We start from the raw sequence: 53230 nt of genomic DNA, 5'->3' as shown, positions 1-53230 counted from the left end.
CGCAGTGAGGCACAATCCCATGTGGAGTAGGGTGAGGTTGTCGTGTTTATCAAACTCAGTTTGATGCGACAAACGAACGCGGAGAGCTTGCTCGAAGCTGGCCATCGCCAGACGCCCAATTTTATTTTCACTTTTTTGTTTGTCTCGCTTCCAGCGAGCACGACTTAACATGTNACAAACGAACGCGGAGAGCTTGCTCGAAGCTGGCCATCGCCAGACGCCCAATTTTATTTTCACTTTTTTGTTTGTCTCGCTTCCAGCGAGCACGACTTAACATGTAGCCCAAAGCGGCTGGCGCAGTGTGTGCCCCTCAGCTCGCAGCCAAGCTGCTTCGCGCTACAGCCATCTATCAAGCTGTGCTTGATGAGCAGATGTCTTTCGCCCCCATGTGAGATGGTGCTGTGGATATGTTGAGAATGGCTCGACTGGTTTATCTGGTCAGATTTATCCAGTCCCTGATCTATCCAGCCCCTGGAGCACAGAGATTTCACCCGACCAGTATCCTCAATGAAGGTATTCCAGGCTCGGGATACTTGCTCAACAATTTACCCGTAGCAATCGAATACTCGGTTGGAAAGACAGTGTTGTCTGAGCCATTACCAAACTTGCTCCATCGGGTTCAGCTCTGGGGAATAAGTGGGCAACTTAATCAAAGTGAGTCAAGGTGAAGCATCATGGCATCTTTGTTGACCAAGGGCGTAATCAATGCTTCCGTTTTACCGTTACTTGGGCAGACTGCCCCAAACAGATACCCATAATCAAACTGCTGCTGTTTGACGGCACGGGGACGGCTACTCCGTTTTGCCCAAAGTTGGCCAAATCTGGCTTCGTCTTGGAACCACACATCCACACGCTCAAGTGGAAGATGACCCGGGATGAGACTGAAATCAAGCGCATGGAGTAAACGGTACACCATCCTGCTTGATGGCATTTTTCTCGATAAACTTTTTAAGTTGCTCTAATTGATGAGAGAGTTGATTGGGTTGTCCGGGTTTAGGTTTATCAAGCAAACCATTGAGCCCATCAGCCAGGTAATTTGCGACCCAAGTATTAACACTAGTTCGACTCGCACCCAGCAGGGCTGTTAAGGGCATAGTTGTCCGTGCGTATTCTTGATAAATGCAGCGGCCGCAACTGAGCTAATGAAGAGTGGTAGGTATTAATCGTTTATCTATAGCTATTCACTAATGCTCTAAGTTGCCCCAGACTAAAAATATAGCTATGTGATTGCTAAGTTAGTTGGCGCAGTTATTTTATCATCGGCATGTATGAAGATGCCGGGTACTCAAAGTCGCTGAGCCGTGCAGCTAAACTTGGGGATTCTTGTTTCTAGGCTATGAATTTAGGCACAACCCTGTACGGGATGAGAAAACATTTCAGCAATTATGCTGAATCTCAATTATTTCTGACTGGTTTCATGGCTAATGAGGTGTATTACATGGGATGAATCTTTCTCCTGAGTCTGACTAGCAGAATTGCTTATACAACTCAGTTTGTGGATAAGTCTGTGGTTAATGGGTAGGTAAGCTGTGTGGTTGAGCGGGGTTTCTACAGTCAGTCAATAAAGTGGNCAGTCCCTGATCTATCCAGCCCCTGGAGCACAGAGATTTCACCCGACCAGTATCCTCAATGAAGGTATTCCAGGCTCGGGATGCTTACTCAACAATTTGCTCGTAGCAATCGAATACTCGGTTGGAAAGACAGTGTTGTCTGAGCCATTGCCAAACTTGCTCCATCGGGTTCAGATCTGGGGAATAGGCGGGTAGCTTAATCAAAGTGAGATTTGAGAAAGGTATTGCCGTATCCATAGTATGCCAGCCTGCGCCAGCAACGATGACCTCTGCAGAGGTGATTTGGGACATCTGCATCGACAAGACAGGGATAATAAAAAGCCAGCTTAGGCGGCTGGCTTAGGGCTTAGTTTGAAAACTCTGTCAGGATTTTATCAAGAATAGGTTGGTTGGCGTCCGGGAAGGTGTATTCCGGGAGCTTTTCCAAGTATACCCACTCGACTTGCTGTCCCTCGACGCCATAAGCCGTACCACTGAATTCAGTGACCAGGTGAATATCCAGTAATACTTGTTTGTCGGGATAGTCATAAGACAACAACATAAAAGGAGTGGAATCTGCTATGTTGAGGCCGACTTCTTCTGTGAGTTCTCTGGCGAGCGCTTGGGTGACGGTTTCGCCGGTTTCGACTTTACCGCCGGGGAACTCCCATTTTCCACCTTGATGCAGATGCCCATGGCGCTTGGCCAGTAGGATCTGTTCGCCGGATTTGATAATACCGACTGCGACATGAACTCTTTTGGTCATGATTGATCCTTGAAGAAATTGCCTTCATCGTAACCCAGCTCATCCAGCATCTGCTGATCAAATTCTGGCTTCACCGGGATAGCATGTTTCTCTGAGGCCCAATCTCCAAGATCTATGAGTTTACAACGCTCGCTACAGAAGGGCTTGAATTTGGATTCGGGGCTCCATTCCACCTCTTTTTGACAGGTGGGGCACTTAACTGTGATAGGCATTTTTGTGTCTCTCGGGCTAACTGATGGCGCCCATGGTAAAGAGTTTAGCCGCAGGTCGCCAGTAGGAATTTGACCGTTCTGTCTGAATGTTTCTGCTGTTCGAACTGGACAAAGTGAATGGCAAAACGATTCCTATGGCCACTTATGGTGGGGTAGCAGCCCTGTTCGGCGTCAAGCTTGACTCTAACCAGTGACAGGCTTTGTTGACTATCGCCTTGATAAAAGCCGGCATGGGCGACAGCCTCTCGGTACTCACAGCTCATGCGGGTTAGTTGCAACAGCAGGCTGATAGGTTGCAGTAAACTCCTGAAGTGGTTGGTCCATTGGCGATACTCTTGGCTGCGTTCTTCCCAAGGTTTCGCCAGCCAAAAGTGGAGCTGCGGCAGATCGAAGTTACAGCAAGCACCAGGCATACTGAATCTCTGTCTGAGCGCCGATATAAATCTGTCTTGTTTCAGCTGGCTACCTGGACGCTGCGGGCGTTGCAGCTCTTCTCTGGCATGGGAGAATTGTTCAAGATAGTGCTGTAGCTGTTGTTGATCGACTTGTTCCTGCTGTTGCCAGTTTTGCAGCTGGATTAATTGGCGGTCGATGTCTTTGATGACTTCGCTGCGGTAATCACAGCGTTCGGTAAGTTCACAGAGAGAGAAAAGCGGATAGAAGCATCTGTGTTGATGATCTTGCTGCAGGTTGTTATCCAATTGACGAGCGAGATATTCCAGACGCAGATAACTACGGATCTTTTCATTTAGCGGCTGTTCGAATATCAGTTCTGTCGTGTTCATGAATTTTTAATGTCTGCCAGCTGTAAGTATTTATTATGCAGCGCCAGTACCTGGGCCTGTAACGCGTCGATCTCTCCCTGATTGTCAATCACATCATCGGCCTTATCGAGTCGGCTCTGGCGGTCGCTCTGGCTATTGATAATGTTTTGAACCTGCTCCTTAGACACCATGTCCCGTTCAATAGTTCGCTGCAATTGTAATTTGGGTGAAATATCTACAACTAATGTGCGATCTGCCAGTTTGTCCAGGCCGTTCTCAAACAGTAAGGGAACCACCATAATGACATAAGGAGAAGCCGCCATCTCAAGCCGTTCCAGCATGCGGGTACGTATCATGGGATGCAACAGGGCATTGAGCCACTCCCTGTCTTGCGGATGATGAAATATCTGTTCCCTCAGCGCCGCCCTATTCAGGCTGCCCTCAGGTGTCAGCATCTGAGGGCCAAATTTATCGCCAATTTGCTTAAGGCCATCTGAGCCTTTTGCGACTACTTCTCTGGCAATGATATCGGCATCAACCAAGACAATGCCTTGCTCGGCAAACAGATTGGCTACTGTCGTTTTACCGCTGCCTATGCCCCCTGTGAGGCCTACAATAAAGTTCGCCATTTAAAGAGTTCCCAAGTACCAGTCAACTATCTGTTGCCCCCACACCAGGGCAACCCAACCTGCTATGGCAATATAGGGGCCAAAGGGAATGGGGTTACCCCGATTGAGGTTCTTGAACACTATGAGTAACACCCCTACCAGGGCGCCCACCAAAGAAGAGAGCAGAATTATCAGTGGTAGCATCTGCCAGCCCAGCCAGGCGCCAAATAAGGCCATAAGCTTGAAGTCGCCATAGCCCATGCCTTCCTTGCCGGTGATTAATTTGAACAGCCAGTAGATAGACCAGAGGCTTAAATAACCGGCTGCGGCGCCTATGGTGGCATCGGTAATGCTGGTAAAAGTGCCGGAGATATTAATCAGTAAACCGAGCCACAGCAGCGGCAGGGTAAGCTGATCAGGCAGTAGCATCTCATCTAAATCTATGCCGCTGAGGGCTATCAGTCCAAAGGTCAGAATAGTTGCATAGGCAAACTGCAGTGTTGGGCCAAAATACCAACCGAGCGTACAAATGAGTAGGGCCGTCAACAATTCGAATAGAGGATACCTGGCCGAGATTTTGGCCTTACAGGCGGCGCATTTACCGCCAAGCATCAGGTAGCCGATTATGGGTAAGTTGTGCCAGGGTTTGATATGAGCACCACACTTGGGGCAGGCAGACTTTGGCAGTAACAGATTGTACTTGGCCGGGTAGTTATCTATTGCAGCATTGAGCTTGGCTTCACCTATCTGTTTAGTGAGTTCGGGTTGGTATTCCTGCAGGTATTGATTGCATTCCTGCTGCCATTCGCGCTTCATCATTACCGGCAGGCGGTGGATCACTACATTGAGAAAGCTGCCTATCACAGAGGCAAACAGAAAACAGAGAACAAGAAAGAGCCACAGATTGTGGCTCAATATGGCAATAAAGTCTGACATCGAATATTACACTGCCCTAAAAATGGTGTTAAAAGTGCTGCTTGTTATTATTGCACCGGCTTTGATACTGAGGTTTAACCTACCACGTTACCCATTTGGAAGATAGGCAGGTACATACCTACAATAAGACCACCTACCAGAGTACCTATGACCACCATCATAATGGGTTCAATCAGGCTGGAAAGCCCGTCTACGGCGTCATCTACCTGCATCTCATAAATATTGGCTATCTTGTTGAGCATATTATCCAGTGAACCGGATTCCTCACCTATCATCACCATCTGGATCAGCATATCGGGAAACAGCTTGGTGGTACGCATGGCCACGTTCATCTGCATACCGGCCATCACTTCGGTGCGTACATTCAGCAGGGCCTTGCGGTAGACATAGTTACCGGAGGCGCCGGCGGCAGACTCCAGGCCATCAATCAGCGGTACCCCGGCGGCAAAGGTAGTGGCCAGGGTGCGGGCGAAACGGGCCATGGCAGCCTTATGGAGGATTTCGCCAATCAGGGGAATTTTAAGCACCATTTCATCGATACGGTTACGAAACTTTTCCGAGTTGCGATGGGCGCGGACAAACAGCCAAACCCCGATAACAATCGCCGCGAGAAACAGATACCAGGTACTTTGCAGCCAACGGCTTATATTAACTATCAGTTGGGTAAAGGCGGGCAGTTCAGCGCCAAAGCCGGCAAAGATACTTTCGAACTGAGGTACCACAAACAGCAATAGCAGCACAGTAACTGCTATGGCAACCACAACTACCGCCGCGGGATAGAACATGGCTTTTTTAATCTTGGATTTGAGCGCCTCGGCTTTCTCTCTGTAGGTCGCGATACGGTCAAATACCGCATCCAGAGAGCCGGAATGTTCCCCGGCGGCCACCAGGTCGACATAGAGATCATCGAAATAAGCCCTGTGGGGGCGCAGGGCATCGGAAAGGGGAATACCTGCCTGAACATCGGCCAACACAGTGCCCAGCAAAATACGCACCTTGTTTTTCTCATGGCCGCGGGCAATCAACTCGATGGAGGTCACCAAGGGCACACCTGCGGCCAGCATGGTGGCTATCTGGCGGGTGATCACCGCGATATCCATCGGCTTGATTTTTTTATCACCACCAAAGAGAGAGGCAGACTTTTTACGTACCAGTTTGGGATTAATCCCCTGGTTTTTCAGTAAGCTTTTGATTTCGGCAATGCTGGCGCCGCGCAATTCGCCGGAGCTTTGCTTGCCATCGCGGTTAAGACCTTTCCAGGTGAAGGTGTAGATCTTGGCTTGAGCCTTGGCACCTTTGGTTTTGGCTTTATTATTTTTAGCTGTTGCCGTTGCTGTGGCCATAATAGTTCCTTGGAATAAACGGTTTGCCGTGCCTGCATATTATTTTAGTCGGGTTAACCCTGGCCTGCCTGCAGCGAATGGCGTTAAGCACTCATGTTGTGGCGCTTATGCTATGGCACTCACGCGTTGGCACGCCGGCTTTGGATATCACAGTCGCTGTCTGGCTTGGCAGGCATCAGTAACTGGTTACCCGGTTGACCTCGGCAATGCTGGTGACGCCCTGAATGACTTTAAGCAGGCCAGACAGGCGCAAATCCCTCATTCCCTGCTGCTTGGCGGTAGCGGCAATCTGCAGTGAATTACCACCTTCCATAATGGTTCTGGCAATTTCATCGGACATCTTCATCACCTCATAGATACCGACCCGGCCCTTGTAACCGCCGGAGCAGTGCTCACAGCCGCAGGGCTTATAAACGGTAAAACCGCTATCTATCTGTTGCTGGCTGAAGCCCAGCTGCAGCAGTTCATGTTCGGGGATCTCTTCCGCTTGTCGGCACTCGGGGCAGAGACGGCGGGCCAGGCGCTGGGCAATAATCAGGTTGACCGAACTGGCAATGTTGTAGCCGGGTACGCCCATATTGAGCAAACGGGTGAGGGTTTCGGCCGATGAGTTGGTGTGCAGGGTCGAGAGCACCAGGTGGCCGGTTTGTGCGGCCTTGATGGCGATTTCGGCGGTTTCCAGATCGCGAATTTCCCCCACCATCACCACATCCGGATCCTGACGCAGGAAGGAGCGCAGCGCCGAGGCGAAGGTTAACCCGGCCTTGGGGTTGATATGCACCTGGTTAACCCCTTCGAGGTTAATCTCCACCGGATCTTCGGCGGTGCTGATATTGCGCTCCTCGGTATTGAGAATATTGAGGCCGGTATAGAGGGACACGGTTTTCCCTGACCCCGTGGGGCCGGTAACCAGGATCATCCCCTGGGGTCTTGCCAGCATCTCCATATAGGCTTGTTTCTGGTCTTCCTCATAGCCGAGCTTTTCTATGCCCAACTGCGCCGAAGAGGAGTCGAGGATCCGCATCACTATCTTTTCGCCCCAGAGGGTGGGCAGGGTGCTGACCCGAAAATCTATGCTCTTGTTGCGCGACAGCCGCATCTTGATGCGGCCATCCTGGGGCACCCGGCGCTCGGCGATATCCAGCTTGGACATTACCTTTAAGCGAGCCGATATCCGTCCGGAAAGTGAAATTGGCGGCTCGGACACCTCATGGAGTATGCCATCGATACGAAAACGGATGCGGTAGCGCTTCTCGTAGGGTTCAAAATGCAGATCCGACGCGCCCTTACGGATGGCATCGGTGAGAATTTTATTGATATAGATGACGATGGGGGCATCGTCCTTGCCTTCGCTGTTTTCTTCCGGGCGCTTGTCGGTATCTGTGACTTCGATGCCGGCGAGAGACTCTTCATCCAGGCCATCGAGATCCAGCGAGCTCAAGTCCTCTTCCAGTACCTTTTCCAGCGCCTTGGCTAACTTGTCCTCTTCGACCAGTATCGCTTCGGCATGCAGGCCGGCGCTGAACTGAAAGTCTTCCAGGGCGGCGATATTGGTGGGATCCGAGGTGGCGATATAGAGGCGGTTGCCGCGCTTGAACAGCGGCAGACATCTGTGTTTGTCGATCAGCTTCTTGTTGAGAAACTCATCCGGAATGCTGCTGAGGTCAAACTCATTGAGATCCAGCAGCGGGGTGCCGTACTCCTCATAACAGAGCTCGGCTATGCTGCGGGCAGATAAAAGCTTGCTGGTCACCAGGGTGGTGACCAGGGCTTGGTTGCTGTTTTGCGACTGCTTGATGGCCTCCGTCAGGCTGCTCTCATTGAGCAGCCCCTTACGGATAAATAGCGTCGATAATCCTAAGTGGAGGCCGGTAGTGGGCATCGAATCGCCTATTGAGATGTAGCTGTAAAAGTCTTGTCAGTACAAACTTTGTCGTTGGCACAATTAACTGACCAACGAACAGAACCGTCGGTTTGAACGGATGGTGTCAAAGTATATTTATCAGCAGTTACCAGACCTTTATAGTCGTTAGTCGGAGTTGCTACTAAATTTGTACCATCCCAAGTAACACTCGCAACAGCTGCACCATTTGAGCCTAAATCATCAGGAACACCGTTCTTGGTTTTTACGCAATTAGTGGCAAAATTAGCTTTACCTTCTATTTGTGCACATGCTTCGATAGCCGTTTTATGAGCTTGAGTTGCATTGATAACTTCTGTGTAGACTGATTTCTTAATGTAATCTTGATAAGCAGGCAGTGCGATGGCCGCCAGAATACCTATGATGGCCACTACGATCATCAATTCGATCAGGGTAAAGCCCTGAGCACGCTTGTTGAGTTTGATAGCTTTCATTTGCTTTCTCCATTGTTGCCGTCTTGAGTGAATCGGTAACTTGATTCCCTGTTACTCGTATTCCTGTGATGCCTGTAAATATTCAGGCGGTCTTTCCCGGCTTGCCAGCTTGGTGGGGATGACCCCAAAGCCTATCTGGATCCAGACTCAATCAGTTCAGCAAAACCATTTAAGTTTATCGTATGTCGTTCCGGCAAACCGCACCTCAAGGAACTGAGCATTTACTCAAATCACAATTTTTACATTTGTAACTTTATTGTGTGTCATAAAATAGCAGTTTGGGTGGTTACCTTGTCGGTGAGGTTGGCCGACGCGGCCATCTCGCCTGCCCTAAAAGTTAGTATAAAGTTACTAAAAAGGGAATCTGTAATAGTGAAAAAACCACCTGAAATAGCGGAAAAAATCAAAATTGTTACCCACCACCAAGTTTTGCCGGTAACAATATTTTGACGCTTTACCCTGTTTGTGTCAGGGATGTGGCGTTGTCAAAAAAATGCTTGCCTCCCCTTTGGTGGTAAATAAGGTTGTTAATGGTTTGTTTGTTTTTGTTGGGGGTTGGGAGCGGATTTTGGGGCAGATTTTTGGCGGGGAATGGGTGATTTTTATAGCTGGTTTTACCTATGTGGGGTTTCATGCACAGGTTTTGTGCATGGACTTTATGCATGGGCTTTATGCATGAGTTTTATACTGGTGCCGAGTGAGGTGCACAAACCGTGTCTGCCTGAGGACGAATATTACCCTGGGATAAAGTCATCTGATGGGCCAGGGGCTGAGTCAGGGGCAGAGTTAGGGGCTGGGCTTGGGCAGAGTCAGGGCAGGAGCCGTCTTGGGGCGATGGGCTTGGGGCGGCGGTTTTCAGTGGAGTGGCGAGAGCCTGACTCAGCATAAGGCGCAGATGCTGCAAGCTGCAATGGCAAGCGGATGAGTATTGTGCGGTTAACGGCGGGGCTTGGCGGTTAACGCCTGCTGGGGCGATATTTGTGCTGAAATCGGCATACCCCTGGCGTTAGGGGTATGCCTGCCAAGATCTCAGCCTTTGAGGCGCATGGAGAGATCCATGGCCCGTACATGCTTGGTCAGGGCGCCGACCGAGATAAAGTCGACACCGGTTTGGGCGAAGGCAGTTATGGTTTCCAGAGTGACATCGCCGGAAACTTCCAATTTGGCACCCAGTCCCTTGGCCTTAAAGCCATTATTGAGCTCTACCGCCTGCAGCATCATGGTGACATCGAAGTTGTCCAACATAACAATATCAGCGCCGCCCTCCAGCGCTTGCGCCAGTTCTTCCAGGGTTTCTACTTCGACTTCCACAGGTTTGTCCGGGCGCAGTGCTCGTGCGGCCGCAATCGCCTTGGCGATACCGCCGCAGGCCATAATATGGTTCTCTTTGATCAGAAAGGCGTCGAACAAACCTATGCGGTGGTTTTTGCCGCCGCCGCAGGTGACGGCATATTTCTGCGCCGTCCGCAGGCCGGGAAGGGTCTTGCGGGTATCGAGCAAACGGCATTGAGTGCCCGCCAGTTTGTCGCAGTAAATCTTGGTCAGGCTGGCTACGCCTGAGAGGGTTTGAATAAAGTTCATCATGGTGCGCTCGCCTGTGAGCAGCAGGCGCGCCGGGCCAGAGAGTTCACACAGCAGCTGATTGGGCAGCACAAGATCGCCATCATCCACATGCCAGTGCAGGGCCACTTCGCCTCCGAGCTGGTTAAATACCTGTTCGGCCCAGGCTTTACCACAGAAAACACCTTCTTCGCGGGTAATAAGGGTAGCTTCGGCATATTTGTCTGCCGGGATCAACAGGGCTGTGATATCGCCCTCGGAGGCCTTCTGGTGGCCAAGATCTTCGTCCAGTGCGGCTTTGACACTGACCCTGATATCATTTTCGAGCATGATACGCGTCCTTGATTGACTCGGGATTATTGAGGAAATTTATGCTGCTAGATTAGCATAATAAGGGGCGCTGCTGGTATTGTGTTGGAGGCACAATTGGCTGTGGTCGAGTCCGGGGTGATTTGAAGCGCAAGCAGCCAAGCCTTGCTTTAGTGACGCCAATAGAGAGTCGGGAGATAAATAATTGGTTCGGGAGCTATGGATTGATGGTTGGTATGGTGAAGCCGTACCCAGGCCTTCACCTCACTTTAATCACAGGCCAGATGGCGAGGTGAGCCTTTTGGTGATCCATAATATCAGTCTGCCGGCCGGCTGTTTTGGTCTGCCTTATATAGAGCAGCTGTTTTTGGGAACCTTGGATACTGAAGCCGATCCCAGCTTTGCCGAGCTTAAGGGGCTGGAAGTGTCGGCGCATTTTCTGATTCGCCGTGATGGTGAATTGCGCCAATATGTTTCGGTCGACCAGCGCGCCTGGCATGCAGGGGTATCTAACTATGCCGGTCGTAGCGGCTGTAATGACTTTGCCGTCGGCATAGAGTTGGAGGGCACAGATGATTCCGGCTTTACCGAGGCGCAGTACCATAAACTTATTACCCTGAGCCAAAGTTTACGGTTGGCCTACCCGGATATCACCAAAGAGAGAATAGTAGGTCACAGCGATATTGCCCCTGGGCGCAAGACAGACCCGGGCCCGGGGTTTGATTGGCAAAGGTATCTGCAGGCGCTGTGATGCGTGTCGCTTTGAGATGGCCGCAGGCCTAAAGAGAGCATGGAGAAGAAGAGATGGCACTGTTTTCCCTGTTGATCGCGATTATTGTTGAACGTTTGAAACTGCTGCCGGCCCGCTGGCAGTTGGACAGTGGGCTGCGCTGGTATCAAAGGCAGATGTTTACCGACAGTCAGTTGAGCACTACAGGTGGCATGATAGTGGCGCTCTTGCTACCGGCTGTGAGTGTGGCAGTGGCTTTGTGGGTAGTGGATGGATGGTTTTGGGGCTTGCCTTCGCTGCTGTTGTGGGTGGCGCTGGCGGTAGTTTGTTTTTCCCACCAATATCAAAGGCGTTTATTTAAGCGTTATGTGCAGGCTGCTTGCCGCGGTGATGTGCAAGCCAGTTTTCATTTCGCCGGAGAGCTGGACTGCAGTGAATGCCTGGATGCGGTCAGCGAACGCGAGTTGGGCGCCAGAGTAGGCCAGAGCGTGGCCTGGCTCAACTACCGCTATTATGGCGCCGTGGCGCTGTTCTTTATTCTATTTGGTCCGGTAGGCGCGGTGTTTTATTGCAGTGTGCGTTTTTTTGATGAAAGGCGCCAACGCTTGGCGAAAGAGTGGCCTGTGGTAGATAAGCTGCTGTATTGGCTCGACTGGTTGCCGGCACGGATCATAGGTTTTGGTTATGTGCTTTGCGGTCATTTCAGCAATGCTTTTCCGTTATGGTGCCAGTTGGCGCTGAAACGGGAGGCGACGCCCAGGGAGATAGTGACCCAAGTGGCGCTGGCTGCTGAAACTCTGCCGGATGATGAAGATGTGCCTGTGTCGGTACAGTCTACCTTGGCACTGCTGGCCTTGAGTAAGCGTAACTCAACTTTACTGCTTACTATTTTGTCGCTGTTGACCATTTTTGGTCTGGTGAGTTAGTGCCGAATAAGTGTGTTTGCGGTTTTGCTGCGGCGGGGCTTGGGTTTAACCAGGCTTGGGTATAACCAGGCTTGGGTTTAATCAGGCTTTGCCGCAAACAGGGCCCGAAGCTGCTTGTTAATTGGTCTGACCCCAGAGGGAAAAATATAGGCTATGCTCACACATCGTGAGTTGACTTGATGCAGATCACTAACTGGACTTTAAAAGTGTGATTTGATAAAGTGCGCTCACTCGTAGAAATTGGTAAGACCAATTTACAATAGGAGCTGAGGGCCAGATGGCTTATAGCAAAATCAGTCAGCCAAAGATTTCTGACGTCATCATGAATCAGTTGGAGCAGATGATCCTGGAAGGCAGCTTGCAGCCGGGTCAGAAGTTACCTCCTGAACGCGAGTTGGCGTTGCAATTTGAAGTCTCCCGTCCCTCATTGCGGGAAGCGATTCAAAAGCTGGAAGCAAAAGGATTATTGCTGCGCCGCCAAGGCGGTGGTACCTACGTTAAAGAACAGTTGTGGCAGAGTCTTGCCGATCCCATAGTCGAACTTATGCAGGGTGATCCGGAGAGTCAATATGACTTGCTGGAGTTCCGTCATGCCACCGAAGGCATGATGGCTTATTTTGCCGCCCTGCGCGGAACTGACGCCGATATGCAGAATATCCAGCGAATGATCCAGGAAGTGGAAGACGCCGAGGGAATTGAAGCGCAAGCGGCCGCCATTGTGCATTTTTACCGGGCGGTAGCCGAGGCATCACACAATGTTGCCATGCTGCACCTGGTGCTGAGTTTAACTCCTGTGCTGCATCAGAATGTGGCGCAAAACCTGGAGCTTCTGAGCCGTCGTGAAGAAGCTTCATCCATGGCGAATAAACATAGGCGGGCTTTACTGGCCGCTATTATTCGCCGCGATCCCGAAGCCGCGCGTGAAGCGTCCAATGACCACTTGAGTTATATCGAGGAAGTCATGTTGTCGGTACGGGAAGAAGATAGCCGGTTGCAGCGTAGCTTGCGCCGTTTGAAGAGCGGCGTGTAGCCCAGGGTCGGCCCAGAGCCCACCTTAGGACGTCGTAATCACTATTAATACAATGTATAGAAGGACAGTGTCATGTCTGAAAATATGCTACAAGACTTGGATCCGTTAGAGACACAGGAATGGGTAGAATCCCTGCAAGCCGTATTGGAGCAGGAAGGTCCCGAACGTGCTCATTACCTGTTGGAAAAGCTGATCGACAAGGCTCGCCGTAACGGTACTCACCTGCCTTACACTGCCACTACTGCTTACCTGAATACCATTCCTGCCGGGCAAGAGCCTCATATGCCGGGCAACCAGGAGATGGAACGTCGCATTCGCGCCATTGTGCGTTGGAACGCGTTGGCTATGGTACTGCGTGGTTCCAAGAAAGACCTGGAGCTTGGTGGTCATATTTCCAGTTTCTCATCCAGTGCCACTATCTATGATGTGTGCTTTAATCACTTCTTCCGTGCTCCCAACGAGAAAGACGGCGGCGACCTGGTTTACTTCCAGGGCCATATTGCCCCCGGCATCTATGCCCGCTCTTTCCTCGAAGGTCGTCTGAGTGAAGAACAGCTGGCCAACTTCCGTCAGGAAGTGGATGGCAAAGGCCTGTCCTCCTATCCGCATCCCAAGCTGATGCCTGATTACTGGCAGTTCCCTACGGTTTCCATGGGTCTGGGCCCTATCCAGGCCATTTATCAGGCGCGCTTCCTTAAGTACCTGACTGACCGTGGTATCAAGGATTGCTCCGAGCAAACCGTGTATTGCTTCCTGGGCGACGGCGAGTGTGACGAGCCGGAAGCGCTGGGTGCCATCGGTCTGGCCGCTCGTGAAGAGCTGGATAACCTGGTGTTTATCGTTAACTGTAACCTGCAGCGTCTCGACGGCCCTGTACGCGGTAACGGCAAGATCATCCAGGAGCTGGAAGGTGAATTCCGCGGCGCCGGTTGGGAAGTGGTCAAGGTTATCTGGGGCCGTTACTGGGATCCATTGCTGGCCAGTGACACCAGCGGTAAGCTGCTGCAACTGATGAACGAAACCGTTGACGGTGAATACCAGAACTGTAAAGCCAAAGGCGGTGCCTGGACCCGTGAACACTTCTTCGGTAAGTATCCTGAAACCGCCGAGATGGTAGCCAACATGTCAGATGATGACATCTGGCGCCTGAACCGTGGTGGTCACGATCCGGTGAAGATTTACGCCGCGCTCGATAGAGCCAAGAAGACCAAGGGTCGCCCAACCGTTATTCTGGCCAAGACAGTGAAAGGTTATGGTCTGGGTGATGCCGGTGAAGGCAAAAACATTGCCCATAACGTCAAGAAGATGGACATTGAAGCCATTCGTCACTTCCGTGATCGCTTCAACATCCCAATCCCTGATGACAAGCTGGATGAAATCCCCTTCTACCATCCGGGACCGGACTCCGAAGAGGTTAAATACCTCAAGGAACGCCGTGAGGCCCTGATGGGTTATCTGCCTGCCCGTCGGCAGAAGTTCAGCGAAGAGCTGCAAGTGCCTTCACTGAAAATTTTTGATGCGGTTCTCAAAGGCTCCAACGGCCGTGAGATCTCTTCTACCATGGCCTTTGTGCGGGTATTGACTGCCTTGCTGAAAGATAAGGGCATAGGTAAGAAGATAGTACCTATCATCCCGGATGAGGCCCGTACCTTTGGTATGGAAGGTCTGTTCCGTCAAGTGGGTATCTATGCTCACGAAGGGCAGAAATATGTGCCTCAGGATGCGGATCAGGTTGCTTACTATCGTGAGGACAAGTCCGGTCAGGTGCTGCAGGAAGGGATTAACGAGCTGGGCGCCATGTCCTCTTGGGTATCGGCTGCGACCAGCTACTCGGTCAATGATACGCCGATGATCCCTTTCTACATCTATTACTCCATGTTCGGTTTCCAGCGGATCGGCGATCTGGCCTGGGCTGCCGGCGACATGCGCGCCCGTGGCTTCCTGGTCGGTGGTACTTCCGGCCGGACTACGCTGAACGGCGAAGGTTTGCAGCACCAGGATGGTCACAGCCATATTCTGGCCAACACCATTCCTAACTGCATCAGCTATGACCCAACCTATGGTTATGAAATTGCCGTTATCGTTCAGGATGGTATTCGCCGCATGTATGGCGAAGATCAGGAAGATATCTTCTACTACCTGACCACAATGAACGAGAACTATGTTCAACCTGAAATGCCACAAGGCGTGGAAGAGGGCATAGTCAAGGGTATCTACAAGTTGGAAAGCGTTGCCGGTTCCGGTAAAGGCAAAGTCCAGCTGATGGGTTGCGGCACTATTCTCGAGCAAGTACGCAAGGCGGCACAGGCGCTGGCGAAAGACTTCGGTATCAGCACAGATGTGTTCAGCGTTACCAGCTTCAACGAACTGGCGCGTGATGGTCAGGCGGTTGAGCGCTGGAACATGCTGCACCCAACTGAAACCGCCAAGGTGCCTTATGTAAGCACGGTGCTGGCAAAAGATGCGCCTGCGATTGTGGCGACCGATTACATGAAGATCTATGGCGAGCAGCTGCGCGCTTACGTGCCTTGTGACTACAAGGTGCTGGGTACCGACGGTTTCGGCCGCTCTGACAGCCGCGCCAACCTGCGTCACCACTTCGAAGTGGATGCCAAGTTCATCGTGGTTGCTGCGCTCAAGTCGCTGGTGGACCGCAACGAGCTGCCGGTAGATGTTTTGGCCAAGACCATTGCCGAATATGGCATCGACGCCGACAAGATCGACCCACAGCACGCGTAAGAGGTGAAGCAGAATGGCTGATATGAAACAAGTACTGGTTCCCGATATTGGCGGGGACGAGGTACAGGTTATTGAGATCTGTGCCAATGTGGGTGACAGCCTGGCGGCTGAAGACTCCATTATTACCGTTGAAAGCGACAAGGCGACCATGGATATTCCTGCGCCCTTCGCCGGTGTGCTCAAAGAGCTGAAAGTGGCCGTTGGCGACAGCGTGTCTGAAGGCACCTTGATCGCCTTGATGGCTGCCGAAGGCGCAGAAGCTGCAGCTGTTGCAGAGGCGCCCAAGGCTGAAGCCGCGCCTGCTCCGGCAGCGGCTCCCGCTCCTGCTGCAGAACAGGCGGCGCCGGCCGCACCTGCAGCCGGTGGCAGCCAGGTCATTGAAGTGACAGTGCCGGATATTGGCGATGCCGCAGATGTCGATGTTATCGAGGTGCTGGTGAGCGAAGGTGAGGCTATCGAAGCCGACGCCGGGTTGATCACGCTGGAAACCGATAAGGCGACCATGGATGTACCTTCGCCTCAGGCGGGTACAGTCAAGTCACTGAAAGTGAAGGTTGGCGACAAGGTTTCCCAGGGATCTTTGGTGTTGCTGCTGGAAGTTGGCGCGGCTGCTTCTGATGCACAGCAAGCGCCACAAGCAGCGGCTTCTGAAGCCGCACAGCCGGTGGCTGCTCAGGCTGCCGAGCCTGCCACAGTTGCAGTGAAAGAGATTGCGGTTCCCGATATCGGTGATGCTGCCGATGTGGACGTGATTGAAGTGCTGGTGGCGGTAGGTGATGAGATCAGTGCCGATCAAGGGCTGATCACGCTGGAAACCGACAAGGCGACCATGGAAGTGCCGGCGCCCTTCGGTGGCAAGCTGGTTTCTCTGACCGTTAAAGTGGGTGACAAGGTGTCTCAGGGTAGCGTGATTGCCACGGTTGAGACTCAAGGCGCCGCTCCTGCAGCAGTTGCTGCACCGGCAGAAGCCCCTGTTCAGACGGCTCCAGCCCCAGCACCAGCTCCGGCGGCCGCGCCTGCAGCGCAGAGTCGCCCACCTGTGCCGCATCATCCGAGTGCCGGTGCCCAGCCTAACACAGGTGCGGTACACGCTTCTCCGGCGGTACGTCGCCTGGCCCGTGAGTTCGGTGTTGACCTGACTCAGGTGAAAGGTACAGGTCGCAAGGGGCGTATCCTCAAAGAGGATGTGCAGGCCTATGTGAAATATGAACTGTCACGGCCCAAGGCCACGGCGGCGACTTCTGTCGGCGGCGGTAGTGGTCTGCAAGTTATTGATGCACCTAAGGTAGATTTCAGTAAGTTCGGCGAAGTGGAACAAGTGCCACTGACCCGGATCCAGAAGATCTCCGGCCCTAACCTGCACCGCAACTGGGTGACCATTCCCCATGTGACTCAGTTCGATGAGGCTGATATCACAGAGATGGAAGCTTTCCGTAAGCAGCAGAACGAACTGGCTGCCAAGCAGAAGCTGAATGTGAAGATCACTCCGTTGGTGTTCATGATGAAGGCGGTTGCCAAGACGCTGCAGCAGTTCCCGGTATTTAACTCCAGCCTGAGCCCGGATGGTGAATCGCTGATCCGCAAGAAGTACTACCACATAGGAGTGGCGGTCGATACGCCAAACGGTTTGGTGGTGCCTGTGGTGCGTGATGTGGACCAGAAAGGGATTATCGAGCTCAGCCGCGAGCTGACCGAAATTTCGATCAAGGCCCGTGACGGCAAGCTTAAGGCGGCCGACATGCAAGGCAGCTGTTTCACTATCTCCAGCCTGGGGGGTATCGGCGGTACCGCGTTTACGCCTATCGTCAACTATCCTGATGTGGCGATTCTCGGGGTGTCCAAGTCTGAGATTAAGCCGAAGTGGAACGGTAAAGAGTTTGAGCCAAAGCTGATGTTACCACTGTCACTGTCTTATGATCACCGGGTGATCGACGGGGCGATGGCGGCACGCTTCAGTGTCACTCTGTCAGGGATCTTGTCCGATATTCGTACAATGATCCTCTAACACAACAGGCTGCCCCTCGGGGCGGCCTTTTGTTTATTGTGATCAGTGTCAAACACGGGTTAAAATGCGCCCACCTTACGAGACAAGCACTTTCGAGCTGGCGCATCGCAGGTTGGGCTGGCTGTCCCCAACGGAATGAAAGAAATCAGAGGAAAAAATGAGTAACGAAATCAAAACTCAGGTAGTGGTATTAGGTGCTGGCCCTGCTGGCTATTCTGCGGCTTTTCGTGCAGCAGATTTAGGCCTGGAGACAGTGATTGTTGAGCGTTTCAGCACTCTGGGTGGCGTATGCCTGAATGTGGGTTGTATTCCTTCCAAAGCCCTGTTGCATGTAGCCAAAGTGATTGAAGAGGCCAAAGCGGTATCGGATCACGGTGTTGTGTTTGGCGAGCCAAAGATAGACCTCGACAAGCTGCGTGGCTTTAAAGAGAAAGTGATCGGCCAACTGACCAATGGTCTTGGCGGCATGTCCAAGATGCGTAAAGTGAAGGTGGTTAACGGTTTCGGTAAGTTCACTGGCCCCAACAGCCTCGAAGTGAAAGGTGCCGACGGTGAAACCACAGTGGTTAACTTTGACAACGCCATCATAGCTGCCGGCTCTCGCCCAATTCAGCTGCCTTTCATTCCGCATGAAGATCCACGTATCTGGGACTCTACCGATGCACTGGAACTGAAAGAGATCCCAGGCAAGATGCTGGTGATGGGCGGCGGTATCATAGGTCTGGAAATGGGTACTGTTTACTCGTCTCTGGGCAGTGAAATCGACGTGGTTGAAATGTTCGACCAGGTGATCCCTGCAGCTGATAAAGACGTGGTTAAGGTCTTTACCAAGCAGATCAAGAAGAAATTCAACCTGATGCTGGAAACCAAGGTAACAGCAGTTGAAGCCAAAGAAGACGGTATTTATGTGTCTATGGAAGGTAAGTCGGCACCTGCCGAGCCAGTGCGTTACGACGCAGTGCTGGTGGCCATTGGCCGTACTCCAAATGGCAAGCTGATCGATGCCGACAAGGCCGGGGTCAAGATTGATGAGCGTGGCTTTATCAATGTCGACAAGCAACTGCGTACCAATGTGGCCAACATTTTCGCCGTGGGCGATATCGTTGGTCAGCCAATGCTGGCTCACAAAGGTGTGCATGAAGGCCATGTGGCCGCCGAAGTGATTGCCGGTATGAAGCACTTCTTCGATCCTAAGGTTATCCCATCTATTGCTTACACAGATCCTGAAGTGGCTTGGGTTGGTCTGACCGAGAAAGAAGCCAAAGAGCAGGGCATAGCTTACGAAACCGCGACCTTCCCATGGGCAGCCAGTGGCCGTGCTATCGCTTCCGATGCCAGCGAAGGTATGACCAAGCTGATTTTCGATAAAGAGACTCATAGAGTGATCGGTGGTGCCATTGTGGGTGTCAACGGCGGTGAGTTGCTGGGTGAAATCGGCCTGGCTATCGAGATGGGTTGTGATGCCGAGGATCTGGCGCTGACCATTCATGCTCACCCGACTCTGCATGAGTCTGTAGGGCTGGCGGCCGAGATCTACGAAGGTTCAATCACAGATCTGCCAAACCCAAAGGCAAAAAAGAAAAAGTAATCTGCTGATTGGGGACTTGTCACCAAGAAGTATTGAAATCGGGCTCAGTTGACTGGGCCCGATTTTTTATATCAAGTGCAATTCTTGTAAAGGAACTGTTGTTTACAAGATGAAATTCGGCAGTCTAGCTGGTACATTCAAGACTGGTCATCAAGGTCATTCATCAACCGATGATAAGAAAACTAATAACAGTAGCTATTGCTATACTGCTTAGCCTTTTTTTCGGGGCAGCATCGGCAGATGCCGATGAGTTGGTTAAAAGGGTATTTTCTTCCAGGGATGGTTTGATCAACACCAGTATTCTCGACATCAGCATGGATGAGCGGGGATTTATCTGGCTCTCTACCGAACAGGGATTGTATCGCCTCAGCAACGCCAATATCCGCCGTTTGGACCGCGATGGTCTGGAATCGCGGATGGCTGATGAGTACCTGCCTCTGGTCAAGTCTCTGGGGCAACAGCAGATGCTGGTCAGTACACTGTCTCATGCCTATCTCTACCATATAGCCGATAATCGTTTCCGTCAGTTTGGCAGTGATGAGCTGTTTCCCGAGTATCAGGGCGGCGGCTTAATGAAGAGCTTGCAATCGGCGGCCGGTGACTGGCTGTTGTTAACCGAAAAAGGCCAGGTTTGGCGCTTGAGTCAGGATCTACAGCAGCTGCAGAAACTGTTTGACCTACCCTACGATAGTGACCTGCTATGGAGTCAAATTTTGCAGCTTGAGAACGGCAACTTGCTGCTGGGTAACGCCTATGGTGTGGAGCTGAGGTCACAAAATGGCAGCGTCAAACAACGCTTGTCATGGCAGGGTAGTTATGGTCGCCTCAATGCCTTATTTCTGGATAGCCAACAGCGGATCTGGGTGGCCGCCAGCAAAGGCTTCTATCGGGTGAACCTTGAAAGCAACCGCATAGAGCCAGTGGCCGAAATTCCTTTTTTCACCAGTGTGATCACTGAAGATCTCAAGGGTAACCTGTGGATTGCCAGTAAGCAGGGGCTGCTGAAATGGTCCCCGAGCAGCCGCAAATTAAAACAGTATAAAGAGCAGTTGAAGCTCAAGGCCGGTATTGAATATATCAATGCCCTGCAGGTGGACAGCAATGGTTTAATCTGGGTTGGCGGCACTGGGCATTCATTGGCAGTGGTAGCCGACTCACCGGAATTTATTCTGGATAGTTTCAGCGCTTCGGAGCCTTACAAGCTCAGTGATTCCATGGTGTGGGCGATACTGGCCGACGCTGAGATGCTGTGGCTGGGAACCGACTCGGGATTGTTGGCCGTCAATCGAAATACCCAACAGAGCCAAACTACGCTTCCCAAAGGGATGGAGGTCAATGACAGCATCTACAAGATAGATAATTTGGACCAGGATCACCTGTTGCTATCGACCACCAATGGTTTATTTGTGATGAATAAGCAGACCCTGGAAGGGCAGCCTTTGGGGGATTGGAACGGCAGCGGACAGTCTCTGAGTCACAAGACGGTGATCACGGCTTTGAATGAGGGCAACCTTTGGTGGTTTGCGACCAGCAGCGGTTTGTATGAGTGGGATCAGACTCAGGGCAAGATAGAGAAAAAAACTTTGCCGGATACAGAGTCCAGCGGCAATAATCCTGCGATTTATGGTGTCTATCGCGATAGTCGACAGCGCTTGTGGATCGGTGGCAATAAATCTTTCGGTTATTTGGAGCAGGGCGGGGGCTTCCGTTCATTGGCGTCGGTATTTGATGACTTGCCGCATATGCCGACCGTGAGCCAGTGGTTGGAATTGAGCCCGGATCGTTTCTGGTTGGCCACCCGCCAGGGAGGCTTGATAGAGCTGGACTTGCAGACCATGAAGATTCGCCGTTTGACGCAAGAATGGCAATTGGACTGCAACACAGTATTTTTTCTGCAGGATAGCGGCGACTATCGAGTTGTGGGATGCAGTTATGTGCTGATCCGTCAGGAAAAGAGTAGTGGTGAAATCAAGGTATTCAATAATGATGACGGTTTGTTGGGGGAGGAACTCAACGAAGGGGCATACTTCTATCAGCCGCAGCAGGGCCTCTATGTAGGTACGCCGGATGGGGTGATACTGTTGGACGTTGCCGGCATGGTTAATCGTGTTCCAAAGCACGGCGCCATTCTCGAGTCGATTGCGGTTTATTATGACAATAAAACAGAGCTGAGTCTGGTACCTACTCCTGAACAACTCATAGCTCCCGGAGCCAGAATGCTCAGTTTTCAACTGAGCAGTATGGATTATCTGGATGATGCTCCTATCAGCCTAAAGTATCGTGTGCGGCGCCCCGGTGAAGATGAGCTTAACTATTTACTGTTGGAAAATCAGTCGCAAATTAATCTTTCCGGATTAACTCCCGGCGCTTACCAATTGGAAGTGATCAGTCAAAACAACGGTATCTGGCAGTCGGATCCCTTCCGTTTTCCCTTTACCGTTGACCAGTTCTGGTGGCAGAGTCAGTGGTTCAAGGGGTTGTTGTTAATCATTATATTGGCAACGATTTTCAGTATCGTGTTGTTGCGTCAGCGTCAGGTGCAACGTTTTATGACCATGAACCTGGCGCTGCGCCAGAGTGATGACAGGTTGAGGCAATCGCTCAGGGGCAGTGAATCGGATCTCTGGGAGTGGCGCCGTGATACCGGCCAATTTCATCTGGATAATCGCGGCGGCGTGCTGGGCAGTGGTGAAGACTTTATTCTTATCGGAATAGATAAGTTGCCGGTGCATCCAGATGATAGGACTGCCGCTTTGGACGAATGGCGCAGGATGCTGGAAGGTGAGAGTGACAGGTTTGAGTCTGAATACCGTTATATGCGTCAGGATGGCAGTTGGGGCTGGCTCAGGGTGCGCGGCAGGCCGGTCAGCCATGACCCGGTTTCCGGCAAGGTGCTCAAGGCTGCCGGGATTTACTCCGACATCACCATCAAGCGGCAACTGGAAGAGGAGGTAGAGCTGCTGGCGCAGGCATTTGAAAACACCTCAGAAGGGGTGTTTATTCTGGATGCCGATGAGGTCATCAAGGTCGCCAACAGGGCGGCAGAGTCGATAGTAGGTCAGGATAGGCAGAGTCTGCAGGGACGGCACTTCGGCGAGTTGGTGGTCAGTGAAAACTTCCATAAAGATAAAGTCGCCACTTTACTGCAAGGGATAGATTCCTGGACCGGCGAGCTGGAAATTGTTGGTGTGGCCGGGTCGCGCTGTCCTGTGTGGCTCAATATTTCCCTGATGCAGGATCGCAAGGATAGGGTGCAACACTATGTGGTGGTGTTTTCCGATATCACTGAGCGCAAACGCACCGAGGCGGATCTGCGCCGCCTGGCGAATTATGATGTGCTGACCGGTTTGCCGAACAGAACGCTGTTTGCCAACCGTTTGCAACAGGCAATCGAAGGGGCCAAAGATCAGCAACATAAGCTAGCCTTGCTGTTTTTGGATCTGGACAGGTTCAAGCATGTCAACGACTCCTACGGCCACAGCATGGGAGATGCGCTGCTGATAGAGGCCGCCAATAGGCTGCAGTCAGTGATGGGGCCGGAGCAGGTGTTGTGTAGGTTTGGCGGTGATGAGTTTGTGATCCTGGTACAGGATGCCGAGATAGATAAGCTCAATCGCCTCTGTGAGCGCCTGTTGGCGCAGATAGTTCAGCCGTTTGAACTCTATGGACGGGAGTTTTTTATTTCCACCAGTATCGGCATCAGTATCTGGCCCGATGATGCCAGGCAACCGGAGATGCTGATCAAGAACGCCGATCAAGCCATGTATCACGCCAAGGAAGAAGGCAGGGGGAATTTCCAATACTATTCCAGTGAGCGTAATGCCGAGGCTTTGTATCACCTGCGTTTGGAAGCCGATTTACGCCACGCCATAGAGCAGGGCGAGTTTGAGCTCTATTACCAGGGTCAGTTTGATGTAAAACAGCAGCAAAAGTTTATCGGTATGGAAGCCTTGCTGCGTTGGCATCATCCGAGCGAAGGTTTTGTACGGCCGGATATTTTCATCAAGGTGGCTGAGTCCTGTGGGTTGATAATTGCTATCGACCGTTGGGTGCTGCGCCAAGCTTGTGAGGATGGGGCCCGTTGGAGCAAGAGTGCGGCGGAGCCGTTCAAGTTGTCGGTAAATGTCAGCGCAGTGCATTTCCGTCACCCGGAATTTATCAGTGGCGTGCTCGATATCCTTGAAGAAACCGGAATGCCGGCCCAGTATTTGGCGCTGGAAATCACCGAAGGGGTGTTGATGAAAGAGCTGCAGCTTGCCCGCCAGCATTTGAGACAACTGAGAGCCCACGGCATAGAGGTGGCCATTGATGACTTTGGCACCGGCTACTCATCGCTGGCTTATTTGCGTCACTTTGAAGTGAATACCCTGAAAATTGATCGCTCCTTCCTCAAAGATATTGCCGGCAACAGTGCCGATCAGGCGATTGTCAGCAGTATTGTCGAGTTGGCCCGTAATCTCAAACTCAAGGTGGTGGCCGAAGGGGTGGAAACCCGGGAACAGCTGCAACAGGTCACCCATAGAGGTTGTCATATCATTCAGGGTTACTACTTTGCCAAGCCTGTACCTGCTGGTGAACTGGCATCCTGGTTTTACGAAACGTGCGATTTATGATCTTTGTTTATACCCTATTGGAACTTTCTCTTTGCTGTAAATTCTTTGTTAGAATATACCGACTCTAATTCTGGAACTCTTGCTAGGTATGAAACCCTCTCTGCGCTTACTGGTTTTGATTGGCACTCTGTTGAGTGTGGCTGCGGTGGCGGCCGAACGTCCTAAGGTAGGCCTGGTACTCAGTGGCGGCGGTGCCAAGGGTGCTGCGCATGTTGGGGTACTCAAGATGCTCGAGGCCAACAATATTCCTGTCGATTATGTTGCCGGTACCAGCATAGGCGCCTATGTCGGCGGCCTCTATGCGCTTGGCTACAGCGCCACAGAAATTGAAACCATTATGATGAATGAGGACTGGTCCAAGGGGTACTCGGACACCATCCCGCGCCAGGCCATGAGTTACCGCGATAAGCAACAAAGAGATAAGTACAATATTCCGCTTAACCTTGGTATCCGTGATGGTGAAGTACAGTCGCCCAGTGGCGTACTTCTTGGGCAAACCATGTCGCAACTGTATCGCAATACCACAGATCTGGTGCGTGAGTTCAACAGCTTCAATGAACTCTCCATTCCTTATCGGGCGGTGGCGACAGATTTGGAAACCAGTCTGCCGGTAGTGATCAGCAGTGGCAGCCTGGTGCAGGCGATGCAGGCCTCAGCGACAGTGCCGGGAGCGCTGCAACCAGCTGAAATCGATGGTAAGTTGCTGGTGGATGGTGGTATTGCCAACAATATGCCGGTGGATGTGGTCAAGGCCATGGGCGCCGATGTCATTATCGCCGTCGATATAGGTTCGCCTTTGGTGAAAAGGGAGAAGCTTAACGGCACCTTAGCGGTATTGGACCAGTTGTCTACCATGCTGACCAATGCCAGCACAGAGCGGCAGAAGGCCTTGTTGACCAAGGACGATATCCTGATCCGCCCGGCTATCGACAACCTCAGCACCACAGATTTCGCCGATATGCCCAAGGCGCTGGAAGCCGGGGTGACAGCTGCCGTACGGTACACCGACAGATTGAGCCAGTTGGCCGTGTCTCCTGAGGAATACCGCGCTTATGTCCGGCAAAAACGCGACGCCAGTCGTGATTGGTTGGATAACTTGGATCGTCCGGTTACCCGGATAGTTTTCGATAACAGGTCCAAGGTCAGCGACTCACTGCTGGGTGATACTCTGGGTATCGAATTGGGTGACAGAGTTACCAAACAGCAACTGGACGAGAGTATTGCGCGGTTATACTCACTGAATAAGTTTGAACGTGTCAGTGCCGAGTTTCAGGATACTGATGAAGGCCGAGTGTTAACCGTAACCACCAAGGCCAAGTCTTGGGGACCTAACTATTTCCAGTTTGGCTTGAATTGGGAGGACGATTTCTCACTGGATTCGGCAGTGACCCTGGATGGTGCCGTGACCATGACGGACTTGACCGAAAACGGTGGTGAATGGCGCAACGAGCTCAAGATGGGCTTTGAGAAGCTGCTCGGTACCGAATTTTACCAGCCTCTGGACAGAGATCAGCAGTTCTATGCCCGCGCCCGATATCAGTATGAGATCAAAGGTTGGGATGTGTTTGATGCCAATAAGCTTTACTTCGAGCTGGATCGCAAGAGTCACAGAGTCGACCTGGGTTTGGGGTACAACTATGTCAAGCAGGGCCGGATTGAGCTGGGGCTGACAGGTGAGTCGGGAGTGGTCTCCAACGAGGCGTTCTTCGATGATCTCAAGTTCAATACCTATGGCGCCTATTTGAAGCTCGGCTACGATACCCTGGACAGCATAAGTTTCCCCACCTCGGGTAACCGCTTCACTCTGAATATCTACCTGCGTAATGAGGAGTATGGAGAAGGGGTATTCAAGACGGATGCTGAACGCTCGCTGCAGATAGAGGCCGACTGGAAAGGGGTTGTCAGTGTTGGCAGCCACTCTTTTGTGGGTAAGGCATCCTATGCAAACGTGGATAAAGACGGCAACTTTACTCTCTATGTATCGGACCTCGGCGGTTTCCTTAATCTCTCCGGCTACCATAAGAACTCAATCGCCGGCGCCCAGAAGGTGTTCGGTGCCTTCATCTATCAGTACGATCTCGGTCGTGATGCTCTGGGGATGAAGGACTTCCCGCTTTACCTGGGAGCCAGTTTGGAAGCCGGTAACGTTTGGGGCCTGGATGAGCATGTGATGTTCAACGATCTCATCTATTCCAGCAGCTTGTATCTGGGGACAGAGACCCAACTGGGCCCTGCCGCGCTCGGCTTTGGTTTCAGTGATAACGGTGAAAAGGCGGTTTACCTGTTTCTCGGCAAAAACTTCTAAGGCTCATTGTTGACCTGGTTTGTAGTGTTCATAGTTATTTACAAAAATCCACTACAGACTGGTCACAGGGAGTGCTAAGGTTTAAGGCTGGTATCTTTGTATCAATATAACTATCTGAACAATCACAAATTCGGGGAAGAAAATGAGCAAAATAAGCACCCTGGCATTGGGCATCGCCCTCAGCCTTGGTCTGGCTTCCTGTGCCAGCCAGCAAGCGCCGCAGTCGCAAGCAGAAGTCAAGAAAGACTCTGGCATTGAGCTGGAGAACTTTGACCATCAAGTTCGTCATCAGGACGATTTCTACTACAGCGTCAACGGTAAGTGGTTGGCCACTACGCCAATTCCAGCCGACAAATCCAACTATGGTGCTTTCTCTGTGCTTTACGAAGAAAGCCAGGCAGCTCTGAAACAGATTATCGAAGAGGCCGCCGCCAAGCCCAATAAGGCCGAAGGTTCAGTGGAGCAGAAGATAGGCGATTTCTATGCCGCCTATATGGATACCACTCTGACTGACCAACTGGGGATTGCGCCGCTCAAAGGACAGCTGGCCGATATCGCCAAAACCGCCAGCCACGCCGATGTTGCCGCGCTGATGGGCAAACTGTTGACCGATGGCTCCGGCATCCCCTTTGGTTTTTACGTTAACAACGATGCCAAGAATTCCAGCCAGTACGGGGTTTACCTATACCAGAGCGGCCTGACACTGCCGGATCGTGATTATTACCTCAAGGACGATCCCAAGTTTGTCGCCAACCGCGAAGCGATGCGTGAATATGTCCGCAAGCTGATGAGCGCCGCCGGTTACCCGCACGCCGATGCCGCTGCAGCCAATGTCGCCAACATTGAACTCTTTATCGCCCAGAGCCAGTGGAGCCGGGTCGAGTCCCGCGATGCCAACAAGGCCTACAACAAGATGAGCCTGAAAGAGCTGCAGCAGTTGATGGGCGGCTTTGACTTTGACGGTTTCGCCAAAGCGGCTGGTCTCAGTGGCAAGACTCAGGACGTGATAGTGCGTCAACCTTCCTATTTTGAGAAGCTGGGCGCCGAGTTCGGCAAGTTCCCTGTATCAGCCTGGCAAGACTACCTGGCATTCCATCTGGTGGACTCCTACGCCGGCTTGCTGAGCCAGCAGTTTGTCGATCTGCACTTTGATTTTCATAGCAAAACCTTGATGGGTATTCAGGAGCAAAAACCACGCTGGAAGCGAGCTGTCGATGGCGCCGACCAAGTGATTGGTGAGCTGGTGGGTAAAGAATATGTTGCCCGTCACTTCCAGCCTGAGGCCAAGGCGCGGATGGAGTCGATGATCAAGAACTTGATCAAGGGTTTTGAAGTCAGCATCAATGAGCTGGAGTGGATGACACCCGAGACCAAGAAAGCGGCTCAGGAAAAACTGTCCAAGTTTACCTACAAGATAGGTTATCCGGACAAGTGGAAGGACTACAGCAATCTGGAGATCAAGGCCGACGATCTGGTGGGTAACTATCAGCGTTATGCTCGTTTTGAGTACCAGGACATGCTGGCTAAGCTGGGCAAGCCAATCGATCGCACTGAGTGGCACATGACACCGCAAACGGTGAACGCCTACTACAACCCTGTGATGAACGAAATCGTGTTCCCGGCCGCCATTCTGCAGCCGCCTTTCTTCAACATGGAAGCCGATGACGCGGTGAACTATGGTGGCATAGGCGCGGTGATCGGCCACGAAATCAGCCATGGTTTTGATGATCAAGGCGCCAAGTATGACGGCGACGGTAACCTGCGCAACTGGTGGACAGACAAAGACCGCGAAGAGTTCCAGAAGCGCGGCGCGCAGCTGTCGGCCCAGTACAGCCAGTTTGAAGCTCTGCCTGGCAAGTTCGTCAACGGTGACCTGACATTGGGTGAGAACATAGGCGATCTGGGGGGCTTGACCGTTGCCCTGCGCTCTTATCACCTGAGCCTCAACGGTAAAGAAGCGCCGGTAATGGACGGCCTGAGCGGCGATCAGCGTTTCTTCGTCGGTTGGTCACAAGTGTGGCGCCGCAACTACCGTGACGAGGAGCTGGGACGTCGTCTGCTGACTGACCCCCATTCACCTAGCCACTACCGCGCCATGGGCACTCCCCGCAACGTGGAAGGTTTCTACAAGGCCTTTGACCTCAAGCCGACTGACAAGATGTATCTGTCGGAAGAGGACAGAGTGAAGATCTGGTAACACGGATTATCCAGAAAACAGAGCCAGGCAGATGCCTGGCTCTCTTGTATCTGGCGGTTTACAAGGTATCAAGCAGTGTCGGCAGGGCTTCCAGGCTATCACGCTGATAATGGGCCGCGGCCCAGCGAGGATCCTGGCGCTGCTCGGCCGCCGGGACTATCAAGGTCTGCATATTGGCGGCGCGAGCGGCTATCAGGCCGTTGAAAGAGTCTTCCACCGCCAGGCAGCGGCTTGGTGGCAGTGCCAGTTTGGCGGCGCAGGAGAGATACACCTCTGGGTGAGGTTTACCGAGCGGAAAATCCTGAGCCGATTGTATTGCATCGAAGGCTTCTGTGATGGCGAGTTTGCCAAGCACGGCATCGATAATATCCCAGGAGGAAGAGGTGGCCAGGCCCACTTTCAGGCCTCGACTGCGACAGGCGCTTAGGGCATCGACAACACCGCGCATGGGCTTGCCATCGCGGCGGATATAGGCGATGACTGCAGCTATGATTTGATCGGCGATATATTGAGGTTCTACTTTGACCTCGGGAAAGCGCTGTAACCAGAAGTCCACCACCTGATCGATTCGCAGACCTGTGGTTTGCTGTATGGCTTCACGGCTGACCGCCATCCCCAACTGCTGAAAAACCTGATACTCGGCTTGCTGCCAGACGGGCTCTGAGTCAATTAATATCCCATCCATATCAAAAATAACGGCCTGTATTGCGGGTGCTTGCATGGAAAAGTCTCAAAAATGGCGCTGATTTGGACGCAGGATAACGAAAATCGGCCTCGGGATGCAAAATTATCCCGGCAGGGGAGATTAGGAGATGCTTGGCTGAAGGCGTTTGAATTTAATTCGATTACTATAATCTAATTATTTGTATTTAAATGAAAAAATCATTTTTTCAAACTATTGTCTAATTTCCTTTGTTTAATGAGGGGCTTAGTGTGTTGCCGACCTTGGGATTTTGCCACGATTTCTCAGTTGCCTTAGTGTGATCTCATTCATACTTTTGCAAAGCTGTAGTATACTGCAGGCCGGAATTTACGGGTCGATCCTGTGGGGCTGTCAGCTTCATTCATGAAGACGTGCAGTCGTAAGAGCGCCTAACAAAGAGGAATGTTGCCGTGCTAGAAGCATATCGTAAACACGTCGAAGAGCGTGCTGCTGAGGGCGTAGTCCCTAAGCCATTGGATGCACATCAAGTGGCTGAGCTTGTTGAATTAGTGAAAAACCCACCTGCAGGCGAAGAAGAATTTATTCTTAACCTGCTCGAAAATCGTATTCCCCCAGGTGTTGATGAAGCCGCCTATGTTAAGGCCGGTTTCCTGGATGCCGTTGCCAAGGGTGAGGTGAAATCGCCAATCCTGAGCGCCGAGCGTGCGCTGGAACTCTTGGGTACCATGCAGGGCGGTTACAACATCGAACCCCTGATCCGCCAATTGGACAACGAGCAGATGGCCCCACTGGCGGTCAAGGCTCTGTCCCACACCCTGCTGATGTTTGATGCCTTCCACGATGTGGTTGAGAAGATGAATGCGGGTAACGCCTATGCCAAGCAAGTGGTTGAGTCCTGGGCCAATGCCGAGTGGTTCCTCAGCCGTCCCAAGCTGGCCGAGAAAATCTCTCTGACCGTATTCAAGGTTACAGGCGAAACCAACACCGACGACTTGTCTCCGGCTCCTGATGCCTGGTCGCGTCCCGATATCCCACTGCACGCCTTGGCGATGCTGAAAAACGCCCGCGACGGTATTGAGCCGGATCAGCCAGGCGTAGTAGGCCCAATCAAGAAGATTGAAGAACTCAAGACCAAGGGCTTCCCACTGGTTTATGTGGGCGACGTGGTTGGCACAGGTTCTTCCCGTAAGTCGGCGACCAACTCTGTGCTGTGGTTTATGGGTGATGATATTCCATTCGTGCCCAACAAGCGTGCCGGTGGTTTCTGCCTCGGTGGCAAGATAGCCCCTATCTTCTTCAACACCATGGAAGATGCCGGTGCTCTGCCGATTGAGTTGGATGTGGGCAACATGGAGATGGGCGATGTTATCGACATCTATCCTTATGCCGGCAAAGTGACCCGTCACGATAGCGACGAAGTGATCTCTGAATTCAAACTCAAGACTGATGTACTGCTGGACGAAGTGCGTGCCGGTGGCCGTATTCCATTGATCATCGGCCGCGGTCTGACCGACAAGGCCCGTGAAGTTCTGGGTCTGGAAGCCTCCGATGTCTTCGTGCGTCCAGGTGACGTTGCCGATACCGGCAAGGGTTACACCCTGGCGCAGAAGATGGTAGGTAAGGCCTGTGGCGTAGAAGGTATCCGTCCCGGCCAATACTGTGAGCCCAAGATGACTTCTGTCGGTTCTCAGGACACTACCGGCCCTATGACACGTGACGAGCTGAAAGACTTGGCCTGTCTCGGTTTCAGCGCAGATTTGACCATGCAGTCTTTCTGTCACACTGCCGCTTATCCCAAGCCTGTTGACGTGAATACGCACCACACTCTGCCTGACTTTATCATGAACCGCGGCGGTGTTTCCCTGCGTCCAGGTGACGGTGTTATTCACTCCTGGCTGAACCGCATGCTGCTGCCTGATACCGTAGGTACAGGTGGTGACTCGCACACCCGTTTCCCAATCGGTATCTCTTTCCCTGCAGGTTCCGGCCTGGTGGCTTTTGCCGCCGCGACCGGCGTTATGCCACTGGATATGCCTGAGTCTGTGCTGGTGCGCTTCAAGGGTAAGATGCAACCTGGTATCACTCTGCGTGATCTGGTGCATGCGATTCCGCACAAGGCCATCGAAATGGGGCTGCTGACCGTTGAGAAGAAGGGCAAGAAGAATATCTTCTCCGGCCGTATTCTCGAAATCGAAGGTCTGGAGCACCTCAAGGTTGAGCAGGCATTCGAACTGTCTGATGCCTCTGCCGAGCGCTCTGCCGCCGGTTGTACCATCAAGCTGGATAAAGATCCTATCATCGAGTACCTGAACTCCAACATAGTCATGCTCAAGTGGATGATTGCCGAAGGCTACGGCGACCGCCGTACCATAGAGCGTCGTATCAAGGGCATGGAAGAGTGGTTGGCTAACCCTGAACTGATGGAAGCCGACAAGGATGCCGAGTATTCAGCGGTTATTGAGATCGATTTGAATGAGATCAAAGAGCCTATTCTGTGTGCACCGAACGATCCCGATGATGCCGTGTTGTTGTCTCAGGTCGCCAACACCCAGATTGATGAAGTGTTTGTCGGTTCCTGTATGACCAACATAGGCCACTTCCGCGCCACGGGTAAGATGCTGGACAAGTTCGCCAAGACGCTGCCGACTCGTCTGTGGATTGCTCCGCCAACCAAGATGGACAAGGATCAGCTGACCGAAGAAGGTTACTACGGTATCTTCGGCCGTGTCGGTGCTCGTATCGAGATCCCGGGTTGTTCTCTGTGTATGGGTAACCAGGCACGGGTTGCCGATGGTGCGACCGTGGTGTCGACTTCTACCCGTAACTTCCCGAACCGCCTGGGTACGGGTGCCAATGTGTACCTGGCCTCTGCCGAGTTGGCTGCCGTTGCGGCGCTACTGGGACGTTTGCCAAGCCCTGAAGAGTATCAGGAATATGCCAAGGAATTGGACGCAACAGCGGCCGATACCTACAGATACCTGAACTTCGACCAACTGGAGGCCTACACCAAGAAAGCCGGTGAAGTGATCTTCCAGTCAGCGGTTTAAGTAATAACCTAAGTCAGCTTATGGCACTCAATGCCAATAGCTATAGAGGCTTAGCGGTTCCCGGGAACTGACGTAAAACCCCACTAACTTTGTTAGTGGGGTTTTTTCTATGTTAGCTGAAGCGTTCGGGTGGATGCGAATAGCTCCTCGTGAAACTCTCACTGGAAGAGGATCAAGCTTACAAAGCGGTTTGCTGCATGTGATCACGCCTTGATTCACATCATGAAGAAGTGGACTAAGCCAATATGGGATAGGGAGTAGGTGATGGGGCAACTCACTGTTCGGTGACAGAGTATCACAGTGATAAACTGGCACCTAAACAGAAGAATATATCGCCGCGCTGACTATATGAGTATTAATGCTGATACATAACATTAAACTCAAGAGCGGCGATTTTATACAGTGCGAATTACGGGATTAGTTTTCCAGTTCGCCGCGTAAATACTTGAACAACTCGGCAGAGGACTTGGACTGAGGCCCCTTGGCCAGCTCCTTATTGGCCTGGCGCACCAGTTGCCTGAGTTTTTGCCTGTCCAGTTGCGGGTGTTCTTCCAACAGGGACTGCACTTCGGCATCGCCACCATTGAGCAAACGGTCGCGCAACTTCTCGAATACCTGAGCCTTGGCGGCCGCTTCGTTGTTCTTGTTCAGCACCCGCTCTAGTGAGGTTTGAATCGCCTCAAGATCTTCGTTGCGCATCAGCTTGCCGATAAACTGCAACTGACGACGGAAGGCCTCGGTATTGGGCTTGATGTTCTTGGTTTGCATGATGGCATCAAACAGGGACTCACCCAGCTCAATTTTGGCCAACTGACTCTTGCTCAGCGCTGCCAGCTGTTTGCCCAGATCCTGAGCCTCTTCACTGTCGCGTTTGAGCGAGGTCTTGCTGATATAGTCCTCGTCCTCATCATAAGGCTGTTTAAAATGCTCTGAATCGCCAACTATTTTCATAAAGTCTTTCCTCTGATACTGGCGCTGATTGTAGCATCCCCCTTGGCGCTTCGTCTTCTACGGCAGCAAAATTGATCTGTCGTGGTTATGTGAATAAAGCCGGCTTTTGTTATGCTAGGGGCAGTTTAGCCAATTCAAGAGTAAACCTGTGTCTGCAAATTTTATTGATAGTGAACTGAGTGCGTTGAAAGATGCGGTGGCAATGGCGCTGGAGTATGCCAATAGCCTGGGCTCCAGTGCTGCCGAGGTGGCCATCAGCAAGCAACAGGGCCTGAGTGTTTCCACTCGCCTCAAGGAGGTGGAAACGGTCGAATTCAACAAGGATGGCGCGCTGGGGATCACCCTGTATCGCGATGGACATAAGGGCAGCTCTTCTACCTCGGATCTGTCGCCGGAGGCGATTCGCCAAGCGGTTAAGGCCGCCGATGGTATCGCCCGTTATACCAGTGAAGACCCTGCCAGCGGTTTGGCCGATCCTGAGTTGATGGCGAAAGATTTTCCCGATCTGGATCTCTATCATCCCCGTCACACCAGCCCGGAAGAGTTGGCCGAGTTGGCCATTCGCGCCGAAACCGCAGCGCTGGACAGAGACCCGAGGATCAAGAATTCGGATGGTGCCAGTGCCAACGCCCACAACAGCGTCAAGGTCTATGGCAACAGCCATGGTTTCCTGCAGGGTTACTGCAGTTCGCGCTACAGCCTCAGCTGTGTGGTGATTGGCGCCGAAGACAACGGCGATATGCAGCGCGACTATGACTATGGTATCAACCGCCGCTTCGACGCCTTGTTGAGCCCGGAGCAGGTGGGGATTAAGGCCGCCGATAAGACGGTTGCCCGTCTCGGTGCCCGCAAACTGGCAACCGGCAAACTGCCCGTGCTGTTTGCGCCGGAAGTGGCCACAGGTCTGGTGGGACATCTGGTCAGCGCCATCAGTGGCTCAAGCCTGTATCGCAAGTCCAGCTTCCTGCAGGATGCTATCCACACCCGGATTTTCCCCGAATGGTTCAGCATTGCCGAGCAGCCGCATCTCAAAGGCGCTCTGGCCAGTGCCAACTATGACAGCGAAGGGGTTGCGACCCGTGAGCGTGACATAGTCCGTGACGGCACACTGGAGAGTTATCTGCTGACCAGTTACTCGGCGCGCAAGCTGGGACTGGTCAATACCGGCCATGCCGGCGGCATCTATAACTGGACGCTGGCCGATACCGGCCACAGTTTTGATGAATTGGTGCGTTCCATGAGCCGCGGGCTCATAGTCACTGAGGTGATGGGTCAGGGCGTGAATATGGTTACCGGCGACTATTCCCGTGGTGCCGCCGGCTTCTATGTCGAGAATGGCGAAATCCAGTTCCCGGTCGAGGAGATCACCATAGCCGGTAACCTGAAGCAGATGTATCGCTCCATGCAGGCGGTTTCCAGCGACAGGGATCTGCGCTCCAGCATCCGTACCGGGGCAATATTGCTCGATGAGATGAAGATAGCCGGTAACTGAGCCGGGAAACGGCTAAAAACGCTTGTAAAAGCCCGCTGTCAATGCGGGCTTTTTGGCATGTTCATTTTTATCAAAACGTTATGGGCTTATTGGGCATCATGCAGGGTGATATGCTTCCTCACCCGAGTCACTATCCTCAAAGTTGAGTGGTAGATATTGGCTGAGCTCTTTTAAGTTATTGCAGATACTGTGGGCTCTGTGTTCATCCCCTTGATGCAAGATGGTGAACATATATTGCAGTGCCATGGCATTGAGATAGTCCCGGTGAATCGGCGGGAAGATTTCGGCATCAATTTTGGCCCGCTGCAGGCGCTTGTTTATCGCTTGTTGACTACTGTTCAGCACCAGTTCCAGCGCGGTTTTCAAGTGCTGTTCCTCTTCGGCCATCAAGTTCATGGCCAAGTCCAACTGTGCCTGTGGCGTTAACGGCTTACGGGAAAACATCTGATTAACTCTTCGCGGCCCAAAACGCCAGTGTACTCCTGGCATGCTGGACTCAGGCTGAACCAGCGTAACTATGAGCCCTTGTTTCAGCTTAAGGAAACCAAGGCGCCGCAGCAGGCTGTGATATTTGCTGCATATAGTCTTGATAACGCCGCTTGGTTTCACCGCTGTTGGCCATTTCAGACAAGGCTTGCTGCAGCGCGTAGGCTATGCTGCCTGACTTTAGTTCCCAAGGGCTGTTGCCAATGGATATCGGTTTGGCGGCAACATAATTGGGGTTTACTTCGGCGCTGAAGTAACGGCTATTGCGTGAGAACCCCAGGTGTCCTTGCCGCCAGTTATCGCAACAGTTGGGATGTAGTTTTAGCCCGTGCTGAGGATGATTTTGCAGCCAGTATCTCAGGGTAGATTCATCGTAGATATAGAAATCCCCCTGATGCTGTTTGAGAAAGGTTATCGCCGAATCTGTGCCCATATCCGGTGGTTTGCGCACTATCAATTTGTTCGGTAAACCACCCAGTTGATAGCTACCGGGGGAGATCAGCAGCACCAATTGTTTATCCACCAATTGCTGCAGTGAGGTGATGTCACTCAAGTCGTTGCGGCTGACGCCGATATAGCGTTCAGATAGGCCGTTGACGATGAAATGCGCGTAGTTGTGGCGCTCTTTGGAGAAGGCCAAGCCGGGATAAAAGTCGATACTACCCTTGGCTATTTCCCGTAGAATACGCTTTTTCGGCGCTCGCACCACCTTGAGACTACAACCTATTCTCGCTGCTGCCTCTTGATAGAGGCTGAGATAGAGGCCGCTGTTATCCGGCGCCTGAGCAATATAGGGTGGCCGGGCATTGGTGCGATACCCCATGGTTAACTCACAGGTTTCTGCGGCAAGCAGCTGTGGTGAACAAGCGAGTGCCAGCAGTGTCAAACTGAACTTGATGATCACAGAATAACTCCTTCGGGTGGGGCTGACGCAGGTTGAATGATGAGGCGGGTTGATAGCATAGGTAAAATACTCGTGATATTTTCCTGGAGCCGATACTTGGTTATTTTAATAAAAGAGGATAGTATTTGCGCGATTTTTGTCCGGTATGGCCGGGCAAGTCTTATCCAATTGAAATAAGGAGCCGATATGGCCAAACATATTAAGCAGACCGCACTGCTGGAACATGAATCCGGTCGTGGACAGATCAAAGATAACGCCCTCAAGGCGGTGGTGACCAGTTCACTGTTTCGCTGTCGCAGCGAGAAGCCGAAGAAGGGCAAAGGATCATACAGTCGTAAAGGACGCAATGGAAAGGGGCAACAGGGTGTTGCCCCTTTTGATTTTATGACTCTAATCTTTTCACCCGGCTGACACCTCAAGAAAGATTTCTTCAAGGTGTTGGGAGAGTTTATTCCGGCATCTGCACCAGTTCGGCCCACAGATCGTGCTCATCAGAATGAGTGATCAGTGCGCGCACCATGTCCCCTGGGCTTAGTTCCACTTCACCGTTTAAGAATACCATGCCGTCGATTTCAGGCGCATCGGCATAGCAGCGGCCAATGGCGCCTTCCTCGTCCACATCATCGATAAGGACATCCAGCTCACGGCCTACCAGGCGCGCCAGCCGCTCGGCACTGATCTCGGCCTGCACCTGCATGAAACGCTCATAGCGGTCCTGCTTGACCTCTTCACTGATAAGCTCGGCCAAGGTATTGGCCACGGCGCCATCGACTTCCGAGTACTTGAAGCAGCCCACTCGGTCCAGCCTTGCTTCACGCAGGAAGTCCAGCAGGATTTCGAAATCTTCTTCGGTTTCACCGGGGAAGCCGACGATAAAGGTTGAGCGGATCACCAGATCCGGGCAGATTTCACGCCATTTCTTGATGGCGTCCAACTGGCGGTCGACCCGGCCGGGGCGCTTCATCATCTTGAGCACGCGAGGGCTGGCGTGCTGCAGTGGCAGATCCAGATAGGGCAGGATCAGTCCTTCGGCCATCAGCGGGATCAGCTCATCGACCCAAGGGTAAGGGTAGACATAGTGCAGGCGCACCCACACACCCATCTTGCCCAGGTGGCGGGCCAGGGTAGTGATATCCTGCTTCACCGGCATGCCGTTCCAGAAATCGGTGCGGCCGCCCTTGTCTTTGCCGTAGGCCGAGGTGTCCTGGCTGACGACCAGAATTTCCTGAACGCCACTTTCCACCAGGCGTTTGGCTTCATCCAGCACGCTGCCGACACTGCGGCTGTCCAGATCGCCCCTCAACGCCGGAATGATGCAGAAGGTACAGCGGTTGTCGCAGCCTTCGGAAATCTTCAGGTAGGCATAATGCTTGGGGGTCAGCTTAACGCCGGCTTGCGGGATCAGCGAGGTGAAGGGGTTGTGCTCCGGCTTGGGCACATATTTGTGCACATGGTTCAGCACGGCTTCATAGCTGTGGGGGCCGGTGATCTCCAGTACATCCGGATGCACTTCGCGGATCTGGTTTTCCTTGGCGCCCAGGCAGCCGGTGACTATCACCTTGCCGTTTTCTTCCAGCGCTTCACGCACGGCATCCAGCGATTCTTCCACCGCGGCATCGATAAAGCCACAGGTGTTGACTATTACCAGGTCGGCATTGTCATAGCTGTTGGTAACCTCATAGCCGTCGATGCGCAGTTGGGTGAGGATCCGCTCGGAATCCACCAGGTTTTTGGGGCAGCCCAGGCTGACAAAGCCGATGCGATTGCCGCTGGTTTGGGCCTCGGCAGGGCTGTTTTCCTGTGCCAGAGTCTTGGCCGGAGTGTCCAGAGTCGTGGTCTGCTTGGGATCAAAAATGTCGACTGATTTCTTCAAGAGCTGTTTTCCGCAATGCTAAAGCTGATGGAGCACGCTTGGGTGCCGGTAAAATTGGCGGCGATTATACCTCAGCCATAGAAAAGGTACAGTTGGGCTGGTTAATTTATGTTCTATGTTGCCATCTCGGTTGCCGCTTCAAAACGTCGTTGAAAAATTTTTTGATTTTTTAACCCTTTTGTCAGCTGGCTGCGTTTCTATGGTCAACGAAGCGAACTTTTTGGAGAACCAAGATGAAAAAATCTCTGCTGAATCTGGCGCTGATAGGCGCACTGTTACCCGCTACTCTGATGAGCCACTCGGTACTGGCCCAGGATAGACCTCTGCTGGAAACTACAGGCGTCAGCCAGATACAGGTTGAGCCCGATATGGCCGAAATCAATGTTGAAGTGTCATTAAGCGAATCTGATGCCAAGGCGGCCAAGGCCGCATCCGACCAAGCGGTGGCCGCTTTTATCGAGCGCCTGCTCAAGGCTGGGGTCGCCAAGGAGTCGATTGCCGCCGCCAATCTGAATCTGCAACCTGAGTATGTTTACCTCAAGGACAAGGCGCCCGAGCTCAAGGGCTATCGCGCCAGTCGCAGTGTGACAGTGTTGGTGAAACAGTTGGATCAGCTCAACCCCATACTGGACTCGGCGCTAATAGGCGGGATCAACAAGGTGAACCAGATTAACCTTAAGTCCAGTAAAGAAGCCGAGATGCGCAAGCAGGCGCGGCAGGCGGCCATTGAAGATGCCAAGCAAAAGGCCAGTGAGCTGGCAGCCGGATTCGGCGAGAAACTCGATGGCGTCTGGTCGATTCGTTATTTCGACCAAGGCCCGGTGCGTCCTGTGATGTACAAGGCCGCCATGATGGCCGAAGGCGCTATCAACCAGAGCTATGAGTATGGCCAGGTAACTTTCTCCGACAGGGTCGAGGTCAGCTACAAGCTGCGTGACTGAAGTAAGCATTTGGGGGAGCCGGTAGCTCGCTGATGGGGCAAAGCGCTTTTTAACCGTGGCTCATGAACAAGCGGTGCCGGTATTTGTAGGCCGTGACATGAGTCACTTACCCTGGGCTTAATGCCCGCCGGGCGGGATATTTACCGCCAGAGGCACAATCCGGCTTGCTATTGGGGCCGTGATAGTTAGAATGCCAGTCGAATACCTTTGAGTAGAGGCGCGCTGCCTAAGAGTAACCGGGAAGAGGGTGATGCCTTTGAGGCCCGGGGAAAGGAGTCGGCGCCGAAGTAGCCAGGCCATCGAACCTGACTGCTGGTTCTGTATCTAACAGGTGCAGGACTGCCATAGTCATCCACTATGGAGCGCTACCTGAAGGAGCTGAGAAGTTTCTGCCCTCCTTGGTCTGAGTTTCTTCGATCCTATCGGTAGATCTCCACCTTAGTTGTTTTAGGTGTAAAGAGATCATGAATATCATGCATTTTGCGGACTCTCCCTGGTCCATAGTTCCTCCTCTGCTGGCGGTTGCGCTGGCGATCATCACCCGTAGAGTACTGCTCTCCCTTGGAGTAGGCATAGTCGCCGGCAGCCTGATGTTACAGCAGTTTTCACCGCTGCAATCGCTGCGCTATCTGTTTGACAGTGTGCTGAAAATCTTCTGGGTCGATGGTGCTCCCAACAGCGATAACCTGAATATGCTGCTGTTTATGCTGCTGCTGGGTGGGCTTATCAGCTTGATGACCGCCTCGGGGGCGACCCGGGCCTTTGCCGAATGGGCCGCCAGGCGCTGCCAGAGCCGCAAGAGCGCCAAGTCGCTCACCGGCTTGATGGTGTTTGCCTTCTTTATTGACGACTTCTTCCATAGCCTGTCGGTGGGGCCCATTTGCCGCCCTGTGACCGACAGATTCCAGATCTCCCGCGCCAAGTTGGCCTATCTGCTGGACTCAACCGCGGCGCCTGTATGCGTATTGATGCCCATCTCCTCCTGGGGGGCCTATATCATCGCCCTGGTGGGCGGCATACTCGTGGCCCATGGGGTGACAGACCAGAGCCCGATCGCCGCCTTCGTGCAGATGATCCCCATGAACCTCTATGCGGTATTTACCCTGATCATGGTGGTGGTGGTGATCGCCTTCCAACTGGATATTGGGCCGATGCGACAGCATGAGCAGCGGGCGCTCGAAGGCAAGCTCTGGGATGAATCCAAGGGCCGGCCAATAGGGCTGGATATGGAAGCCCCGGCCGACAGCCGCGGCGGCATGCTGGATATGGTGTTGCCTATAGTGACACTGACGGCGGCGAGTATCTATTTTATGCTGGACTCCGGGGCCCAGGTATTGGCCACCAATGGTCAGGCCTTCAGTGTGCTGGGCGCCTTTGAACATACCAATGTGGGTTCGTCTTTGGTTTATGGCGCCCTTTGCAGCCTGGCGGTGTCCGGCCTGTTGGCTCTGCGTCTCGGTCTTGGGATATCCACTTGGCTGCGTGCCGCCCCCAGAGGCGTTATGGCCATGCTGCCGGCGATCAACATACTGCTGTTTGCCTGGACCATAGGCGCCGTGGTGCGTGACATGGAAACCGGCAAATATCTCGCCAGCCTGGCCAACGGCAACCTGCCCACAGGGCTGCTGCCTGTGGTGGTGTTTGTGCTTTCCTGCGCTATGGCTTTTGCCACAGGCACCAGCTGGGGCACTTTCGGTATCATGTTGCCGCTCGCCGGTGATATGGCCGCCGCCAGCGATATTCAACTCCTGCTGCCCATGTTGTCGGCTGTGCTGGCCGGCGCTGTGTTTGGCGATCACAGCTCGCCCATCTCCAGTACCAGTATTCTGTCGGCCACCGGCGCCGGCTGTCACCATATAGATCATGTGCTGACCCAGTTGCCTTATGCTCTGACCGTCGCCTTCGGGGCAGCGCTGGGGTATCTGGCCATGGGGCTGCTGCATTCCACCTTGGCCGGTTTCCTGGTGAGTGCCGCCTGGTTTGCACTCTTCTGCCTCTATCACGCCAGGCGCTTCCAGGCGGCTCCCGAGGCCGCCATCGGCTGAGGCTGAGATAGGATACCAAAAGCCCCGGGAGTTTCCCTCGGGGCTTTTTACTCTTGCCAAAGGCTTTTGCGTCGATAAGGAGTCTCAGTGATCCAGATAGAGATAGTTTTGCCAGCTTTTCATTCATTATCAATACCTTATGCATGATTGATACATGCTCAAAGCTGTCGGAATAGATGGCGATCTCCACATTGGTGCCCAGTGGCAAATGATACTGACTCAGATCATCCAGCGGCTTGAGTTTCACCAGAGGTTGGCCGTTGAGGCGAATTTGTGACGAGCCATAGAGCTGTCCCTGCGCCTGCACCTGAGATTCACCTAAGGCCGGCAGCACTTCGACCACTTCGGCTTGAAACACCTTGCCCGGCAGAGCGCGGAAGAGCAGCTCGGCCTTGATGCGACTGGCCTCGGCGGCCTTATAGACAGCGTCAAGCCCCAATACTGCCTGTTTGGTCTGCTCCAGGCTGGCTTACAGCCGGGTGACTTCTGTTTGATAAGGAGTCGGATTGACCCGGAACAGCCACTCGCCCTCTTTTAGCAGTTTGTTGGGGGTGACGGGCACATCTATGACCTTGCCGCGCACTGAGGGGCTCCGCGGGGTGGTGATGTACATCTGGCTACCCATGGCGGTATGGGGATGGCTGTAGCTCATCAACAAATCAAGGTGGCTATCAGTACTACTCCACAGAGCACTACGATGGGCAAGCTTCAGTTGTTGAGCGGAATACGGAAAATCTTGAAGATGGCGACGCAGATAGCAGATTGCCCGGGAATGATGAATTTTTTCAGTGGCATAAGATGAAAATCGACTCGTACCCGAAAGGGTTAGGGCTCGGCAGGTCCCGGCAGCATAAGCTGATAAAACGCCAAATCCAGCCAGCGGTCGAACTTATAACCCACCTGAGGCAGGGTGCCTGAGTGTTTGAACCCCAACTTCAGGTGCAGGGCAATACTGGCCTGGTTTCCGGCATCTATGGCGCCCACCATGGTGCGTATGCCGCGTTCCCGGGCCTGGTTTATCAAATGCTGCATCAGAAAGCGCGCCACTCCCTCGCCTCTATGCTCCGGGTGCACATACACAGAGTGTTCCACCGAGTAGAGGTTGGCCGGATAGCCGCGAAAGGGGCCGAAGCTGGCAAATCCCAACAGTTGTCCCTGCTCATCCTCGGCGCCCAGAATCGGCCAGTTGCCTTGCTGTTTGGCGCCGAACCAGTCGCGGATCTGCTGCTCGCTCCTTGGCTGGTATTCATAAAGGGCTGTGGTATGGGCAATGGCATGGTTGAAGATGGCGCGTATCGCCTCGCCATGTTGCTCAAGTTGGCAGTGACACAGATGCATCTTAGGCTCCCAAGGTGGTTTCGCCTGAGTATGCCACAAGTCGGTCGGTGTGCCACCTAATGGACTGGATATCAAAAACAGTGCCTGCCCAGGTGGCAGGCACTGCTCTGGCTCAGTGCTGATCCAGCATGCCTTGGGTGACAATAAAGTCGATGATTTCAGCCACCCCTTGCCCCTGCTTGAGGTTGCTAAATACCCAAGGCTTGTTGGGGCGCATTCTGGTGGTATCTTCGGCCATCACTTCCAGCGAGGCACCGACATAGGGCGCCAAATCTATCTTGTTGATCACCAGCAGATCGGAGCGGGTAATGCCAGGGCCGCCCTTACGGGGGATCTTCTCGCCCTCGGCCACATCTATTACATAGATGGTCAGATCTGCCAGTTCCGGGCTGAAGGTGGCACTGAGGTTGTCGCCGCCACTCTCGACAAAGACCAGATCCAGGCCGGGATGGCGCGCCGTCAGTTCTTCCACTGCCGCGAGATTCATAGAGGCGTCTTCGCGAATTGCCGTATGGGGGCAGCCACCGGTTTCCACGCCTATGATGCGGTCGGCGCTCAAGGCCTCGGCGCGGGTGAGAATTTTGGCGTCTTCCTGGGTATAGATATCGTTGGTGACCACGGCCAGGTTGTAGTTGTCACGCATCGCCTTGCACAGAACTTCCAACAGTGCTGTCTTGCCCGAACCAACGGGGCCGCCAACGCCTATGCGCAAAGGTTGTTTGGTTGTTTGCATATTTTCTCTCATGAACGAAACAGTCGGGTGTATTGGGTTTCATGGCGGGCACTGGCAATGGCCAGTGCCGGGGTATAACTGCCGATATCGGCTTCGGGCCAGTCTTGCGCCTTTTGCAGCGCCTCGGGGATCTCGGCGCTCAGTTGCAGCAACAGCTGCTGACCGGCACTCTGTCCCAGGGGGATCAGCTTGACGCCGGCAGTGACGGCATTTTCGAGCCAGCTCCAGCAATAGGCTTCACACAGTTCATATGTCGGCAGTTGCCAGTGTTTGGCTGCGAGGGCAAAGGCCGCCAGTTGGGTTTGCAGCACCAGCTCCCGCTCCTCGGGCGCAAGTGGGATCCCCAGCTGTGGCAGCAGTTTGGCAAAGGCCTGACCGCGCTGGCGTTCTTCCTGCCTTAGTTCTGCGGTTTCGCGACTGGCCAGCAGTAATCGGCAATAGTCGCTCGCCGCAGAGATGTGTTCTTGCGCCAGCGCCTGGCACAGACGCATCAGCAAGGGCAGCTCCAAGGTGGCCAGGCTGTCTTTAAGTTGGTTTTGCAGCCAGTGTCCCAGGGTGACAGGGTCTTTGACCCAGCCCCGCTCTATGGCCCACTCCAGTCCTTGGGAATAGGTAAAGCCCCCCACAGGCAGAGACGGACTCACCAACTGATAGAGGCGCAAGCGGCCAAGCTCGCCGGGTGCCTTGGTCTGAGGCTCAAGGCCCAGCTGCCCATGGGCTGGAACCCGGCCTGGGTTGATATTAGTGCTCATGGCTGTGGTCGTGACCATGTCCGTGACTATGGCCGTGATTGTGGTCGTGAGCATGGGAGTGATTATGGCCGTGATTATGGCCGTGGGCACTGCCACCATAGGCTCCCGCCTCGGGTTGGAACTTGTCCTGGCGATAGCTGACCGTGAGTCCGAGTCCCTTAATCATCTCGTCCAGAACATGATCGTGCAGGTAACAGCATTGGCCTTGGGTTATCTGCAGCGGCACATGACTATTCCCCAGGTGATAGCAGGCACGAGCCAGCAGCAGTGGGTCTGAACTGCTGACCACGGACAGGTTCTCGGTCTTGGCACAAACCTTGGCCAACTCGCCCGTTTCTGCCTTGAGAATATCGCCTTCTTTGAGGACAGTACTGCGTGGCAGAAACAATCCGGCTTCGCTGCCGTCACTCAAGGTCACTCTTTGGCGGCTGCGAACCCGCTCATCCATCGACAGCCACAGCTGCAGTGTCGGGAGCTGTTGGCATTCATCGGCTTCCAGGCGTTGACAGAAATAGATCATCTAAACTTGCTCCTCTTGGTTTCAAGGCCTGTATATCAGAACAGGAAGTAGCGCTGGGTCATGGGCAACTCAGTGGCCGGTTCACACACCAGCGGCATACCATCGGCCTTGACTTCATAGGTTTGGGAGTCCAGTTGGATCTCCGGGGTATAGTCGTTATGCAGCATCTGTTTTTTACTTATGTTGCGACAGCCCCTCACTTCACCTATGCGACTCTTGAGCCCCAACTTACCTGGGATATCCGCTGCGATGGCCGCTTTGGACAGAAACAGCATGGAGCTGCTGTGCAGCGCCTGGCCAAAACAGGCATACATGGGGCGATAGTGCACGGGTTGCGGAGTGGGGATGGCCGCATTGATGTCGCCCATAGGGGCGTAAGCGGTCAGGCCACACTTGAGCACCAGTGCGGGTTTAACCCCGAAAAATGCCGGATCCCAGAGCACGATATCGGCCAGTTTGCCCGGCTCTATCGAACCCACCTCATGGGCTATGCCATGGGCGATCGCCGGGTTGATGGTGTACTTGGCCAGATAGCGCTTAATGCGTTGGTTATCGTTGTGCTCCGTGTCTCCCGTCAGAGGCCCGCGCTGCAGCTTCATCTTGTGGGCACATTGCCAGGTACGCATTATCACTTCCCCGACCCGGCCCATGGCCTGGGAGTCGGAGGACATCACTGAGATGGCTCCGAGATCATGCAGTATGTCCTCGGCGGCTATGGTCTCACGGCGAATGCGCGACTCGGCAAAGGCTACATCTTCGGGAATGGCCGGATCCAGGTGATGACAGACCATCAGCATATCCAAGTGCTCATCCACAGTGTTGACTGTGTAAGGCATGGTGGGATTGGTGGAGGCCGGCAGAATATTGGCTTCTCCTACTGACTTGATCACATCCGGGGCATGGCCGCCACCGGCGCCTTCGGTGTGAAACACATGAATGACCCGGCCATCGATCGCCTTAATGGTTTCTTCATAGAAACCGGCTTCGTTGAGTGTGTCCGAGTGAATGGCTACCTGCACATCCATCTCATCGGCCACCTGCAGGCAATGATCTATGGCGGCTGGTGTAGCCCCCCAGTCCTCGTGGATCTTGAAACCCATGGCTCCGGCCGCTATCTGTTCCCGCAGTGCTTCCTTATTGCTGACATTGCCCTTGGCGAACAGGCCTATGTTGATTGGCAGTGAGTCCACGGCTTCCAGCATCCGGTGCATGTTCCAGATCCCCGGAGTGACTGTGGTGGCGTTACTGCCGGCCACAGGCCCTGTGCCGCCACCGATAAAAGTGGTGACGCCACTGACCAGACCTTCTTCGGCCTGTTGTGGGCAGATAAAGTGGATATGGGTATCCACCCCTCCGGCGGTGACCAGCTTGCCTTCACCGGCCACCACTTCGGTTGCCGGGCCAACTACTATGTTGACACCATCCTGCACATCTGGGTTACCGGCCTTGCCTATGGCCTGAATGCGGCCGTCTTTAATGCCTATGTCTGCCTTGACTATGCCCCAGTAATCCAAGATCAGGGCGTTGGTGATCACCAAGTCGACACAGTCGGCCGCCAGTGCCTGGCTCTGGCCCATGCCATCGCGGATCACCTTGCCGCCACCAAACTTGACCTCTTCGCCGTAACGGCAGTAATCCTGCTCTACTTCGAGGAAGAGCTCAGTGTCGGCCAGCCGTACCCGGTCGCCCTTAGTTGGGCCATACATGTCGGCGTAGGCCCGTCGTGATAACTTGCTCATTTTGCCTCCAGTGCGCCCATAATAGCGCCGCGAAAACCATAAATGGTCCGGCGACCGCCAAAGGGCACCAGCTCCACGGTTCTTTGCTGGCCGGGCTCGAAACGGATTGCCATGCCGGCCGGAATATTTAGCCTTAACCCCTTGGTTTGCTCGCGCTCGAACGCCAGTTGGGGGTTGACCTCGTAAAAGTGGAAATGCGAGCCGACCTGAATTGGCCTGTCACCCAGATTAGCCACCGAAATTTTCAACTTGGGCAGGTCAGTGTTGATTTCAATGTCGCCCAGTGCCTCATTGAGGCGGTATTCGCCCGGGATCATCCGCTGCCTCCAATCAGATTATCGGTTCGTGGATCGACACCAACTTGGTGCCGTCGGGGAAGGTGCATTCCACCTGAATGTCGCTGATCATCTCAGGGACGCCCTCCATCACATCCTCGGCACTGAGTATGGTGCGGCCGTAGTTCATCAATTCGGCCACCGTCTTGCCGTCGCGGGCCCGCTCCATGATTTCACAGGAGATCAGGGCTACCGCTTCCGGGTAGTTCAGCTTCAGGCCTCGGGCCCGGCGACGTTCAGCCACCAGCCCGGCGGTGAACAACAACAGTTTGTCTTTTTCTCTTGGGGTCAATTCCATCTTCTGGTCTCGCTATCAGGTCGCCCAAATCCTTGGCGGCTGCGGCAGACGTCCGTGCCAGTGTTGGTGGATCTGTTGCCAGACGGCAATCAAGGCCGTCATCAGCACTTCGGTTTGGTGTCCCAGCAAACGGATACAAAGAATGCCGTCTACCAGGGTGGCACCGTATTCAAAGTCGTTTGTGCCTGCGGCGAAGGTCGTCAATGCCTGGCGTACCAACGCCAGCAACTGCGCATCGGCGGGGAAAACGTAGCAGTTGCCCTGCATGGGATAGGTTTGCAATCCCGCCAACTGCTCTGGGTTGCCGGCCTGCTGCAGAAACAGGCCTTCGGACAGGCGCAGCTCGCCATCCAGATAAATTTGGCTGCGGCCGCGAATATCGCCATGGCTGAAGCATTCCTTGAGCACAGGGCGACCGAAGCAGAGCATCTCCCAGCCGATGAAGCGTGCACCTGTGACCAGCTCTATGCGGGTTTCCAGGCGGGCACAGGCACCGGGGAAAAACAGGGTTTCCTGGGGCAGCCATTCCAGCAGGGCGCCATCGGCCACTTGCAGTTGCAGTTGCTGAGCCGCATATTGGCCGCCGCTACGGTAAAACTTACCGGCGCCCGGAGTGGTTACCAGGCTGTGGGCACCGCTGTCGGCGGCGATAATAATTTGCAGCTGGTCGCCGCCGACTACACCGCCCGGTGGATGTAATAGATAGGTGTGGCAGACCCCGGCTTCGGCCTGAAACGGGCGTTGCACCAGCAAGGGACCAAATTGTTCCCTTTGCAGCAGCCGGGTTTGCCCCCGTCTGGGGCCATAGCGCAGATAGAGTCGGGCACGCCAGTTGGCATGCGTTATAGGAATTACAGACACACTTACCCCTGCCCAGGAATTGTCAAAAGGCATCTAGTTGTTTGAAAGTTGGACTCGATTTCGATCAGTTCGGCGTCGACCACGCCCTGGATGCACCGCAGAAAACTAAGCGGTAGGGCGAAGAGAGAAAGGTCGACGGACGCCGGAGATCATAGGAGTTGTCAAGCATGGCGACAAGAGTCGCCCAAGCGAATTCATTTCGTTATCTGCTCATTTTATTTCGCAGTTGTTGTTTCCGGAGGTTCCGCCAGCACCAGTGATGGACGTCTGTGCCCAGGTGAGCCGCTATCCTTGAGGGCAAACAGCGCCAGAATGTCGTTGCCGCTGCGGGAATGACTGCGAAACTGCAGCGGTGTCATTCCCTGATGCTGCTTGAACTTGTCGCAGAAATAGGCCGGGCTGTGAAACCCGGACAGCTTGCTGACCCGGCTGACCGGGAAGTCGGTGAAGGTCAAATAGTTGAGAGCCACCCCCATGCGCACTTCCAGCAATAACTTACTGAAACTGTAGCCTTCCTGTTGCAAGTGACGCCTGAGTGTGGCCGGGCTGGTATACAGACGGGCGGCGACTTGTTCCAGGGTCCATTTATGACCGGGATCTGTCATGATCAGGCGTGCCAGCGCTCTTTCCCTGGGTTCGTCATATTTGACTCTGAGGGTATTGAACAGATCGACTCCGGCGGCCAGTATCGCCTTGAGGATAAAATACTGACATTGGCGTAGCAGACAGGGGGCCTGGGGGGTTGGGTTTACCAGTTCATGGGTGAGCCGCAGCAGTTCAAAGTTGTCTCTGGCGGCATCCGGCGTACTCAGGGCGTAGCGGCGATAGTGACCATCTGTCTGACATTGGCCCGGCAGATAGTCGACGGCCAACTCTTCCAGCAAAGCTTCATCCAGCGTCAGCGTTTGTAGCGTCAGCGGTTGCTGCGCCGCTTCTATATGACAGGAGATGTGGGCAAAACGGGGAATGATCAGCAGAGTATCCTGGTTTACGTTCAGTCGTTCACCATTGATACTGACCCAGCCACGACCCGAGTACAGACGCACCAAAAGCACGCTATCTATATAAAATTCGCGCAGTTCTAGATGTCTGGATGAGTCTATATGTCGGTATTGCATCGTGAGTCTGAGCCGGGATGAATGCCTGCATTATAACCTGAGCCGGCTTGTCACCAAGCCGGGCAGATCAAAATCCGCTCCCCGGGATTCAGTCGCGACTGTCTTTGGGGGCTTGAAACTCGGTCAGGCTCATATCGGCGTGCAGTACGGCTATCCGCTTGGGGGCGCCGTTTTCTGCCAGTTCCAGAAGGCCGATACCGCTTTGGTTGACCAGGCGCTTGCTGGGGGCTCCATTGGGGCGGCGGCCGCGGATCGACATGCGTTTGCGTTTGGTCAGCAGATTGAGCGGCGAGAAATGCCCATAGAGCCAACCGTTGAGCTTATCAAACACAGGCAGCAGCTTTTCCGGGAACTGATTTTTGATGCCGCTGGCGGTGATCTGGTAGATGTTGGGACTGGCACGGCGAAAGCGGATCCCTATGTCATAGGCAAAGGAGTAATGCACATCGCCGGAGAGGATCACAAACTCCTGCGGGGTACGTCTGTGCATGAAGATCGACAGCAGGGCGTTGGCGGCGCCGGGGTGTGCCATCCAGTTTTCGGCGTCCACCAGCAGCGAAGCACCGATGAGAGTGGCCGTGCGTTGCACAGCCTCAATCAGCTTGACCCCGAAAATCGGCGCCGCCGAAACTATGATGACCTTATCCTGCCCCAGCAGCGCCTGTTGTAGATCCATCAGCGCCTCCCAGTCCATCAGTCCGGAAGGCTTGGCCAGGTTGGATTCGCTGCGCCAGCGGCGGGTACGGGTATCCAGTACTACCATTCTGGGGTGAGTATCCAGGGTGTAGTGCCAGTTCTCACACTTGAGCAGCTTGTCTATCAGGGCATCCTGGCGCTCGCTGTCGGCCAGATAGAGGCCGCTCAGATCTTCGAAAAAGTCGGTAAACCTCTTGGGTTGATTGCCGAGAGCTTGAAACAGGGTGTACCCCAGCAAGGCATTGCCTATGATGCGCTTGGAGAAGGCGTGACCATAGGCGGCCTCTTCCCAGCGGGCCGTCAGGTTCCAGTCGTCGGTAATGTCATGATCATCGAAAATCATATAGGTGGGCAGATGCGCCAAAAGGCGCCTAACCTTGCCAAGGCCCGCCTTGAACTCCAATAAGTGTTGCCACTGGTTCTGCCACTCCTGTGCCCGTTTACCGTTCAGCCCGGGCAACTGTTGCGGCAGTTCCAGTTGCTGCCACAGTTCCGGTGACCAGATTAAAAGATACAGGGCCGTGACTTCGGCGAAGCTCAGCAGATGGTTTTCAGCCATCGAAGAGGTGAATATGGGGTGATTGATATACCAGCGCCAAAGTGCTGTCTTGGCCGGATACTGGGTACGGGGCAAGAGCTGTTTTGGCCTTTGGTAGAGGGAGTCAGGGCCATAATCTATCTGCGCCGAGTCTTTGAGTGGGGCGTCACTAAAGCTTTCCTGCTTTAGTCCCAGCAGCTCGATTACCTGGGCAATGGCCACCAGGGTGGGGCCGGCCACGTCATCGACATAGAGCTGATCGCCGCTCAGCATCAGTAGCGCCGGGCGCTCGGCAGGGGCATTGTTCTGCTCCAGCAGAGTATCGGCCGCCACCAGTGCATCACCGCTGTGATGGTGCGGGTTGCGACAGGAGCCGTGCAGCAAACGATCCAGCCTGGGCTGCAGCACCAGCTCGGGGGAGGATTTGTCCGGATAACACAGACCTTCGATATCGGCGAACAGCGACTGACCATCGGCATCTTCCAAGCTATAACCCACGGCTTGCCCTTGGGGCAGTAATCCGGGAACTTCCAGATGCAGCAGATACTGCCAGGCGTGTTTACCTAGTTGTACTCGGTGCACTTGTTCTTCATTCAGCGGCAAGGGCGCCGACTTGTGACTCAACTTAAGCGTTAATTGCGGGCTCAACGGTTTGCTGCTGACCCACCAGAGGGTGAAATGGTCCCGGTCACAGTGGCGCAATATCGGGCCGGCCAGGATCAGCGGCAAGGAAGAGGAAGTGGTCATCGGCGGGTTCTGCAGCCTCTCAGGAATGAAAAAGGGTGAATCCACAGGGTAAACAAGTGCTTTGGCTTTGAAAAGCCCCTAAAATGTGAAGCCTTGTTAATGATGTAAAGCGGCCGTGCCGAGGCGTCGACGGCAGACATTGACATTCCAGAGCCTCGCAATGCCATAGCCAACTTGGTATACCTGCCGATTCAATGCCTTTGCAGGTTTTCGGATGATAAACGGATGAAAAGTACCCCAATGGGAATGACTGGCTTATTTGGCCGAACCGGTGGCCTGGCGGCGGCCGATCAACTGGCGTTGCTGCGGGTTTTGGGGTTGCTGCTGCAATTGGGGTTGACCCTGCTCGGCAGTGACGCCTTTGGCCTGACGCTGCAACCTGAACCCTTGTGGTGGGTGTTCGGGCTGGAAAGTGCCTACCTGGCCTTGACCCTGTGGTTGCGTCATCCTCTTTATCGTCAGAGTGCCGGTATCTTTATCGCCCTGTTGCTGGACACCCTGTTCTGGATCTCCTGGCTGTGGTTTTCCGGTGGTGCTACCAATGCCTTTATTTCGCTGCTGCTGGTGCCGATTGCGCTGGCGGCGGTCACCTTGCCCGCCTGGGGCAGTTGGAGCCTGGCTGCGTTGTCGACTCTGGCCTATAGCCTGATGATCTTAAGCTTGCCGGAAGGCCATATCCGTCATCAGGGTATGGATATGAGTTCACACTTCCTGGGGATGTGGCTCAACTTTGTGGTGTCGGCACTGGTGTTGACCACCAGTGTCGCCCTGATAAGCCGTCGTCTGCGACGCCAGGATACCGAGCTCGGTTGGCTGAGGGAAAATCAGCTGCGGCAGGAACAGCTGCTGGCGTTGGGCACAGCTTCGGCGCAGATGGCACACCAGTTGGCAACGCCACTGGCGAGCCTGAGATTACTGCTGGATGAAGCCATGGAAGAGGGGTTGGATGCCGAAGCGCAGGTGCAAATGGATCAGGCGTTGTCCCGCTGTGAAGTCACACTCAATGAATTGCGCCGCGCCACTGAATCGATTCGTGAGCGTCGCCGCCAGGCCGTGACATTGGCGGCACTGGGGCAAAATATGCGCCAGCAACTCATGCTGTTGATGCCCGAGGTGGATTTCAGTCTCACCCTGCCTGCTGGCCTGACTGAACGTGAAATTATCACAGATGCCAGTCTATTGCCGGCGCTGCTGGCGCTGGTGGATAACGCTGCCAAGGCTAGCCTTAACAATATAGGCGAGCCCAAGGTTGAAATTGGCTTCGATTCGCTCGGTGACACTCGGCTTGAAATTAACATCAAGGATTATGGCCGCGGCATAGAGGCCCATCTCTTGGGTGAGCTTGGACTGATGCCGGTGGCGAGCCGCACAGGTATGGGGGTTGCCGTGCTCTTGAGTCACGCCAGTCTGGAGAAGCTGGGGGGCGAGCTGGTGCTGCACAACGGCCCACAGGGCTGTGAAGCGCGTATCAGTCTGCCCTTATTGCCGGTTTCTGCCATTAAAGGAGATGCGGCATGAAGCGGCTATTGATAGTCGAAGATGACTTGGCGCTGGCGGCCATTTTGACACGGCGTATGCAGCGGCATGATTTTGAGTGCTGCCATGCCGAAGATGCCAGCCAAGCACTGCTCAGCGCCCGCAGCTGGCAGCCGAGCCATGTGCTGCTGGATATGAAATTGGCGCAAAGCAACGGCCTTAGCCTGATAGTACCGCTGCGAGCCAGCCTGCCCAAGGCCTGTATTGTGTTGCTCACCGGTTTTGCCAGCATAGCCACTGCGGTGGAGGCGGTGAAACTGGGGGCCGATAACTACCTGGCCAAGCCGGCCGACACCCGGACACTGCTGGCGGCACTCAAAGTCGAGCCTAAACCCCATACGGCTTCATCCTTGCCTGATGAAACCCCGCTGCACCCCAAGCGCTTGGAGTGGGAATATATTCAGCAGGTACTCAATGCCAATAAGGGCAATGTCTCGGCCACCGCCCGCCAGTTGGGAATGCATCGCCGCACCCTGCAACGTAAGCTGGCCAAGAAGCCTGTTGCTTAAAAAAATCCCGGCCTTCCGAGACGAGAAAAGGCCGGGGCAGGTTCAATTGCAGTGGAAATCTCAACGGCTTGCGGGAGCACGGTGAGGATGAACCCTTAAGCGGGCAACCGTGGCGCCCTTAAAAACGGTACTCGCCCATGACCCAGGCGTTGAGACCGGGTTGTGGTAAGCGCTCGCCGACGGCGATATCACCGCCCATTACCCGGTTATAACCGGCGAGATGATCGACATATTCTCTATCCAGCAGGTTATCGACTCCGGCCTTGAGCATAAAGCTGTCACCGCGGTAACCGGTCGCCAGATTCACCAAGCCATAGCCTGCAGTTTCCTGCTCCAGCTGAGTGGCCGAGACCTTATCCTGGGCGGCAACCGCTACTGTCTCCAGGCGGGCAAACCAGCTGCCCTGATCCCAGTTGAGTCCCAGAGTCAGGTTAGGCGGGGCGATACGGTAAAGCTTGTCTTCCACGTCGCGGCGCTCACCATAGGTATAGGCCGCTTGCAGATCCAGGCTCCACTGTTCATGCAACTGCCAGTGGGCGTTGATATCCATGCCGTAGAGCAGGGCGTCGGT

Annotated in this window: 43 protein-coding genes, 2 pseudogenes and 1 riboswitch (1 of these 46 only partly in view); of the genes and pseudogenes, 16 read left to right on the top strand and 29 right to left on the bottom strand. The window is 53.7% G+C overall.

Features of this window, described 5'->3' with window-relative positions; genetic code table 11:
• Window positions 1–464: 464 nt before the first annotated feature.
• From CX650_RS20625 to nadC, 12 genes and pseudogenes are all read right to left on the bottom strand, one after another.
• Window positions 465–874: pseudogene (locus CX650_RS20625) on the bottom strand (transposase); the annotation flags it as partial.
• 13 nt (window positions 875–887) lie between these two features.
• On the bottom strand, window positions 888–1094 hold the full coding sequence (locus CX650_RS20650) for a helix-turn-helix domain-containing protein (RefSeq protein ID WP_157823015.1): 207 nt from the start codon (window positions 1092–1094) through the stop codon (window positions 888–890).
• A 417-nt stretch (window positions 1095–1511) separates the two neighbouring features.
• Window positions 1512–1844 (bottom strand): annotated as a pseudogene (locus CX650_RS20400) (transposase); the annotation flags it as partial.
• Between the two features lie 73 nt (window positions 1845–1917).
• Complete coding sequence (gene mutT / locus CX650_RS10470) at window positions 1918–2316, bottom strand: 8-oxo-dGTP diphosphatase MutT (RefSeq protein WP_101095759.1); 399 nt, start codon at window positions 2314–2316, stop codon at window positions 1918–1920.
• On the bottom strand, window positions 2313–2528 hold the full coding sequence (gene yacG, locus CX650_RS10465) for a DNA gyrase inhibitor YacG (RefSeq protein ID WP_039033599.1): 216 nt from the start codon (window positions 2526–2528) through the stop codon (window positions 2313–2315). The genes mutT and yacG overlap by 4 nt, the downstream gene beginning before the upstream one ends.
• A gap of 44 nt (window positions 2529–2572) precedes the next feature.
• Window positions 2573–3313: a cell division protein ZapD gene (zapD, locus tag CX650_RS10460; protein WP_071476769.1), complete on the bottom strand. Its 741-nt coding sequence runs from the start codon at window positions 3311–3313 to the stop codon at window positions 2573–2575.
• Window positions 3310–3921 carry a dephospho-CoA kinase gene (coaE, locus tag CX650_RS10455; protein ID WP_101095758.1) on the bottom strand — a complete coding sequence of 204 codons (612 nt, stop codon included), beginning with the start codon at window positions 3919–3921 and terminating at the stop codon, window positions 3310–3312. The genes zapD and coaE overlap by 4 nt, the downstream gene beginning before the upstream one ends.
• Window positions 3922–4836 (bottom strand): prepilin peptidase, encoded by a 915-nt coding sequence (locus CX650_RS10450; RefSeq protein ID WP_101095757.1) that lies wholly within the window; start codon window positions 4834–4836, stop codon window positions 3922–3924.
• Window positions 4837–4910: 74 nt separating this feature from the next.
• Complete coding sequence (locus tag CX650_RS10445; RefSeq protein ID WP_039033595.1) at window positions 4911–6179, bottom strand: type II secretion system F family protein; 1269 nt, start codon at window positions 6177–6179, stop codon at window positions 4911–4913.
• 175 nt (window positions 6180–6354) lie between these two features.
• The gene (gene pilB / locus CX650_RS10440) at window positions 6355–8061 is read right to left on the bottom strand and encodes a type IV-A pilus assembly ATPase PilB (protein ID WP_101095756.1); all 1707 of its coding nucleotides are present in this window, start codon (window positions 8059–8061) and stop codon (window positions 6355–6357) included.
• An 8-nt stretch (window positions 8062–8069) separates the two neighbouring features.
• Window positions 8070–8534 carry a pilin gene (locus CX650_RS10435; RefSeq protein WP_101095755.1) on the bottom strand — a complete coding sequence of 155 codons (465 nt, stop codon included), beginning with the start codon at window positions 8532–8534 and terminating at the stop codon, window positions 8070–8072.
• Window positions 8535–9563: 1029 nt separating this feature from the next.
• Entirely contained in the window at window positions 9564–10424 is an 861-nt protein-coding gene (nadC, locus tag CX650_RS10425; RefSeq protein ID WP_101055958.1) for a carboxylating nicotinate-nucleotide diphosphorylase, read from the bottom strand.
• 184 nt (window positions 10425–10608) lie between these two features.
• Here nadC and ampD point away from each other — a divergent pair, with 184 nt between their 5' ends.
• The 9 genes from ampD (at window position 10609) to CX650_RS10380 (ending at window position 28536) form a co-directional block, all read left to right on the top strand.
• The gene (ampD, locus tag CX650_RS10420) at window positions 10609–11154 is read left to right on the top strand and encodes a 1,6-anhydro-N-acetylmuramyl-L-alanine amidase AmpD (protein WP_229799870.1); all 546 of its coding nucleotides are present in this window, start codon (window positions 10609–10611) and stop codon (window positions 11152–11154) included.
• Between the two features lie 53 nt (window positions 11155–11207).
• On the top strand, window positions 11208–12059 hold the full coding sequence (gene ampE, locus CX650_RS10415) for a beta-lactamase regulator AmpE (RefSeq protein ID WP_101055959.1): 852 nt from the start codon (window positions 11208–11210) through the stop codon (window positions 12057–12059).
• 277 nt (window positions 12060–12336) lie between these two features.
• Complete coding sequence (gene pdhR, locus CX650_RS10410; RefSeq protein ID WP_039033589.1) at window positions 12337–13089, top strand: pyruvate dehydrogenase complex transcriptional repressor PdhR; 753 nt, start codon at window positions 12337–12339, stop codon at window positions 13087–13089.
• 72 nt (window positions 13090–13161) lie between these two features.
• Entirely contained in the window at window positions 13162–15828 is a 2667-nt protein-coding gene (gene aceE, locus CX650_RS10405; RefSeq protein ID WP_101055960.1) for a pyruvate dehydrogenase (acetyl-transferring), homodimeric type, read from the top strand.
• 13 nt (window positions 15829–15841) lie between these two features.
• The gene (gene aceF, locus CX650_RS10400; RefSeq protein WP_101095753.1) at window positions 15842–17833 is read left to right on the top strand and encodes a dihydrolipoyllysine-residue acetyltransferase; all 1992 of its coding nucleotides are present in this window, start codon (window positions 15842–15844) and stop codon (window positions 17831–17833) included.
• A 157-nt stretch (window positions 17834–17990) separates the two neighbouring features.
• A complete protein-coding gene (gene lpdA / locus CX650_RS10395; RefSeq protein WP_071476775.1) occupies window positions 17991–19421 on the top strand; it encodes a dihydrolipoyl dehydrogenase in 1431 nt (476 codons plus the stop codon).
• 284 nt (window positions 19422–19705) lie between these two features.
• Entirely contained in the window at window positions 19706–24034 is a 4329-nt protein-coding gene (locus CX650_RS10390) for an EAL domain-containing protein (protein ID WP_229799872.1), read from the top strand.
• A gap of 88 nt (window positions 24035–24122) precedes the next feature.
• Window positions 24123–26339 (top strand): patatin-like phospholipase family protein, encoded by a 2217-nt coding sequence (locus CX650_RS10385; protein WP_101095751.1) that lies wholly within the window; start codon window positions 24123–24125, stop codon window positions 26337–26339.
• Window positions 26340–26481: 142 nt separating this feature from the next.
• A complete protein-coding gene (locus CX650_RS10380) occupies window positions 26482–28536 on the top strand; it encodes a M13 family metallopeptidase (RefSeq protein WP_101095750.1) in 2055 nt (684 codons plus the stop codon).
• Between the two features lie 58 nt (window positions 28537–28594).
• Here CX650_RS10380 and hxpB read toward each other — a convergent pair whose 3' ends face one another.
• Window positions 28595–29257 (bottom strand): hexitol phosphatase HxpB, encoded by a 663-nt coding sequence (gene hxpB, locus CX650_RS10375; RefSeq protein ID WP_101095749.1) that lies wholly within the window; start codon window positions 29255–29257, stop codon window positions 28595–28597.
• A gap of 392 nt (window positions 29258–29649) precedes the next feature.
• Between hxpB and acnB the strand changes: the two genes are divergently transcribed.
• Entirely contained in the window at window positions 29650–32247 is a 2598-nt protein-coding gene (acnB, locus tag CX650_RS10370) for a bifunctional aconitate hydratase 2/2-methylisocitrate dehydratase (protein ID WP_101095748.1), read from the top strand.
• Between the two features lie 417 nt (window positions 32248–32664).
• Here the strand turns inward: acnB and yjgA are convergent, their stop codons facing one another.
• Window positions 32665–33198: a ribosome biogenesis factor YjgA gene (gene yjgA, locus CX650_RS10365; protein ID WP_039033562.1), complete on the bottom strand. Its 534-nt coding sequence runs from the start codon at window positions 33196–33198 to the stop codon at window positions 32665–32667.
• Between the two features lie 148 nt (window positions 33199–33346).
• Here yjgA and pmbA point away from each other — a divergent pair, with 148 nt between their 5' ends.
• Window positions 33347–34690: a metalloprotease PmbA gene (pmbA, locus tag CX650_RS10360; protein WP_101095747.1), complete on the top strand. Its 1344-nt coding sequence runs from the start codon at window positions 33347–33349 to the stop codon at window positions 34688–34690.
• 96 nt (window positions 34691–34786) lie between these two features.
• Here the strand turns inward: pmbA and CX650_RS10355 are convergent, their stop codons facing one another.
• Together CX650_RS10355 and CX650_RS10350 are read right to left on the bottom strand one after the other, a co-directional pair.
• The gene (locus CX650_RS10355; RefSeq protein ID WP_101095746.1) at window positions 34787–35134 is read right to left on the bottom strand and encodes a hypothetical protein; all 348 of its coding nucleotides are present in this window, start codon (window positions 35132–35134) and stop codon (window positions 34787–34789) included.
• 91 nt (window positions 35135–35225) lie between these two features.
• A complete protein-coding gene (locus CX650_RS10350) occupies window positions 35226–36080 on the bottom strand; it encodes a substrate-binding periplasmic protein (protein WP_101095745.1) in 855 nt (284 codons plus the stop codon).
• Window positions 36081–36266: 186 nt separating this feature from the next.
• On the opposite strand from CX650_RS10350, the gene CX650_RS10345 reads away from it, so the two are divergent.
• Window positions 36267–36491 carry a ribosome alternative rescue factor ArfA gene (locus CX650_RS10345; RefSeq protein ID WP_101095744.1) on the top strand — a complete coding sequence of 75 codons (225 nt, stop codon included), beginning with the start codon at window positions 36267–36269 and terminating at the stop codon, window positions 36489–36491.
• A 37-nt stretch (window positions 36492–36528) separates the two neighbouring features.
• On the opposite strand, the gene rimO is transcribed toward CX650_RS10345, so the two are convergent.
• Window positions 36529–37953 (bottom strand): 30S ribosomal protein S12 methylthiotransferase RimO, encoded by a 1425-nt coding sequence (gene rimO, locus CX650_RS10340; RefSeq protein ID WP_039033558.1) that lies wholly within the window; start codon window positions 37951–37953, stop codon window positions 36529–36531.
• Between the two features lie 233 nt (window positions 37954–38186).
• Here rimO and CX650_RS10335 point away from each other — a divergent pair, with 233 nt between their 5' ends.
• Both CX650_RS10335 and CX650_RS10330 read left to right on the top strand, forming a co-directional pair.
• Entirely contained in the window at window positions 38187–38894 is a 708-nt protein-coding gene (locus CX650_RS10335) for an oxidative stress defense protein (RefSeq protein WP_101055971.1), read from the top strand.
• Between the two features lie 204 nt (window positions 38895–39098).
• A riboswitch (Lysine riboswitch) is annotated at window positions 39099–39270 on the top strand.
• 88 nt (window positions 39271–39358) lie between these two features.
• A complete protein-coding gene (locus CX650_RS10330; protein WP_101095743.1) occupies window positions 39359–40939 on the top strand; it encodes a Na+/H+ antiporter NhaC family protein in 1581 nt (526 codons plus the stop codon).
• A gap of 469 nt (window positions 40940–41408) precedes the next feature.
• On the opposite strand, the gene CX650_RS20395 is transcribed toward CX650_RS10330, so the two are convergent.
• From CX650_RS20395 to CX650_RS10275, 11 genes are all read right to left on the bottom strand, one after another.
• On the bottom strand, window positions 41409–41591 hold the full coding sequence (locus tag CX650_RS20395; RefSeq protein ID WP_224865825.1) for a hypothetical protein: 183 nt from the start codon (window positions 41589–41591) through the stop codon (window positions 41409–41411).
• A 173-nt stretch (window positions 41592–41764) separates the two neighbouring features.
• Window positions 41765–42277, bottom strand: a complete 513-nt coding sequence (locus CX650_RS10320) for a GNAT family N-acetyltransferase (protein WP_101095742.1) — start codon at window positions 42275–42277, stop codon at window positions 41765–41767.
• A gap of 112 nt (window positions 42278–42389) precedes the next feature.
• Window positions 42390–43010: an urease accessory protein UreG gene (gene ureG / locus CX650_RS10315; protein WP_101055974.1), complete on the bottom strand. Its 621-nt coding sequence runs from the start codon at window positions 43008–43010 to the stop codon at window positions 42390–42392.
• Between the two features lie 8 nt (window positions 43011–43018).
• Entirely contained in the window at window positions 43019–43762 is a 744-nt protein-coding gene (locus tag CX650_RS10310) for an urease accessory protein UreF (protein WP_101055975.1), read from the bottom strand.
• Window positions 43752–44282, bottom strand: a complete 531-nt coding sequence (gene ureE / locus CX650_RS10305) for an urease accessory protein UreE (protein WP_101095741.1) — start codon at window positions 44280–44282, stop codon at window positions 43752–43754. The genes CX650_RS10310 and ureE overlap by 11 nt, the downstream gene beginning before the upstream one ends.
• Window positions 44283–44317: 35 nt before the next feature.
• Window positions 44318–46021, bottom strand: a complete 1704-nt coding sequence (ureC, locus tag CX650_RS10300; RefSeq protein WP_101095740.1) for an urease subunit alpha — start codon at window positions 46019–46021, stop codon at window positions 44318–44320.
• Window positions 46018–46338 (bottom strand): urease subunit beta, encoded by a 321-nt coding sequence (locus tag CX650_RS10295; protein ID WP_101095739.1) that lies wholly within the window; start codon window positions 46336–46338, stop codon window positions 46018–46020. Before CX650_RS10295 ends, ureC begins: the two co-directional genes overlap by 4 nt.
• Before the next feature lie 13 nt (window positions 46339–46351).
• Window positions 46352–46654, bottom strand: a complete 303-nt coding sequence (gene ureA, locus CX650_RS10290) for an urease subunit gamma (protein WP_039033550.1) — start codon at window positions 46652–46654, stop codon at window positions 46352–46354.
• A gap of 15 nt (window positions 46655–46669) precedes the next feature.
• Complete coding sequence (locus tag CX650_RS10285) at window positions 46670–47515, bottom strand: urease accessory protein UreD (protein WP_229799874.1); 846 nt, start codon at window positions 47513–47515, stop codon at window positions 46670–46672.
• A 215-nt stretch (window positions 47516–47730) separates the two neighbouring features.
• Window positions 47731–48633, bottom strand: a complete 903-nt coding sequence (locus CX650_RS10280; protein ID WP_101095737.1) for a helix-turn-helix transcriptional regulator — start codon at window positions 48631–48633, stop codon at window positions 47731–47733.
• Between the two features lie 88 nt (window positions 48634–48721).
• On the bottom strand, window positions 48722–50614 hold the full coding sequence (locus CX650_RS10275; protein ID WP_101095736.1) for an alkaline phosphatase D family protein: 1893 nt from the start codon (window positions 50612–50614) through the stop codon (window positions 48722–48724).
• A 225-nt stretch (window positions 50615–50839) separates the two neighbouring features.
• Here CX650_RS10275 and CX650_RS10270 point away from each other — a divergent pair, with 225 nt between their 5' ends.
• Together CX650_RS10270 and CX650_RS10265 are read left to right on the top strand one after the other, a co-directional pair.
• Window positions 50840–52132, top strand: coding sequence for an ATP-binding protein (locus CX650_RS10270; RefSeq protein ID WP_373296801.1), 1293 nt, complete (start codon window positions 50840–50842; stop codon window positions 52130–52132).
• A complete protein-coding gene (locus CX650_RS10265; RefSeq protein ID WP_039033548.1) occupies window positions 52129–52659 on the top strand; it encodes a response regulator transcription factor in 531 nt (176 codons plus the stop codon). The genes CX650_RS10270 and CX650_RS10265 overlap by 4 nt, the downstream gene beginning before the upstream one ends.
• Window positions 52660–52777: 118 nt before the next feature.
• Here the strand turns inward: CX650_RS10265 and CX650_RS10260 are convergent, their stop codons facing one another.
• On the bottom strand, window positions 52778–53230 hold the 3' portion of the coding sequence (locus tag CX650_RS10260) for a TonB-dependent receptor (RefSeq protein ID WP_101095735.1). It continues 1593 nt past the right edge of the window; 453 of the gene's 2046 nt are visible here — the last part of the coding sequence; the start codon falls outside the window, past its right edge — the gene reads right to left on this strand; it ends in the stop codon at window positions 52778–52780.

Source organism: Shewanella indica (assembly GCF_002836975.1).
In the GTDB taxonomy this organism is placed as follows: domain Bacteria; phylum Pseudomonadota; class Gammaproteobacteria; order Enterobacterales; family Shewanellaceae; genus Shewanella; species Shewanella indica.
Note: the sequence above shows the minus strand (reverse complement) of the source record. Positions and strands in the feature narration are given on the sequence as shown.

Bases quoted from the DNA above. Each gene is read 5' to 3' on its own strand.
- CX650_RS20650 (WP_157823015.1), bottom strand. From the start codon at position 1,094: ATGCCCTTAACAGCCCTGCTGGGTGCGAGTCGAACTAGTGTTAATACT.
- mutT (WP_101095759.1), bottom strand. From the start codon at position 2,316: ATGACCAAAAGAGTTCATGTCGCAGTCGGTATTATCAAATCCGGCGAA.
- yacG (WP_039033599.1), bottom strand. From the start codon at position 2,528: ATGCCTATCACAGTTAAGTGCCCCACCTGTCAAAAAGAGGTGGAATGG.
- zapD (WP_071476769.1), bottom strand. From the start codon at position 3,313: ATGAACACGACAGAACTGATATTCGAACAGCCGCTAAATGAAAAGATC.
- coaE (WP_101095758.1), bottom strand. From the start codon at position 3,921: ATGGCGAACTTTATTGTAGGCCTCACAGGGGGCATAGGCAGCGGTAAA.
- CX650_RS10450 (WP_101095757.1), bottom strand. From the start codon at position 4,836: ATGTCAGACTTTATTGCCATATTGAGCCACAATCTGTGGCTCTTTCTT.
- CX650_RS10445 (WP_039033595.1), bottom strand. From the start codon at position 6,179: ATGGCCACAGCAACGGCAACAGCTAAAAATAATAAAGCCAAAACCAAA.
- pilB (WP_101095756.1), bottom strand. From the start codon at position 8,061: ATGCCCACTACCGGCCTCCACTTAGGATTATCGACGCTATTTATCCGT.
- CX650_RS10435 (WP_101095755.1), bottom strand. From the start codon at position 8,534: ATGAAAGCTATCAAACTCAACAAGCGTGCTCAGGGCTTTACCCTGATC.
- nadC (WP_101055958.1), bottom strand. From the start codon at position 10,424: ATGCTCGAAAATGATATCAGGGTCAGTGTCAAAGCCGCACTGGACGAA.
- ampE (WP_101055959.1), top strand. From the start codon at position 11,208: ATGGCACTGTTTTCCCTGTTGATCGCGATTATTGTTGAACGTTTGAAA.
- pdhR (WP_039033589.1), top strand. From the start codon at position 12,337: ATGGCTTATAGCAAAATCAGTCAGCCAAAGATTTCTGACGTCATCATG.
- aceE (WP_101055960.1), top strand. From the start codon at position 13,162: ATGTCTGAAAATATGCTACAAGACTTGGATCCGTTAGAGACACAGGAA.
- aceF (WP_101095753.1), top strand. From the start codon at position 15,842: ATGGCTGATATGAAACAAGTACTGGTTCCCGATATTGGCGGGGACGAG.
- lpdA (WP_071476775.1), top strand. From the start codon at position 17,991: ATGAGTAACGAAATCAAAACTCAGGTAGTGGTATTAGGTGCTGGCCCT.
- CX650_RS10385 (WP_101095751.1), top strand. From the start codon at position 24,123: ATGAAACCCTCTCTGCGCTTACTGGTTTTGATTGGCACTCTGTTGAGT.
- CX650_RS10380 (WP_101095750.1), top strand. From the start codon at position 26,482: ATGAGCAAAATAAGCACCCTGGCATTGGGCATCGCCCTCAGCCTTGGT.
- hxpB (WP_101095749.1), bottom strand. From the start codon at position 29,257: ATGCAAGCACCCGCAATACAGGCCGTTATTTTTGATATGGATGGGATA.
- yjgA (WP_039033562.1), bottom strand. From the start codon at position 33,198: ATGAAAATAGTTGGCGATTCAGAGCATTTTAAACAGCCTTATGATGAG.
- CX650_RS10355 (WP_101095746.1), bottom strand. From the start codon at position 35,134: ATGTTTTCCCGTAAGCCGTTAACGCCACAGGCACAGTTGGACTTGGCC.
- CX650_RS10345 (WP_101095744.1), top strand. From the start codon at position 36,267: ATGGCCAAACATATTAAGCAGACCGCACTGCTGGAACATGAATCCGGT.
- CX650_RS10335 (WP_101055971.1), top strand. From the start codon at position 38,187: ATGAAAAAATCTCTGCTGAATCTGGCGCTGATAGGCGCACTGTTACCC.
- CX650_RS10330 (WP_101095743.1), top strand. From the start codon at position 39,359: ATGAATATCATGCATTTTGCGGACTCTCCCTGGTCCATAGTTCCTCCT.
- CX650_RS20395 (WP_224865825.1), bottom strand. From the start codon at position 41,591: ATGAGCTACAGCCATCCCCATACCGCCATGGGTAGCCAGATGTACATC.
- CX650_RS10320 (WP_101095742.1), bottom strand. From the start codon at position 42,277: ATGCATCTGTGTCACTGCCAACTTGAGCAACATGGCGAGGCGATACGC.
- ureG (WP_101055974.1), bottom strand. From the start codon at position 43,010: ATGCAAACAACCAAACAACCTTTGCGCATAGGCGTTGGCGGCCCCGTT.
- CX650_RS10310 (WP_101055975.1), bottom strand. From the start codon at position 43,762: ATGAGCACTAATATCAACCCAGGCCGGGTTCCAGCCCATGGGCAGCTG.
- ureE (WP_101095741.1), bottom strand. From the start codon at position 44,282: ATGATCTATTTCTGTCAACGCCTGGAAGCCGATGAATGCCAACAGCTC.
- ureC (WP_101095740.1), bottom strand. From the start codon at position 46,021: ATGAGCAAGTTATCACGACGGGCCTACGCCGACATGTATGGCCCAACT.
- CX650_RS10295 (WP_101095739.1), bottom strand. From the start codon at position 46,338: ATGATCCCGGGCGAATACCGCCTCAATGAGGCACTGGGCGACATTGAA.
- ureA (WP_039033550.1), bottom strand. From the start codon at position 46,654: ATGGAATTGACCCCAAGAGAAAAAGACAAACTGTTGTTGTTCACCGCC.
- CX650_RS10280 (WP_101095737.1), bottom strand. From the start codon at position 48,633: ATGCAATACCGACATATAGACTCATCCAGACATCTAGAACTGCGCGAA.
- CX650_RS10275 (WP_101095736.1), bottom strand. From the start codon at position 50,614: ATGACCACTTCCTCTTCCTTGCCGCTGATCCTGGCCGGCCCGATATTG.
- CX650_RS10270 (WP_373296801.1), top strand. From the start codon at position 50,840: ATGAAAAGTACCCCAATGGGAATGACTGGCTTATTTGGCCGAACCGGT.
- CX650_RS10265 (WP_039033548.1), top strand. From the start codon at position 52,129: ATGAAGCGGCTATTGATAGTCGAAGATGACTTGGCGCTGGCGGCCATT.